The organism is Natronobacillus azotifigens (assembly GCF_026805325.1).
In the GTDB taxonomy this organism is placed as follows: domain Bacteria; phylum Bacillota; class Bacilli; order Bacillales; family Amphibacillaceae; genus Natronobacillus; species Natronobacillus azotifigens.
The window spans coordinates 1-56,940 of record NZ_JAPRAT010000026.1 but is presented as its reverse complement, the minus strand read 5'-3'; the positions used below and the strand labels follow the sequence as shown (position 1 = coordinate 56,940).

The 56,940-nt window shown below is 36.5% G+C and carries 51 protein-coding genes, 6 tRNA genes, 1 pseudogene and 1 other annotated feature; of the genes and pseudogenes, 6 read left to right on the top strand and 52 right to left on the bottom strand.

Going from position 1 to position 56,940, the window contains the following annotated elements; all coding sequences use genetic code 11:
- Positions 1–494: 494 nt before the first annotated feature.
- From OWO01_RS12615 to OWO01_RS12570, 10 genes are all read right to left on the bottom strand, one after another.
- Complete coding sequence (locus OWO01_RS12615) at positions 495–1,127, bottom strand: TraR/DksA C4-type zinc finger protein (protein WP_268780812.1); 633 nt, start codon at positions 1,125–1,127, stop codon at positions 495–497.
- A 154-nt stretch (positions 1,128–1,281) separates the two neighbouring features.
- Positions 1,282–1,354 (bottom strand) — tRNA-Phe (locus tag OWO01_RS12610).
- Between the two features lie 71 nt (positions 1,355–1,425).
- Positions 1,426–1,518, bottom strand: a tRNA-Ser gene (locus OWO01_RS12605).
- Positions 1,519–1,543: 25 nt separating this feature from the next.
- Positions 1,544–1,620, bottom strand: a tRNA-Ile gene (locus tag OWO01_RS12600).
- An 8-nt stretch (positions 1,621–1,628) separates the two neighbouring features.
- Positions 1,629–1,704: transfer RNA gene (locus OWO01_RS12595), tRNA-His, on the bottom strand.
- A 21-nt stretch (positions 1,705–1,725) separates the two neighbouring features.
- Positions 1,726–1,802, bottom strand: a tRNA-Met gene (locus OWO01_RS12590).
- 4 nt (positions 1,803–1,806) lie between these two features.
- Positions 1,807–1,881, bottom strand: a tRNA-Asn gene (locus OWO01_RS12585).
- Between the two features lie 517 nt (positions 1,882–2,398).
- The gene (locus OWO01_RS12580; RefSeq protein WP_268780811.1) at positions 2,399–4,045 is read right to left on the bottom strand and encodes a Na/Pi cotransporter family protein; all 1,647 of its coding nucleotides are present in this window, start codon (positions 4,043–4,045) and stop codon (positions 2,399–2,401) included.
- A gap of 162 nt (positions 4,046–4,207) precedes the next feature.
- Positions 4,208–4,396, bottom strand: a complete 189-nt coding sequence (locus tag OWO01_RS12575) for a hypothetical protein (protein WP_268780810.1) — start codon at positions 4,394–4,396, stop codon at positions 4,208–4,210.
- Positions 4,397–4,438: 42 nt separating this feature from the next.
- Positions 4,439–5,080, bottom strand: coding sequence for an NfeD family protein (locus tag OWO01_RS12570; RefSeq protein WP_336284192.1), 642 nt, complete (start codon positions 5,078–5,080; stop codon positions 4,439–4,441).
- A gap of 246 nt (positions 5,081–5,326) precedes the next feature.
- Here OWO01_RS12570 and OWO01_RS12565 point away from each other — a divergent pair, with 246 nt between their 5' ends.
- Complete coding sequence (locus OWO01_RS12565; RefSeq protein WP_268780809.1) at positions 5,327–5,662, top strand: hypothetical protein; 336 nt, start codon at positions 5,327–5,329, stop codon at positions 5,660–5,662.
- A gap of 364 nt (positions 5,663–6,026) precedes the next feature.
- The gene (gene ispG / locus OWO01_RS12560) at positions 6,027–7,124 is read left to right on the top strand and encodes a flavodoxin-dependent (E)-4-hydroxy-3-methylbut-2-enyl-diphosphate synthase (protein WP_268780808.1); all 1,098 of its coding nucleotides are present in this window, start codon (positions 6,027–6,029) and stop codon (positions 7,122–7,124) included.
- Positions 7,125–7,157: 33 nt separating this feature from the next.
- Here the strand turns inward: ispG and OWO01_RS12555 are convergent, their stop codons facing one another.
- Positions 7,158–7,991 (bottom strand): transglycosylase SLT domain-containing protein, encoded by an 834-nt coding sequence (locus OWO01_RS12555; protein ID WP_268780807.1) that lies wholly within the window; start codon positions 7,989–7,991, stop codon positions 7,158–7,160.
- A gap of 55 nt (positions 7,992–8,046) precedes the next feature.
- Between OWO01_RS12555 and OWO01_RS12550 the strand changes: the two genes are divergently transcribed.
- A complete protein-coding gene (locus OWO01_RS12550) occupies positions 8,047–8,331 on the top strand; it encodes a DUF2624 domain-containing protein (RefSeq protein WP_268780806.1) in 285 nt (94 codons plus the stop codon).
- A 97-nt stretch (positions 8,332–8,428) separates the two neighbouring features.
- Here the strand turns inward: OWO01_RS12550 and OWO01_RS12545 are convergent, their stop codons facing one another.
- Both OWO01_RS12545 and OWO01_RS12540 read right to left on the bottom strand, forming a co-directional pair.
- Positions 8,429–9,322, bottom strand: a complete 894-nt coding sequence (locus tag OWO01_RS12545) for a deoxyribonuclease IV (protein ID WP_268780816.1) — start codon at positions 9,320–9,322, stop codon at positions 8,429–8,431.
- A gap of 30 nt (positions 9,323–9,352) precedes the next feature.
- Positions 9,353–10,663, bottom strand: coding sequence for a DEAD/DEAH box helicase (locus OWO01_RS12540; RefSeq protein WP_268780805.1), 1,311 nt, complete (start codon positions 10,661–10,663; stop codon positions 9,353–9,355).
- A gap of 331 nt (positions 10,664–10,994) precedes the next feature.
- On the opposite strand from OWO01_RS12540, the gene OWO01_RS12535 reads away from it, so the two are divergent.
- A complete protein-coding gene (locus OWO01_RS12535; protein WP_268780804.1) occupies positions 10,995–11,939 on the top strand; it encodes a 4-hydroxy-3-methylbut-2-enyl diphosphate reductase in 945 nt (314 codons plus the stop codon).
- Between the two features lie 78 nt (positions 11,940–12,017).
- Here OWO01_RS12535 and OWO01_RS12530 read toward each other — a convergent pair whose 3' ends face one another.
- From OWO01_RS12530 to rpsU, 22 genes are all read right to left on the bottom strand, one after another.
- On the bottom strand, positions 12,018–13,139 hold the full coding sequence (locus OWO01_RS12530) for a Nif3-like dinuclear metal center hexameric protein (RefSeq protein WP_268780815.1): 1,122 nt from the start codon (positions 13,137–13,139) through the stop codon (positions 12,018–12,020).
- Positions 13,132–13,836: a tRNA (adenine(22)-N(1))-methyltransferase gene (locus OWO01_RS12525; protein ID WP_268780803.1), complete on the bottom strand. Its 705-nt coding sequence runs from the start codon at positions 13,834–13,836 to the stop codon at positions 13,132–13,134. Before OWO01_RS12525 ends, OWO01_RS12530 begins: the two co-directional genes overlap by 8 nt.
- A 27-nt stretch (positions 13,837–13,863) precedes the next feature.
- The gene (locus OWO01_RS12520) at positions 13,864–14,412 is read right to left on the bottom strand and encodes a hypothetical protein (RefSeq protein WP_268780802.1); all 549 of its coding nucleotides are present in this window, start codon (positions 14,410–14,412) and stop codon (positions 13,864–13,866) included.
- Between the two features lie 102 nt (positions 14,413–14,514).
- Positions 14,515–15,636 carry an RNA polymerase sigma factor RpoD gene (gene rpoD, locus OWO01_RS12515; protein WP_268780801.1) on the bottom strand — a complete coding sequence of 374 codons (1,122 nt, stop codon included), beginning with the start codon at positions 15,634–15,636 and terminating at the stop codon, positions 14,515–14,517.
- A 30-nt stretch (positions 15,637–15,666) separates the two neighbouring features.
- The gene (dnaG, locus tag OWO01_RS12510) at positions 15,667–17,484 is read right to left on the bottom strand and encodes a DNA primase (RefSeq protein ID WP_268780800.1); all 1,818 of its coding nucleotides are present in this window, start codon (positions 17,482–17,484) and stop codon (positions 15,667–15,669) included.
- Positions 17,485–18,123: 639 nt separating this feature from the next.
- A complete protein-coding gene (locus OWO01_RS12505) occupies positions 18,124–18,933 on the bottom strand; it encodes a pyruvate, water dikinase regulatory protein (RefSeq protein ID WP_268780814.1) in 810 nt (269 codons plus the stop codon).
- Between the two features lie 18 nt (positions 18,934–18,951).
- Positions 18,952–21,045 (bottom strand): glycine--tRNA ligase subunit beta, encoded by a 2,094-nt coding sequence (gene glyS / locus OWO01_RS12500; RefSeq protein ID WP_268780799.1) that lies wholly within the window; start codon positions 21,043–21,045, stop codon positions 18,952–18,954.
- Positions 21,032–21,925, bottom strand: a complete 894-nt coding sequence (glyQ, locus tag OWO01_RS12495) for a glycine--tRNA ligase subunit alpha (RefSeq protein WP_268780798.1) — start codon at positions 21,923–21,925, stop codon at positions 21,032–21,034. The genes glyS and glyQ overlap by 14 nt, the downstream gene beginning before the upstream one ends.
- Before the next feature lie 108 nt (positions 21,926–22,033).
- Positions 22,034–22,213: a binding site (T-box leader), on the bottom strand.
- A 59-nt stretch (positions 22,214–22,272) separates the two neighbouring features.
- Complete coding sequence (gene recO, locus OWO01_RS12490; protein WP_268780797.1) at positions 22,273–23,016, bottom strand: DNA repair protein RecO; 744 nt, start codon at positions 23,014–23,016, stop codon at positions 22,273–22,275.
- A gap of 42 nt (positions 23,017–23,058) precedes the next feature.
- Positions 23,059–23,202: a YqzL family protein gene (locus tag OWO01_RS12485; RefSeq protein WP_268780796.1), complete on the bottom strand. Its 144-nt coding sequence runs from the start codon at positions 23,200–23,202 to the stop codon at positions 23,059–23,061.
- 121 nt (positions 23,203–23,323) lie between these two features.
- The gene (era, locus tag OWO01_RS12480) at positions 23,324–24,226 is read right to left on the bottom strand and encodes a GTPase Era (RefSeq protein ID WP_268780795.1); all 903 of its coding nucleotides are present in this window, start codon (positions 24,224–24,226) and stop codon (positions 23,324–23,326) included.
- Positions 24,227–24,329: 103 nt separating this feature from the next.
- The gene (locus OWO01_RS12475) at positions 24,330–24,707 is read right to left on the bottom strand and encodes a diacylglycerol kinase family protein (RefSeq protein ID WP_268780794.1); all 378 of its coding nucleotides are present in this window, start codon (positions 24,705–24,707) and stop codon (positions 24,330–24,332) included.
- The gene (gene ybeY, locus OWO01_RS12470) at positions 24,682–25,149 is read right to left on the bottom strand and encodes an rRNA maturation RNase YbeY (RefSeq protein ID WP_268780793.1); all 468 of its coding nucleotides are present in this window, start codon (positions 25,147–25,149) and stop codon (positions 24,682–24,684) included. Before ybeY ends, OWO01_RS12475 begins: the two co-directional genes overlap by 26 nt.
- Positions 25,149–27,323 carry an HD family phosphohydrolase gene (locus OWO01_RS12465; RefSeq protein ID WP_268780792.1) on the bottom strand — a complete coding sequence of 725 codons (2,175 nt, stop codon included), beginning with the start codon at positions 27,321–27,323 and terminating at the stop codon, positions 25,149–25,151. The genes ybeY and OWO01_RS12465 overlap by 1 nt, the downstream gene beginning before the upstream one ends.
- Before the next feature lie 346 nt (positions 27,324–27,669).
- On the bottom strand, positions 27,670–28,632 hold the full coding sequence (locus OWO01_RS12460) for a PhoH family protein (RefSeq protein ID WP_268780791.1): 963 nt from the start codon (positions 28,630–28,632) through the stop codon (positions 27,670–27,672).
- A 3-nt stretch (positions 28,633–28,635) separates the two neighbouring features.
- Positions 28,636–29,850, bottom strand: coding sequence for a sporulation protein YqfD (gene yqfD / locus OWO01_RS12455; protein ID WP_268780790.1), 1,215 nt, complete (start codon positions 29,848–29,850; stop codon positions 28,636–28,638).
- Between the two features lie 18 nt (positions 29,851–29,868).
- A complete protein-coding gene (yqfC, locus tag OWO01_RS12450; protein WP_268780788.1) occupies positions 29,869–30,180 on the bottom strand; it encodes a sporulation protein YqfC in 312 nt (103 codons plus the stop codon).
- Between the two features lie 74 nt (positions 30,181–30,254).
- Entirely contained in the window at positions 30,255–30,719 is a 465-nt protein-coding gene (locus OWO01_RS12445; RefSeq protein ID WP_268780787.1) for a hypothetical protein, read from the bottom strand.
- A gap of 176 nt (positions 30,720–30,895) precedes the next feature.
- Positions 30,896–31,906: a flotillin-like protein FloA gene (floA, locus tag OWO01_RS12440; RefSeq protein ID WP_268780785.1), complete on the bottom strand. Its 1,011-nt coding sequence runs from the start codon at positions 31,904–31,906 to the stop codon at positions 30,896–30,898.
- A gap of 12 nt (positions 31,907–31,918) precedes the next feature.
- A complete protein-coding gene (locus tag OWO01_RS12435; RefSeq protein WP_268780813.1) occupies positions 31,919–33,196 on the bottom strand; it encodes an NfeD family protein in 1,278 nt (425 codons plus the stop codon).
- 433 nt (positions 33,197–33,629) lie between these two features.
- Positions 33,630–34,076 (bottom strand): GatB/YqeY domain-containing protein, encoded by a 447-nt coding sequence (locus OWO01_RS12430; protein ID WP_268780784.1) that lies wholly within the window; start codon positions 34,074–34,076, stop codon positions 33,630–33,632.
- Positions 34,077–34,141: 65 nt separating this feature from the next.
- Positions 34,142–34,315 (bottom strand): 30S ribosomal protein S21, encoded by a 174-nt coding sequence (rpsU, locus tag OWO01_RS12425; protein ID WP_017472618.1) that lies wholly within the window; start codon positions 34,313–34,315, stop codon positions 34,142–34,144.
- Between the two features lie 202 nt (positions 34,316–34,517).
- Between rpsU and OWO01_RS12420 the strand changes: the two genes are divergently transcribed.
- Positions 34,518–35,438, top strand: coding sequence for a Na/Pi symporter (locus tag OWO01_RS12420; RefSeq protein WP_268780783.1), 921 nt, complete (start codon positions 34,518–34,520; stop codon positions 35,436–35,438).
- A gap of 315 nt (positions 35,439–35,753) precedes the next feature.
- Here OWO01_RS12420 and mtaB read toward each other — a convergent pair whose 3' ends face one another.
- The 12 genes from mtaB to gpr all read right to left on the bottom strand — a co-directional run bounded on the left by mtaB (position 35,754) and on the right by gpr (position 49,785).
- On the bottom strand, positions 35,754–37,100 hold the full coding sequence (mtaB, locus tag OWO01_RS12415) for a tRNA (N(6)-L-threonylcarbamoyladenosine(37)-C(2))-methylthiotransferase MtaB (protein WP_268780782.1): 1,347 nt from the start codon (positions 37,098–37,100) through the stop codon (positions 35,754–35,756).
- A gap of 5 nt (positions 37,101–37,105) precedes the next feature.
- Positions 37,106–37,858 (bottom strand): 16S rRNA (uracil(1498)-N(3))-methyltransferase, encoded by a 753-nt coding sequence (locus OWO01_RS12410; RefSeq protein WP_268780781.1) that lies wholly within the window; start codon positions 37,856–37,858, stop codon positions 37,106–37,108.
- A gap of 23 nt (positions 37,859–37,881) precedes the next feature.
- The gene (gene prmA / locus OWO01_RS12405; protein WP_268780780.1) at positions 37,882–38,817 is read right to left on the bottom strand and encodes a 50S ribosomal protein L11 methyltransferase; all 936 of its coding nucleotides are present in this window, start codon (positions 38,815–38,817) and stop codon (positions 37,882–37,884) included.
- A 46-nt stretch (positions 38,818–38,863) separates the two neighbouring features.
- The gene (gene dnaJ, locus OWO01_RS12400; RefSeq protein WP_268780779.1) at positions 38,864–39,991 is read right to left on the bottom strand and encodes a molecular chaperone DnaJ; all 1,128 of its coding nucleotides are present in this window, start codon (positions 39,989–39,991) and stop codon (positions 38,864–38,866) included.
- A gap of 160 nt (positions 39,992–40,151) precedes the next feature.
- Positions 40,152–41,984: a molecular chaperone DnaK gene (gene dnaK, locus OWO01_RS12395; protein WP_268780778.1), complete on the bottom strand. Its 1,833-nt coding sequence runs from the start codon at positions 41,982–41,984 to the stop codon at positions 40,152–40,154.
- Between the two features lie 39 nt (positions 41,985–42,023).
- Positions 42,024–42,572 carry a nucleotide exchange factor GrpE gene (gene grpE, locus OWO01_RS12390; protein WP_268780777.1) on the bottom strand — a complete coding sequence of 183 codons (549 nt, stop codon included), beginning with the start codon at positions 42,570–42,572 and terminating at the stop codon, positions 42,024–42,026.
- Between the two features lie 144 nt (positions 42,573–42,716).
- Positions 42,717–43,739 carry a heat-inducible transcriptional repressor HrcA gene (gene hrcA, locus OWO01_RS12385; RefSeq protein ID WP_268780776.1) on the bottom strand — a complete coding sequence of 341 codons (1,023 nt, stop codon included), beginning with the start codon at positions 43,737–43,739 and terminating at the stop codon, positions 42,717–42,719.
- 176 nt (positions 43,740–43,915) lie between these two features.
- Positions 43,916–45,067: a radical SAM family heme chaperone HemW gene (gene hemW, locus OWO01_RS12380; RefSeq protein ID WP_268780775.1), complete on the bottom strand. Its 1,152-nt coding sequence runs from the start codon at positions 45,065–45,067 to the stop codon at positions 43,916–43,918.
- Between the two features lie 94 nt (positions 45,068–45,161).
- Complete coding sequence (gene lepA / locus OWO01_RS12375; RefSeq protein WP_268780774.1) at positions 45,162–46,976, bottom strand: translation elongation factor 4; 1,815 nt, start codon at positions 46,974–46,976, stop codon at positions 45,162–45,164.
- A gap of 92 nt (positions 46,977–47,068) precedes the next feature.
- Complete coding sequence (locus OWO01_RS12370) at positions 47,069–47,398, bottom strand: hypothetical protein (RefSeq protein ID WP_268780773.1); 330 nt, start codon at positions 47,396–47,398, stop codon at positions 47,069–47,071.
- A 25-nt stretch (positions 47,399–47,423) separates the two neighbouring features.
- Positions 47,424–48,602, bottom strand: a complete 1,179-nt coding sequence (gene spoIIP / locus OWO01_RS12365; RefSeq protein ID WP_268780772.1) for a stage II sporulation protein P — start codon at positions 48,600–48,602, stop codon at positions 47,424–47,426.
- Between the two features lie 85 nt (positions 48,603–48,687).
- Positions 48,688–49,785, bottom strand: coding sequence for a GPR endopeptidase (gene gpr, locus OWO01_RS12360; RefSeq protein ID WP_268780771.1), 1,098 nt, complete (start codon positions 49,783–49,785; stop codon positions 48,688–48,690).
- 198 nt (positions 49,786–49,983) lie between these two features.
- Here gpr and rpsT point away from each other — a divergent pair, with 198 nt between their 5' ends.
- Positions 49,984–50,250: a 30S ribosomal protein S20 gene (rpsT, locus tag OWO01_RS12355; protein WP_268780770.1), complete on the top strand. Its 267-nt coding sequence runs from the start codon at positions 49,984–49,986 to the stop codon at positions 50,248–50,250.
- A gap of 609 nt (positions 50,251–50,859) precedes the next feature.
- On the opposite strand, the gene holA is transcribed toward rpsT, so the two are convergent.
- The 5 genes and pseudogenes from holA to OWO01_RS12330 all read right to left on the bottom strand — a co-directional run bounded on the left by holA (position 50,860) and on the right by OWO01_RS12330 (position 56,737).
- Positions 50,860–51,879: a DNA polymerase III subunit delta gene (gene holA / locus OWO01_RS12350; RefSeq protein WP_268780769.1), complete on the bottom strand. Its 1,020-nt coding sequence runs from the start codon at positions 51,877–51,879 to the stop codon at positions 50,860–50,862.
- A gap of 342 nt (positions 51,880–52,221) precedes the next feature.
- On the bottom strand, positions 52,222–54,525 hold the full coding sequence (locus OWO01_RS12345; protein ID WP_268780768.1) for a DNA internalization-related competence protein ComEC/Rec2: 2,304 nt from the start codon (positions 54,523–54,525) through the stop codon (positions 52,222–52,224).
- A gap of 469 nt (positions 54,526–54,994) precedes the next feature.
- The gene (locus OWO01_RS12340; RefSeq protein WP_336284196.1) at positions 54,995–55,522 is read right to left on the bottom strand and encodes a phosphotransferase; all 528 of its coding nucleotides are present in this window, start codon (positions 55,520–55,522) and stop codon (positions 54,995–54,997) included.
- Between the two features lie 46 nt (positions 55,523–55,568).
- Positions 55,569–56,036, bottom strand: a pseudogene (locus OWO01_RS12335) (ComE operon protein 2); the annotation flags it as partial.
- An 80-nt stretch (positions 56,037–56,116) separates the two neighbouring features.
- Positions 56,117–56,737 carry a helix-hairpin-helix domain-containing protein gene (locus OWO01_RS12330; RefSeq protein ID WP_268780765.1) on the bottom strand — a complete coding sequence of 207 codons (621 nt, stop codon included), beginning with the start codon at positions 56,735–56,737 and terminating at the stop codon, positions 56,117–56,119.
- Positions 56,738–56,940: the final 203 nt, after the last annotated feature.

Sequence of the window (56,940 nt, the reverse complement as noted above, 5' to 3'; positions counted from 1 at the left end):
TATATAATATTAAACGTATTTATTTAATCCACTACAATACGTTAAAATACTGCGCATTATGTATAAACTGTGGAGTAACGAATCTAGGTTATAGTGGCCGTTTCAACGAGGTTGTAGCTGTTTTTTGACCTGAACCTCGGCAAGATTGGGCTTCTTGACGAGGTTAGTCCCACTTTTTGACCTGAACCTAAGCAAGATCGGCTATCTTGACGAGGTTAGTCCCACTTTTTGACCTGAACCTAAGCAAGATTGGGCTTCTTGACGAGGTTAGTCACATTTTTTGACCTAAACCTAAGCAAGATTGGCTATCTTGACGAGGTTAGCCTCATTTTTTGACCTAAACCTAAGCAAGATCAGCCATCTTGACGAGGTTAGCCCCATTTTTTAGCCTCCATCCTCATGTGAACATCATTAAAGTGAAAAATATAAATCACTTACCACACAGTTTGTGTCTAAAGTTGTATATTCTGTTTGTTCTAATTGGATCGATTTTCTTAACTTTTTTTATCATTCGAATTATCTTTATTAGACAATTCGTCTGTTTTCTCGGTAGTACCTTCCATTTGATCTGAATTGGTGTACATATGGTTATAGTCTTTTTTTGTAGAATGAAAATCAGATGGGGTCGCTGATGATCCATATTCTTCTACTGCTTTCCAACTATCTTCGGCGTCAAAAGCTGTAGATTCATCTTCTTCAAAATTCTTTTTGCGATTAATAATTGATGAATTCAAAACTTCCTCTTCGACGGGACGTTCTAGGCTGAAACCTTCTTTAGCATGATCAATACAAAACAACGTTGTGGGCATGGCATATAGTCTATCTGCTGGAATTTTTTTCTCGCAAATTTTACACCTTCCATAATTACCTTCTTGTATCTTCTGTAATGCTGTCCCAATCTCATTTAATTCTTGCTTTAAGTGCCTATTCAACGCTTGATCTTTTTCTCGTTCAAATAAGGTTGAACCTTGATCACCTGGATGATTATCAACATTTGATAATTCATTATTTAGTTGTTCAGCATGTAGGTTATCAAGTTCATCCTGCTTTAGCACTTGGTCTGTTAGTTCTTTTTGTCTATCAAGTAAAATAATTCTGATTTCTTCTATTACATTTTCTCTTTTCATTTAGGCTTCTCCCCTTTAATCCTATCAACATTATTTAGTTATATCTATCCCAACTATAGGAAACTTAAACATTTTGGAAATTGATACAATATAAAAAAAGCAAGATTTTTTTGTCATACAAAAAAACAAGCATAAAAATTATGCTTGTTTTAGATGGCTCGGGACGGAATCGAACCGCCGACACACGGATTTTCAGTCCGTTGCTCTACCGACTGAGCTACCGAGCCAGAATAATAACTTAATTTAATTGTTTAATTAAAACTTATGTATCTCTACTCAATAACTAGGTAAAGAAGAATGGCGGAGGAGGAGGGATTCGAACCCCCGCGAGCCGTGAAGCCCCTGTCGGTTTTCAAGACCGATCCCTTCAGCCGGACTTGGGTACTCCTCCGTACAAAAATATAATGTTATCCTAATGGTGGACCCTGCAGGATTCGAACCTGCGACCGATCGGTTATGAGCCGATAGCTCTAACCAACTGAGCTAAGGGTCCTATATAAATGGGGCGACCGGTGGGGATTGAACCCACGAATGCCGGAACCACAATCCGGTGCGTTAACCACTTCGCCACGACCGCCATTAGAAATATTTTTGAAAATGGTAGCGGCGGAGGGGATCGAACCCACGACCTCACGGGTATGAACCGTACGCTCTCGCCAGCTGAGCTACGCCGCCACAATGGCTCCACAGGTAGGATTCGAACCTACGACCGATCGGTTAACAGCCGATAGCTCTACCACTGAGCTACTGTGGAATAATAAAAAAATACAAATATTTCTCACTCTAACATTTACTAATTTATCGAAACTAATTATTTGCGACAAGATATAATATAGCATGTATAATTCATATCGTCAAGGCATTTTCAAAAAAACTATTTTTTTATAACAGAATTACTATAGTAAGTAATTAAAAACAATTTAAGCACTACTTTTATAAAAAATATGAGAATTTTTCAAGAAGACTTATTTTGTTATGCAATTCATCCAGCCATATTTTCACATGAAGCCAAACAGGTAACCTTGATTAGCAAAGGGAATGATTCCATATAGACAAGTCTATTACTTACCTTTATATTATGGATTAAACTTTGGTATTTTTCAATGAGATTTTGAGAAAAGTGAGCAAAACTCACCTATTCCTTCTTTTTCAAATGTGAAACTAAGTATCCTACTCATAATAAGAACAAAAATTGTGGATTCATATGAACATCCAAGTAGGAAAAAAGATAGTTAGCCTGACAACCAGACTAACTATCTTCAATTAAGCCATTAATGAACCGTTTCGGGAATTTTCTCCCCTATTACTTCTTCAGCGATATTTAAAGCGTGATCACCAATTCGTTCTAAATTGCTTATTATATCCACAAATACGATACCAGAAGATCCCGTGCATGAGCCCTCATTTAAACGAATTATATGTTTCTTTCGAAGCTTTCGTTCCATCCGGTCAATTTGGTTTTCTTGTTTTATAACTTCAAGCGCCTTTGAGCGATCCATCTCTCCCAAAGCTTCAATTGCTTTTTTCACTGTATCGTTCGTTAAATCAAACATTTCATTTAAATCTTTTTTCGCACTGTCTGTTAAAACAATTTTATTTGAAATCTTGTATTGAATGAGTTCTACTACATTTTCTAAGTGGTCACCAATTCGTTCAATGTCACGAACAGAATCGATTAGTGCGGAGTGCTTTTCACTTTCCACGTCAGATAATGAAGCACGAGATAATTGAACAAGATATTCCGTAATTTCTCTATCTAATTTATTTAAGGCGTTCTCAATTTGAAATGCCGCCTCCGCATTTTTCGGTTGATGGTCATTTAAGAATAATGCAGTCTCTTCCAATCCTTTACATGCGTATTCACCCATCCGGATAATTTCTTCCTTTGCTTGCTCTAATGCAACTGCAGGCGATTGTTGAATAAAAATTGGGTCTAAATGAGTTGGCTTATATTCCACAAGAGAATCATCACCAGGAATTAATTTCGTTACAATTAAAGCAAGGATACCGATGAATGGGAATTGGAGTACTACATTAGCGATGTTAAAGATCCCATGTCCAAATGCGATCGTCATCTCAGCATTAAGTCCTAATTGCCCTTGAATATATGCGATAAGTTGTGTATAAGGTCCGATAAAAGCGATAATAATAATTGCTCCAATTAAATTAAAAATAACATGTGTAAACGCTGCACGTTTCGCAGCAATTGTTGCTCCAATAGATGCAATTACAGCTGTTATGGTTGTACCGATGTTATTCCCAAATAATACAGGTAATGCAGCTTGCAAATCCATCAAATCCTGTGAATATAGATTCTGCAAAATACCAATCGTCCCACTAGAACTTTGAACAACAAAAGTAAATACAGCACCAATAAATGCACCTAAAATTGGATTTGAAGACATCTCGACAGTTAGTTCATGAAATGCTTCCAAATAACGTAAAGGATAAAGTCCATCGCCCATCAAAGTTAATCCTAAAAATAGTGCACCAAAGCCAAAGATTGTTTGACCAATATTTTGCAACTTATTCTTTTTCGTAAAAAACAACATTAAAGCACCGACTGCTACAATTGGCAATGCATAATCTTCAATTTTAATTCCGATAATAAAGGCGGTTACTGTAGTACCAATATTCGCCCCCATAATAACACCAATCGATTGTTTCAATGTCATAAAACCTGCACTTACTAGGCCAACCGTTAATACCGTTGTCCCCGTACTTGTTTGTAACAAGACAGTTACGACAATTCCTGCAAGAACTCCCATAAAAGGATTACTCGTAAAAATATCAAGAATATTTTTTAGTCGCTCTCCAGCGATTTTTTGTAGACCATCACCCATATACTTTATTCCTAATAAGAAAATACCTAGTCCACCAATAAACAGAAAAAATACCTCTTGCCAATCAATCTCCATGGATTCTCATCCCTTCACAATCTTTTTATGTAATCAGTAATGACACCTCCCCTATTATTAATGAAATACGAATGAAATGTAAAGATCTTTTCGCGAAAATTTACACTAAATTTACACAGAGGAGTATAAATTTCGACAAATATAGATAAAGTGAAACTTCAATCAGTGGGGTTTCTTAGGTATTCCCCACTGATTGTTAGTTGAACCATTCGGGGTGCTAGCGTCCGTTACTCCCATTGTAACAACTTGTTTTTCTTGTTGTTTTGAAGTGGGAGTCTTACGGACGGTTGCACCGGGATAAAAGTTATATTTTCTCTGATTATTTTCTCCAAGTGCTGGTCGATCATTCAAAAAGACACCTCTAATTTCTTAAAATCAAAGGTGTCTTCCTGTTTATTTTATATCTATTAACTCTTCAACCAATATCCTTGTACCGTCAACTTTTTGTACAAGAATTGGCGTGTCTTTTTTGATCCAATGACCATTTGTAACTGCACTATAATCGTTTCCTTGTATTCGAATTGTACCAACTGGCCGCATATCCGTTATAGTGACTCCTTGCTGACCAATCAAGTTACGATATGCTGCATTCATGGTGCTATAACCCATTTCATCTGTTAACTGATCCAACAGTGTAATTTTGCTCCACATATTTCGTTTTGGTAAAAACTTTAGCCAAAGCAAGGCAGTTACACCTCCTACAAGAAGGCCAATAACTGCATAAAGACCTACTACCCAATTAGGAGAACTTAAACCAATCGAAACAATCATACAAATTGCTCCTATAGAAGCTAAGGCACCATCATTAATAAATTGACCATCTAAAAAGATTAATAAAACACCGAAAAAATAAATAATTCCCATAATAATAAACATCGATGGGTCTAAATAAGCCAAGAAATACAACGTTATGAACGCTAATCCGAATATGGCAAATAACCCTCGTGTATTAACTAACAATTCCCCTAATAAAAACATAGTACCTAATCCTACAATGAAAAAACTTATCCAATCAAAACCAAAAATCTCCATCATAACAGCATATCACTCCTTTAAGTTTATATAATAAATAATAGAAATAAAACGTTTATCCTTCACTAAACTGAAACATCAATCAGTGGGTGTTTATCCAATGATTGTTAGCAGAACCACTCGGGTTACTATGGTTCGTTATCCCCTGTTACACAACTTAGATTTTCTTTGGTGTTTTGAGCGGGTAGCATACGGATAATTGCTCCCGGCTAAAAATAAAAATCTGAAATGAGAAAGAAGATGATCCTTTTGCCATCAATTCGAACTTGTACAATTATCACTCTAATATTTCTTACATTAATTAGTATTTATATGGATCTTCAGACAGGAATCCCTACTAAAACTGTTCCAAATAAAAACAATTCTTCTCAACATCATTATGATCAACAATCGAGTAGCTTTCAAGTTATTTCTTACAATATAAATAATAATGATACATTGTTCAGTATTTTTGATCATTTGAACGCTAATTCTTCTTCTATTGATATTGAACAGTTTTTAATAGATTTTCAAGAGCTCAATCCTTCTGCAGATATTTATCAGCTAGAAAATAATACTACTTATCTCTTTCCTATCTACGAGTAATTTTATAAACATAAAAACGATAGAATAAATAGCCTATAGTTCTGTTTAAAATGTAGCAACTAGTGAAATTGGCGCTATTAGTTGGATGATTCTATATCGTTCCGAAAAAATCTGCCACAATTCATTCTCATATCGTTTCCTAACGAAGAAAAAACATCATCCTCAGTCAATAGATGAAATACGAAACTGTTAGCACCATATGTTGTTATTTTTGCCCATTCGATGCACTTCTCGCCCTTACGATCTTACAAGAAACAATTGTTTTCCCTTCTCTTTTCTGATATAAGCCTTTATAATAAGAAAGGAACGAGAAATTGTATTCTTACATTTTACGGGTGCAATTACATAAAGGAGCGTACGTTAAATGGGTTTAACACACAGAAGAGATACACGTCCAGTTAAAGTCGGAAATCAAATTATCGGTGGAAAAGATCAAGTTATCATCCAATCGATGACCACAACCAAAACACACGACATAGAAGCTACAGTAAAAGAAATACACCGTTTAGAAGAAGCTGGTTGTCAAGTAGTCCGAGTAGCTTGTCCTGATGAACGTGCTGCGAATGCAATACCAGAAATTAAAGCACGAATCAACATCCCATTAGTTGTCGATATTCACTTCAATTATAAATTGGCATTAAAAGCCATTGAAGGTGGAGCAGATAAAATACGAATTAACCCTGGAAATATTGGGAAAAGAGATAAAGTAGAAGCAGTTGTAAATGCAGCAAAAGCAAAAGGAATTCCCATTCGTATTGGAGTAAACGCAGGTTCTCTAGAAAGACATATATTAGAGAAATACGGGTATCCAACTGCTGATGGAATGGTAGAAAGCGCTTTGCATCATATTAAAATCCTTGAAGATCTTGATTTCTATGATATTGTCGTTTCGTTAAAAGCCTCTGATGTCGGACTCGCCATTGAAGCTTATGAAAAAGCAGCAGCAGTTATGGATTATCCATTACATTTAGGAATCACGGAATCTGGTACATTGTTTGCAGGTAGTATCAAAAGTGCCGCAGGAATGGGAGCGATCTTAAGTAAAGGGATTGGAAACACGATGCGGATCTCTTTGAGTGCGGATCCGGTTGAAGAAGTTAAAGTAGCACGTGAATTACTAAAAACATTTGGCTTAGCTTCAAATGCAGCGACACTAATCTCTTGTCCAACTTGTGGACGAATCGAAATTGATTTAATATCTATTGCTAATGAAGTAGAAGACTATATTTCTACAATCAAAGCACCTATTAAAGTTGCTGTGCTTGGTTGTGCTGTAAATGGACCAGGAGAAGCTCGTGAAGCAGACATAGGAATTGCAGGAGCCAGAGGCGAAGGACTTTTATTCCGTCATGGTGAGATCATTCGAAAAGTTCCTGAAGAAATTATGGTTGAAGAGCTGAAAAAAGAAGTCGACAAGATAGCAGCAGAATTCCTTGAACAGCAAAAAGAAAACGAGAGCTAAGGATGAAATCCTCGCTCTCGTTTTTCACTAAAATTAATTTGTCATCGCTAAAGTTCGATGTGCCTCCGCACTTGTCTGAATTTCTTTCGCGTAATCACTTCGCGCGGTACCATTTGCTTCTTTATACATTTCCATTCCCGTCATGCCACGATGATATGCGGTGAGTGCCTCATCCCAATTATCATACTTATGGTGGAGAAAGTCTAAGTACACAACAGCCAATTGCATCGAATAATACGGATCAAATAAAAGTTCCTTACTGTAAGGCAAGTGAGCCATCTCTGCAATCCAAGGCGCCGTGTTCTTCATAAACTGTGACATACCGTATGCATGGCCATATTGTGTTTCTGGTCCTATTAATTCAGGGTCAAAAGTTCCTCCTGTTTCAACCTTCAACAGTTCGTAAACAAGGTACGGGTCTAAGTCATGTTTTTCCGCTTCATTCATTAAGTATATTCCCCACGACTTTTTGAACCTACCGTTACTATCTTCATAAAAATGTTCAGCAACCTCTTCTCTCTCTGACCATTGGCTATAGTCAGCGTTGGTATTAGAGGATAATACCTCCATACTAAACGAGGCTTCTGCTTGTAGTTGTTGGTTTTGACGAGATAATTGCTCATTTTGACGAGATAATTCTTGATTTACTTCTTCTAACCCGTCTACTTGAGTTTGGTACCGGTCAAGACTGATAATAAATATAATCGTTACGATGGAAACTATACCAACAAATATCGACATATACTTATTCATTCCTGCAGCATTCCCTTCTGAAATCAATATTCTATTTACAAGTTGATATGCTAACGTACTATGAACAGGAATGCAAATGTTATACTCAAGATCAATTAGTCGTAAACATTTCATCTCTTACACATATATTGCTATTATAAAGAGGAACCCATAGAAAAGGAGTGTTATCATGCAAGCTTTCTTTCAACAAATGATGATGAATAAATTAAATAACCTTTCTACCAACGAATTGCTTCATTATGCAACAACATATCAGATCCCTATATCACAAAAACAAGCGAATGAAATTGTTCAATTTCTTAGAACAAATAAGTTAAACCCAACCGTAGAAAGCGATCGGGTAAGAATGTTTAAACAACTAGAACAAATTACAGACAAGCAAACCGCTCAACAAGCGGAGATGTTATTCCATCAGTTAATCAAGCAGTACGGTGTGGAAGGTTGGTTTAAGTAATCATTACTTTTAATACAAAAATAAGCGTATCCTTGTTCTATGAGAGGATACGCTTATCATACGTTCTTTTTAATATTTAAAGATGATTATTTAGCAATTACTGGTTCATAATCTTTTCTTGCAAGTCTGATTGAAACGTTCGATCTTTTAACATCGATATTTCATATTTATAAGGAGCTTTCTTGTTCTTTTTGTCTGTTCCAACATAAGGAGTTTCAAGAATCTTAGGCAAATGAGATAGTTGCGGGTGGTGAACAATTGCATTCAATGCATCAAAACCAATATGACCAAAGCCAATATTCTCATGGCGATCTTTCTGGGCACCTTTTTCATTCTTACTATCGTTTACATGAATGACTTTCAATCGATCCAAACCAATAATTCGATCAAACTCATCTAATACTTCGTCAAAATTATGAACAATATCATAACCAGCATCATGAATATGACATGTATCAAGACACACAGATAACTTCTCATTGTTTTTTACACCATTTATAATTTGTGCAAGTTCCTCAAATGAACGACCTATTTCAGACCCTTTGCCCGCCATTGTTTCTAAAGCAATTTGAACATCATGTTCCTTTGTTAACACCTCATTTAAACCTTCAATAATTCTTGCAATCCCTTTTTCCACTCCTTGCCCAACGTGTGCCCCAGGATGTAGGACAATTTGTTTAGCGCCGATCGCAGCTGTACGTTCAATCTCACTCTTTAAAAAAGTAACAGCTAATTCAAACGTTTCTGGCTTCGTTGTATTTCCTAAATTAATGATATAAGGAGCGTGTACTACAACTTCTTTTATACCATTTTCTTTCATATGAGCTCGTCCCGCTTCAATATTCAAATCATCAATCGCTTTTCGTCTCGTATTTTGTGGCGCACCAGTATAAATCATCATAGCAGTAGCTCCATAACTCGTAGCTTCTTCACTTGAACCTAATAACATTTTCTTTCCACTCATTGATACATGTGAACCTAATATCATTATAAATCCCCTCTCCCACAGTTAAATAGATACTTATTTCTTTTTATTACTTCGATTTATTTGTCTCTTGATACTCTCTTGTTGACGTTTCATTTTCTTTTTATATCCTGGTTTAACTTTATCTGGTTTTCTAACACGTCTCCATGCTTCTTTATCTACGTCATGTCCTTGCTTCTTGCGCTCTGAACGCTCATTCCAAGCCTTCGTTTCTTTCCATGCTCCATGGCTCAAATCAAACGTCGTGAAAGTAATTCCCCGATTTGCCAACTTTTTAATAAATTCAAGATCATTTTCCTGATATAAATTAATCGCTGTACCTTCCATACCGGCTCGTGCTGTTCGACCAACACGATGAATATAGAACTCTTCTTCCTTAGGCATTTGTGCATTAATAACATGACTAATCCCTTTAATATCAATTCCTCTAGCAGCTAAATCTGTCGCAACAATATATTGGTATCGTAACGACTGGATATCTTTCAATACTCTTTTCCGTTCCCGAGCAGGTAGTCCTCCATGTATTAAGCCTACTTCCAACTTACGCGCTTGTAACGCTTCATACAAAGCATTTGCAGCTTCTTTTCCGTTCGTAAAGATAATCGCAAGGTATGGGTTAATCGCTTCTGAAATTTGATAAATCAAGTCTGCAGGTTCTCGATGCCGAAGCGGAACCAATCGATGTTCTATTGTTTCTGGAGCAAAATGATCTTTGATATGAAAATGGGTTGGATTTTGTAAATATTTTTTCAAAAAAGGATGTAGTCTTTCTGGAATAGTTGCAGAAAAAACTAGTAATTGAATGTTCTGATTTGCTCTGACTAACATTTGATCAATTTCATTAATTAATCCTAAGTCAAGCATCAAGTCTGCTTCATCAACTACAAAAGCTTTCGCAGAATATAGATCAAGTGCTCCTTCTTGAATCAAATCTAATAATCGACCAGGTGTACCAACAATGACTTGTGGTTGTGTTTTCAACTTATCGATCGACCGTTGTTTATCGGTTCCACCAATAAATAATTTAGTCACGATCTGATCTTCTTGGTCAGAAAACGAAATAATTTTTTTCACTTCATCATATATTTGTGTAGCCAATTCTCTTGTTGGTGAAGTAATTACTATTTGTACTTCTTGCTTGTTGGTATCTAGGCGACTAAATAGCGGTAATAAGAAAGCATGCGTTTTTCCTGATCCAGTATGTGATTGCCCGATCACACTTTCTCCTCTTAGTACAGCTGGGATAACTTTTTGTTGAATGGGTGTTGGTTCTTTAAAAGTTAATTTTTCAATAACCTGATGAATCCAAGGTTGTAAGTTATATTCTTTAAACTTATGATTTTCCATAGATAAAACTCCTTATTCAATTTGTACTCTTCATTATAGGTTAGTTCTACAAAAATTGCACACGATTTTATTTTCTTTTTCTTTGAATCTCTAGTATTTACTTTGTATTTCTACCCTTTATTCTTTATAATAGAGGGTGGTAAAAAAGTCACCAAATGATAAGCAGCGCTTTTTTTCGTTGGCTCGTTCTTCCGGTCTTCATGTAGGGAAAGCCTACACTCTGGTTCTCAGAACGTTCAATACCTCGACCTGCTTGCTTCTAATTTGCGGACTTTTTGAACACGCACTAATAGTATTGATGCTTGCATTAATTTAAAAAGGGGGAGCCAAAATGGAAGTAATTAAGATAGCCCCGCGCGGTTATTGTTATGGTGTAGTGGATGCAATGGTTATTGCACAGAACGCTGTTAAAGACCCGAATCTACCACGACCTATTTACATATTAGGTATGATTGTTCATAACACCCATGTAACAGAAGCCTTCAAACAAGAAGGGGTCATTACACTTGATGGAAAAGATCGTTCTGGCTTACTAGACGATATAGATAAAGGTACTGTTATTTTCACTGCCCACGGTGTTTCGCCATTAGTGAAAAAGAAAGCAGAGAAAAAAGGATTGACTGTATTAGATGCTACTTGTCCTGACGTTACCAAAACACATGATTTAATTCGTGATAAGGTTAAAGAAGGCTATAAAATCATCTATATTGGTAAGAAAGGACATCCCGAGCCTGAAGGCGCTGTTGGTATCGCTCCAGATCATGTAAATTTAGTTGAGACGGAAGAAGATGTCATGCAATTAACCTTAGATCACCCTAAACTTATTGTTACAAACCAAACCACAATGAGTCAATGGGATGTCTATGATGTCATGCAAACCGTCAAAGCACGGTTCCCACAAACAGAGATGGTTCAAGAAATTTGCATGGCAACACAAGTGCGACAAGAAGCCGTGTCTGAACAGGCGAAGGAAGCGGATCTAACTTTAGTTGTAGGAGACCCAAGAAGTAACAACTCCAATCGACTTGCTCAAGTGTCAAAAGAAATTGCTGGAACACCCGCATATCGTATCGCAGACATTACAGAAATTAATCTTGAGTGGTTAAAAAATGTTGAAAAAGTTGCCGTAACCGCTGGGGCTTCAACACCGACACCGATCACTAAAGAAGTCATTAAATTTATTGAGCAATATGACCGTGGCAATCCAGATACTTGGATATTAACATCGAAAGTAAAGCAAGAAAAGATCCTTCCTAAAGTCAAAATAAAAAAATGATAAAGGAAACTTACAATCAGTATGGCTATATGCTACCCCTACTGATTGTAAGTATTTTACATATAAACACTTTATTCATCAAATAAAATAGAATGGCTCTGTACTCTGAGACGTAGCAATCGTTTCCATGTCAGCATTCATTTTTTCAATTTCCTTACTTATATAGTCTCGAACCCCTTCAATCATAACCTTTTCTACATGATGACCGGGATCAACTACCGCTAAACCTAGTGCCTCTGCATCCTGAGCTTGATGAAAAGACATATCCCCTGTGACATACACATCAGCACCACTTCTTTTCGCATGTTGGATATATTTCTCTCCACTCCCGCCAATAATTGCTACTTTTTGTATTTTCTTAGTTAGATTACCTGTAACTCGTAAACCTTGAACAGACATATTCTTTTTCACAAACTCACAAAACATACGCAAATCCATTGTTTCTTTTAAACGACCAACCCTACCTATTCCCATTACATTACCTTCATTTTCGAGCTCGATCAAATCAAACGCAGGTTCTTCGTATGGGTGAGCATTTCTTAATGTTGCGATTATAGAAGAAGCTTGGCTTTCTTGAATGAGCATTTCTAGTTTTACTTCTTCGACGGTCGTTAATTGCTCACGTTCTCCAATAAATGGATCTGCATCAGAGAGCGGATAAAACGTTCCCACCCCTTCTGAACGAAAAGAACAGTGACTATACTCTCCTAAAAACCCAGCACCTTTATTTGCAAGAGCTGTATAAACTGGATCTACAAATGCCCTAGGGACATATACGATGAGTTTCATTCGTTTCTCTTCTATCGTAGGAACAAGTACCTTACGATCAACCAAACCCAGTTGATCAGCCAAAAGGTCATTAACGCCCCCAGGGGCAACGTCTAAATTTGTATGAGCTGCATAGACAGAAATATCGTTCTTCACTATTTTCTGGATCAATTTACCGATAGGCTTTTCGATATCAATTTGCTTAAGCGGCTTAAACAAGAGAGGGTGATGAGCAATAATTAGGTTTGCCTCTTTAGCAATGGCCTCATCAACAACAGATTCTGTAACATCTAATGTTACCATACAGTTGGTCACCGCTTGTTCATAGGACCCTATTTGCAAACCGACATTATCCCAGTCGTACGCATATTTTTTTGGCGCCCATTTCTCAAGCAGTCTTATTACCTGTGCTACGTTAACCACTCTATTCACCACCTAATACCTCCTCTATTTGTACAATTTCCTTTTTCAATCGATCTATTTTTTCTTGATCAAGATCAACCGCTTGTTGCATTTGTGCAATAATTCGTTCACGCTTTTTTTGTTCTGATTCCCATTTTTCAATAAATGCTGCATTTTTCTCCCGAATTAAAAATGGTCCAAATAAATATTCCTTATTTTTATCTTGGTATGGGTTACTGCTAGCCTGCCTATCTGCGACAAGAATCTCATAGATATGCCCATCCTCTTTAATAATTTCCTCTGCTGTTAAAACATAATCATGTTGATCAAACCAGATTCGAACGAGCTCTGCGTCAACGTTGGGTTGAACTATAATACGGTCAACTGTAGTAAGTTTATCTTTCCCATTATCTAAAATAGTCCGAATTAATCCGCCCCCCATCCCGGCGATAATGAGTTGTTTTATCGGTTGGTTTGTAATAACAGATAGGCCGTCTCCTTTGATGACTTCAATTTGTTCTTCTAACGATTGTTTTTCTACCTGTTTCTTGGCAGACTGAAAAGGGCCTTCATTTATTTCCCCTGCAATTGCTTTAGCAGCGTGATCTTGCGAGCAAACAACAACAGGTAGATAAGCATGATCACTACCAATATCAGCAAAGAAAGCTTTTTTTGGTAAATAACTTGCTACAATAGCTAGCCGTTTGGATAATTCTCTTTCATTCATTCTTCCATACTCCTTTTTCTAAAGATCTTAAATCCATATCGCAACTAAACTCAAGAATAATGTAAACAAAGCAAGATAAATCAATGAGCGGTACCTCATACGAACCCCCAGTATCATCCAACAAAGTAATTGAACGATAGCTACACTATAAGTAAGAAACGGTACCTGAACCCATTGTGTAACAAGGAGAATCGAAATGACATAAATATTCATTAGTAAGATAATTAACGGATATATTTTTTTTACCGATAATTGCTTGATTGTTACTATGTAATAACCAATTGATAAGAAAAGAAAAATAACTAACACGAGTATTTGTTTTCCTACTGATAAATTGGTAAGATATAAGAAAGCTATTGCTAAGGGTATGACAAATAGATTGGATGCGAGTACAAAGACTTGTAACAAACTAATCTGAACTTCGTTGGATGATTCAATCGTTGCTGCTACTAATTTCTCATTATCTCCTTCTGAATACAATGCTAGTAAAAAATCACAATATTGAGGGGGAAGCAACTTGTTTTCTTTCCAAGATTGAATTTCCTTAATAATTATTAGTCTTCTTTGATCGTCCATTAGTCTCACACTCCGCCATTTACTTGATATAAAAACACAGTCAACCAAATTCAATTGTTTTAAACAATTGAAACCGATTGACTGAGTGTATTTCGGTCATTTCTATTCAAGAAAATCTTTCAATCGCTTACTTCGACTTGGATGGCGCAATTTACGTAATGCTTTTGCTTCTATTTGACGAATTCTTTCACGAGTAACGCCAAAGACTTTTCCAACCTCTTCCAATGTACGTGTTCTACCATCATCTAAACCAAATCGCAAACGCAATACATTCTCTTCTCTATCCGTCAATGTATCAAGGACATCCTCAAGTTGTTCTTTTAATAATTCATATGCAGCATGATCAGAAGGAGAAGTTGCTTCTTGATCTTCAATAAAGTCACCTAAATGTGAATCATCTTCTTCACCAATTGGAGTTTCGAGTGATACTGGTTCTTGAGCAATTTTAAGAATTTCACGTACTTTATCAGGAGTTAGATCCATTTCTTTCCCGATTTCCTCTGGTGATGGCTCACGACCATAATCTTGCAACAACTGACGTTGCACTCGAATTAGTTTATTAATTGTTTCTACCATATGAACAGGGATGCGGATCGTTCTTGCTTGATCTGCAATTGCTCTCGTGATAGCTTGACGTATCCACCACGTAGCATACGTACTAAATTTGAACCCTTTCCGATAATCAAATTTCTCAACTGCCTTGATTAATCCCATATTACCTTCTTGTATGAGATCCAAAAATAGCATACCGCGACCAACATAGCGCTTGGCGATACTTACTACTAAACGTAAATTTGCTTCAGCTAATCGTTTTTTTGCTTCTTCGTCCCCTTGTTCGATCCGCTCGGCGAGACTTATCTCTTCTTTCGCAGATAGTAAATCTACTCGGCCTATTTCTTTTAAGTACATACGAACAGGGTCGTTAATCTTAATGCCTAATGGAACACTTAAATCATTCAGATCGAATTCCTCAACCTTTGCAATTTGCTGTACACTGGGGTCATCTTCCCCATCCCCAACAATTTCAATTCCTTGTTCACCTAAAAACTCATAGTACTCATCCATTTGGTCTGACTCTAATTCAAATCCAGCTAGACGTTCCGCTACATCTTCGTATGCTAGAACTCCTCTTTTTTTCCCTACCTCCAAGAGTTGCTCTTTTGCTTGTTCTAATGTTAATTCTGGTTCATTATCTTTTGAATGCGATGGCTTGTTATTTGCCATGAGTCCCCCTCCTTCCAACTAACTCCTATATCAATGACTAGCATTTTTTAAACGTTTTAGTATCTCCACTATTTCCATCCCGATTTGAGCAGCCAAGACGTAATCCTTATTCATTTCTGCCTGCTTTTGTTTGAGACGCAAATCACGTATGATTGCTTTATCACCTTGTTCTGTTTGAATAATACGAATATAATCCTGAATTTCTTTATCGCTAATTTCAGGCTGAATAGGTTCCATCGCTATCTGGATGATTTCATTTTTTATTGTTTCATCGGAGATTCGTTCGATAAAGTGGCTTATATTTGAATCAAAACCATCTTCGTAATACGCATATAAATGTGTCACAATAATCTTATGATGATCAACGTTAAATAAAGCACCTAATTCGTTTCTTACTTTTTCAGCAATAGTAGCATCATATAACATATAAGCAATTAATTGCTTTTCAGCATTATGATAAGCTGGTAGTAATTTTTTGCTTCTTTTCACAGGCTCTATTTTTTTAGTATGGCTAATTGAATCAGCCTTATCCTGTTTTCTCCCTAACTTCTTCCTTTTTATGTGTATTTCTTCTAATATTGTTGAAAGAGATAAATCAAAAGTTTTGGCAAGCTCTTTTGCATAGTGCTCTTGTTCCATGGGGCGATCAAGCAATGTAAGTTCGGCAATAACCTTATTCATGTATTGTATACGATCTCCTTCTAGTTGGAGATTATAATCTTTCTTATAATATTCCATTAGGAAGGTCATATACGTATTACTTGCTTCCATTACTTCATGTTTGAATTTCTGTGCACCATATTTTTTTAAATACGCATCTGGGTCCAACCCTTCTGGTATGGAGGCAATCATCACGTTACACCCAGTTTGCTTAAACAGTTTGGCCGCTTTGTAAGAGGCTTCAATCCCCGCTCGGTCACCGTCATAACAAATAACAACAGATTCCGCATATCGCTTTAATAAACTAGCCTGTTGTTCAGTAACAGAGGTTCCTAATGACGCAACTCCATTCCGTATACCAGCTTGATGTGCGGAGATAACATCCATATACCCTTCAAATAATATCGCCTGAGCTTTTTTTCTAATTTCACTTCGAGCTAAATCGAAATTATATAATAATTTACCTTTATGAAATAGAGAAGACTCAGGACTATTTAAATACTTGGGTTCTTGTCCTGAAATGGTCCTACCACCAAACCCTACTGTTTTCCCAAGATGAGTGCGAATTGGAAATACAACTCTTCCCCGGAACCGGTCTGTAATTTGGTTTTGTTCATTTGCTGAGAGTAAACCAGCAGAGACCATTTGTTGCAAATGAAATCCTTTTTTTTCTAGAAATTGTGTAACAATATCTGTTGATTGTGGCGAATAACCGATTTGAAAGGTTTCTAACATTTCCTCGGAGAAGCCACGCTTTTGTAAATAGGCATACGCCTCTTTACCTTCTTTTGTATGTCGCAATACATGATGATAAAATTTGGTAAGCCACTCATAAGCTTTCAAACTAGCCTGATCCATGTTATTTAATTGGTTTGTTTGTTGCAGTTGATTTTCTGGCAACACATGACCACTTTTTTCAGCTAAATGTTGAATTGCTTGATAAAAAGAGAATCCTTCAACCTCCATAAGAAAGGTAACTGCATTACCACCTTTACCACAACCAAAACAATGAAAAATTTGTTTCTCCTGTGTAACAGAAAAAGAAGGTGTTTTCTCTCCATGAAATGGACATAAGCCAAAATAATTTCTACCTTGCTTTTTTAATTTTACATATTCGCCAACAACATCCACAATATCATTTGCTTTACGAATGTCGTCAATAAGTTCTTCAGGTATTTGACCTGCCATTTACATCACCATCATCTAATTTCTATATAAAAATAAAAAATTCCTGCAAGTTTCGACATTTTTTTAAAAAATATTAATAACTTTTATAATAATACCTCAAACTCCACGTGAATAAACTAACGTCAGCATCATTCATGGGACAAAACGCCTAAAAAACTTGTTTTTTTTAATTCACAAAGATCATCTCTGCAATAATCTTCTACATCGAACGGAGAAATCCTTCTTTCTTAAGAAAAAAAGCATCCTCTACACAGTAAGTTGATATACCTTTTTTTCACAAATATTAATTATAATATATAAATGCCTATAAAGCTAGTTATATCCCATAAACATAAAAAGAAACCCTGTATTTCTGGGTTTTTCATCTGTTTTCTCTAGCTTATTTCGTTTTTAAATAGGCAAAGCAATTTGATTCCATATTCACTTTGTATTTATAAAAGCAAACATAAACATATCTCAATTGGTTTTTCGATGTTTTTATTTTCATATTTTTCTAAATATTGACTGGTTAGACCTTAGAAACGGTTAAAAACTTGTCGGGTCGCTCCCCCCACTTTAACAAGCTAAATAGTGTTGATGTTTAGCGGGGAGTTTACGACCTCAGTTCTTCAAAACATTTACGATATACTTGGAGAAATATTATTGTGACATTTTTATTTGCATAATAAGATTAGCCGTTTCTTCTACTGCTTTATTTGACACATCGATCACTGGACAAGCTAATTTGTTGACAACACATTCAAAAAAAGCTAATTCTTGTTCAATTCTTCGATGTGTAGCGTAATTGGCATTCTCTTTTAATCCTAATGCTTTTAATCGTTCTCGTCTAATATCATTCAATTTCTCTGGATTAATTTTCAATCCAATACATTTGCTTGGATCTACACGATAGAGTTCTTCAGGTGGATCAACCTCAGGAACAATTGGCACATTAGCAACCTTTAAACTTTTTAATGCTAGATACTGTGATAATGGTGTTTTTGACGTTCGTGATACACCAACCAAGATAATATCTGCTTGTTCAATCCCTCTAGGATCACGACCATCGTCATATTGAACGGCAAACTCAATTGCCTCTACGCGCTTAAAGTATGCCTCATCTAGTTGGTGTGCTAAACCTGGTTTCATTCGTGGTTTTTTTTCAAAAATGCGCTCCATCGCTTCAAGCATCGGACCAATAATATCAATCGACTCTAGGTTTAGTAATACCGATTTTTGCTTAACATATTGACGTAACTCCGGGTTTACTAATGTATAGCCCACAATGGCCTTATCTCTTGTTGCGTTCGTTAGCACTTGTTTCAATTTGGTTGTATCTTCCACATATGGAGTTCGGACTATTTCGTACTCTTGTCCATTAACAAACTGGGAAAGCGATGCTTGAATAACTTTTTCTGCCGTTTCACCTAAAGAGTCAGATATTAGATAGATGATTGGTTTTTTCAAAATTTTTCGCTCCTCTTTAGTCTATGATGTGAATTGTTGTTTCCATTCCACTTCACTTAAATCAGCAAAAGATAAAACTAGTTTGGCGATTTTATTTAGCAAAGAAATACGATTTTCCTTCTTTTCAACATCTTCTGTCATAACCATCGTGTGCTCAAAGAAGGAATCAATTGGTTCCACCAGTTTAGCCAGCAATTCAATTGCTTGTTCAAAATTATTTTCCTGTAGTTTTTTCAGGTAAGGTTTCTTTACTTCTTGAAGCACAGTATATAATACCTTCTCTTCCTCATTTTCAAATAAGCTTACATCTACACCCTTGTCTTTTCCTTTCTTTGCTAATTTAATCACACGAACCAATGCCTCTTGAACAGGTTTAAACGTTGGATCAGCTCTTCGATTCGTTAGGTATTTTGCTTTTGCAATGGTATTACTAATTTGCCCAATCCCATTGGCTAAAACAGCATCAACGATATCCTGTTCGATTTCTTCTGATCGAATGAGGTAAGCTGCTCTTGCTTTAAAGAAAGTCAGAACATTTTGCTCAACTATTTTTATATCATCTTTTGCGAGACCCAATCCTTGGAAAAGGTTTTCTACAAGGGTGAGCAACGCTTCAATAGTTATCGACCAATTTTGTTTTTCGACAATTTGGATAACACCCATCGCTTGTCGTCTTAATGCGTAGGGATCTTGAGACCCACTAGGAATAATTCCAACAGCAATACAGCCTACAATAGTATCCAGTTTATCAGCAATACTTACAATCGATCCAATTGTCGATTCCGGCAATTGATCATTTGCATACCTTGGCATATAGTGTTCATTGATCGCAATAGCAACAGCTTCTTCTTCTCCCGCTATCCGTGCATATTTTTCTCCCATGATACCTTGAAGGTTCGTAAATTCATTTACCATATTGGTAACAAGATCAAATTTACTGATCGCAGCGGCTCTTTGTGCTTGTGTTTTCAAAGAATCATCCAGACCAAGCAATTCAGCAATTTTTTCTGTGATTGTAATAACTCTGCTCACTTTATCAGCGATTGTTCCTAAACTCTCTTGAAAAACCATACGCTCTAATTTCAGCATATTTTTCTCAATGGATTGTTTTTTATCTTCTTGATAAAAGAACATCGCATCCGATAAACGTGCACTTAATACCTTTTCATTTCCTCTTGCAACGGTATCAATATTTTGATCATTTCCGTTTCGAACTGCAATGAAATGGGGGAGTAACTTTCCTTCACCAGATAACACTGGGAAATAGCGCTGATGTTCCTTCATCGAGGTAATCAGTGCTTCTTCAGGAACAATTAAGAATTCTTCACTAAAAGATCCTGAAAATACTGTAGGGTATTCGACCAATTGACTGACTTCTTCTAATAAGTCAGCGTCTGCAGGAATAACCCAGTTATTAAGTTGTTGTAATTCATTCATTTGTGCAGTAATGCTAGCTTTTCTATCCTCGCTTCTAGCAACAACAAATTGATCGGCCAGTGTTTGTTGATAACTTATGGCATCCTTTATTGTCACTTTGTCACCTAGAAAGCGATGACCGTATGTGTAGTTGGATGTTTCAACTCCTGCAATTTCAAACGGAATAATTGCTTCATCGTTTAGAGCGACTAACCAGCGGATTGGTCGAATAAATCGTAACGATCCTGTTGACCATCGCATATTTTTCGGAAAGGTTAAAGATAAAATAACATCTTTAAACTTCGGTAACAATTCTGAAGCTGATTTTCCTTCTGTAAATCTATGGACATGTGCATATTCGGTACCATTAATTTCTTTAAAATATATGTCTTCTACCGATCGTCCTTGACCTTTTGTAAATCCAATTGCTGCTTTCGACCAATTTCCCTCGTCGTCCATAGCAATTTTTTTTGCCGGCCCTTTCGCTTCTTCTTCTAAGTCAGGTTGTTTGCCGTCTACCTCTTTAATTAATATCGCAAGACGTCTAGGTGTGGCAAAGGTTTGTATAGCTTGGTAAGATAATCGAATAGAGTGAAGCCATTCCATAGTCTTAGATTTTAGCTGTTTTTCTGCATCAGCTAAAAAACGTGCTGGCATTTCCTCTAAACCAATCTCAAATAATACATTAGTTTTCTTCAATGGATTTCCCCTCCTCTTTTAACATTGGAAAGCCTAGTTTTTCTCTTTCTGCAACATAAAGCTTAGCAATGGCACGAGCCAAATTACGTACTCTAGAAATATATCCTGTTCTTTCTGTTACCGAAATTACCCCTTTTGCATCGAGTAAGTTGAACGTATGCGAACACTTTAGTACGTAATCATAAGCGGGAAAAACTAAACCTTTTTCCATTGTTTGTTTCGCTTCTTGTTCATACATAGTGAATAATTGAAATAACATATCTGTATTCGATTCCTCAAAAGTATATTTCGAGTGCTCAAACTCTGGTTGGTAAAATATATCACGAATGGTAACACCGTCGGTCCAAGTTAAATCAAACACATTGTCCTCATCTTGAATATATGATGCTAAACGTTCAATCCCATATGTAATCTCTACAGCTACTGGACTCGCTTCTAAACCACCAATTTGTTGGAAATAGGTAAATTGAGTAATTTCCATTCCGTCTAACCATACTTCCCAACCTAAACCAGCTGCGCCAAGTGTAGGGTTTTCCCAATTATCTTCAACAAAACGAATATCATGTTGCAAAGGATCAATTCCAAGCTTCTCTAATGATGCTAGGTACAGCTCTTGAATGTTGTCCGGAGATGGCTTCATAATTACTTGAAATTGATGGTGTTGATACAATCGATTAGGGTTCTCACCATAACGACCGTCTGCTGGTCTTCTAGAAGGCTCCACATAGGCGACATTCCATGGCTCCGGACCTAAGCTTCGTAATAAAGTCATTGGTGACATAGTACCTGCACCTTTTTCCACATCATACGCTTGCATTAAAATACAACCTTGATCAGACCAATGTTTCTGTAACGTGAGTATCATTTCTTGAACGTGCATAAAATTATTCCCTCCATTTATCATTAATTTGGAAAATATAGAAAAATTAAATGTTATTCATAGGGGAAATAAAATCAAAAATCCCGTCCCTATGTCTTATTAATAAGACATAGGGACGGGATTTCCGCGGTTCCACCCTACTTACTATTATACAGAAGAAAATATAATAGTCACTTTTATTAAAAATGCTCCAGAGTGCCTTCTGTCATTGTTTGTGTACCCAGCTCACACTATCCTGGGTTCGCTTAGACGAATCAACAACATACTCTTCTCTTTCTTCACATTTATTCATCAAATTTATCTAAGATGTTACGGTAAAAGCAAATCTTTGTCAAGTCTAGAATCCACTATTTAAACAAATCAATTTGTTTAAGAAACTTCTTGGATTTAATATACAAACCGCCGTACTGTTCATAATAGGCTTCCATTATTTTTTTCATGTGTTCTTTGTTTTCTTTTTTTACAGAGATATTAGCGATTCTCTCGATACCTACTTGAGTAAATAGTTGAAGTAAGTAAACTTGCTTTTCGTTAACAATGAAAGTATTCTCATCGTTTACATAACAAGATTGACAAATCAAGCCGCCTTCCGTAACTGAGAAAGATCGTAAATAGTCTGTCGAGTGGCAGTGGGCACACCTCTGTACAATTGGTGCAAATCCTGCCTTTTCATATAGTTTTAATTCATACATCATCGCTACAATTTCCGGATCTTTTTCATTTACTATTGCTGTTAAACTAGCGATTAACTGTTGATATAAATGAGAATCTGCAGATTTCTCTTCTGTCAACTTATCTGTCAATTCAGCAATATAACTTGCATAAGCAGTTTTCACAATATCTTCACGAATTTTCCGAAAAGAGTCTTCTAATTCCCCTTGCTGTAAAGCACTTAACCCTGAACCTATCTTCAACAAAAAATGTCCTTGAACAAAAGGTTGAGTTATAGCAGCCATTCTACTTTTTGGTTTTTTTGCACCGCGAGCAATTGCTGCAATTTTCCCTTTTTCTTTACTAAACATCGTAATAATTTTGTGTGTTTCCCCATAATCCTGTGTTCGGATAATAATTCCTTCGATTTTTTCTAACAAATTTCCCCACCAATCCCTTTGATCGGTTATTTTTCTTAAAAATTACGTTTGTTGATCAATAAAATCCGTTATATTAGCAGGAATCATACTGACCTCTTCTTCGTCCACACTTTCCAATTCTTTCATTAATAAATAGGTTTCAACGTTTCCTGTTTGACTAAAAAATTTCCAGGGTAAGTCTACCACAAGAAACCCCACCTTTCTGTTGTCAATTGATTATGTGCTTGTTTATAGAATGACCCTGATCAACCGAAAGCATGTGTTAAAATAATTACCATGTATGAAGCATCATTGATTCAAATCAGCCTCAATATTCACTTTTACTGAAGCCAAATTCTTGAAGATACCGATCACTATTACGCCAATCTTTTTGTACTTTCACCCATAGCTCAAGATACACTTTTGTACCTAACAATCGCTCAATATCTCTTCTAGCTTGTGATCCTATTTTTTTCAGCATTGTTCCTTGTTTCCCGATGATAATTCCTTTTTGCGACTTTCTCTCAATTATAATCGACGCCTGAATTAAGACTTTTTCTTCTGTGTTTTTTTCGATCTTGTCAATAACAACTGCCACGGAGTGAGGAATCTCTTCACGAGTTAATTGGAGAGCTTTTTCGCGAATTAATTCACTGATGATAAAACGTTCTGGATGATCAGTTACTTGGTCTTCCGGATAATATTGTGGCCCTTCTGGTAGCTGGTCTTTTAATACACTCAATAAGTGATCCACGTTATTTCCTTCTAATGCTGATATAGGTATTATTTCTGCGAAAGGATACTTGTCCTTGTATTTTGTGATGAGCAAAAATAGTTCATCTGGATGAATTTGATCGATTTTATTTATAATTAAAAAAACTGGACTTTTGATATGCTCTAAGCGATCAATAATGTATTGATCTCCTGCTCCATATCCTTCTTTTGCGTTAATCATAAATAAAATTGCATCTACTTCATTTAGTGTGTTTTCAGCAAGTTTCACCATAAAATCACCAAGTTTATGCTTTGGTTTATGAATACCAGGAGTATCAATGAAGATCATCTGCGCATTATCTTCTGTTAAAACACCTTGAATTGTATTTCTTGTTGTTTGAGCTTTATCACTCATGATAGCTATTTTTTGACCAATTACACGGTTTAGAAAAGTTGATTTTCCAACATTCGGCCTTCCAATAATGGTGATAAAACCTGATTTAAAATTTGTATCCATTTTTCTTCCTCCATTGGGTCATCCTACAATTATTTTACTACATATATTATATTGTTTAAGCATTTCGACAAAAGTTCTAAAAAAATTCTAATTCTAAAGTAATCTAAAACATAACTATAATTTTCGGGAGGAATATAATTATCCCTACTAGTAACGCAATCACACTTGTGACTAGCACCGCCCCTGCTGTTAAGTCTTTAATCCTTCCAACAGCCTCATTTCTTTCCGGTGCAAGATAATCCATTATATGTTCAACGGCTGTATTGAACATTTCCGCTGTTAGTACCATACCTATTGTTATCAATAATGACACCCACTCTAACTTAGATACCCCAAGAATAAAACCAAATAAGACAACCATTAACATAATAATGATATGCACTCTCATATTAATTTCTGTTTCTAAAGCATGCCTTACACCATTGGCTGCATAATAAACACCTATACGATTCTTTTTATTCTCTTGGTAATCCGAAGCCATTAAGCAATTCCTCTTGTCTAGAGAACATTTTTTGTTCATCTTCTGATTGAATGTGATCATAGCCTAAAAGATGTAAGAATCCATGCAATGCTAAAAATCCATACTCTCTTTCTAAACTATGTTTATATTCCTCAGCTTGTTCCATCGCTTTATCCACAGAAATAACAATATCCCCTAATACTATAGGTAACTCTGTACCGATAATGGCAATTTCCCCATCCCCTTCTTCTTCAAGAGCAAAGGAAATAACGTCTGTCGGTTGATCGATTTGTCGATAATTACGATTAAGCTCTTGAATTTCTTGGTTGTCAACAAAATTAATCGAAATTTCAGCCTCAGAAGTAATACCTTCTTGTTCGGCAGCATAGGTTATTAATCGCTGTATCATATCTACGTAGTCCTCAGTAACAGTGTTGGTCTGATCATGAAAATCTATTTGCATTATGCTTCCTCCTTATCCTCTGTAGGATATTGAATTCTCGAATGATAAATTCCGTTCAATGTTTCGCTAATCGTTACTTTAATTTTTTCTAACTCTCTAAATGTAAGGTCACTATCATCGAATTGGCCATCAGTCAATCGATCTTGAATAATGGATGTAATTAACTGGTCGATTTTCTCTTTGGTAGGTTCGGACATCGAACGTACAGCTGCTTCAACAGAATCACAAATCGAAATAACTGCAGCCTCTTTTGTTTGTGGCCTTGGCCCTGGATATCGGTAGTCTTTTTCTTTCACTTCTTTGTTTTTTTCTTTTTCCTTATAATAAAAATATTTTAATAGCGTCGTACCATGATGCTGTTCAGCAACATCAATAATTTCTGTCGGCAAGCGATGCCTACGCAGTATTCTTGCTCCTTCATAAGGATGTGCCATAATGATTTCAGCACTTTGTTTTGGATCTAAATAATCATGTGGGTTGGTTTGACCCATTTGATTTTCAATAAAATAGTGAGGTTGTTTTGTTTTTCCTAAATCATGATAATAAGAAGCAACTCGTGCGAGTAAGCCATTTGCTCCGATATTTTCACAAGCCGCCTCACTTAGGTTTGCGACCATTACACTATGATGATACGTTCCAGGCGCTTCCATAAGGATTTTCCGAAGCAACGGATGGTTAGGACTAGATAACATCAATAATTTTGTGTCCGATAAAATGCCTAGCACAGACTCAAAAAACGGTAACACTCCTATCGTTACAATACTGGAGATAAAAGCAGAACTCAAACCATAACCACTAAGTAGAAACACGTCAGACGAATTATAATTTTCATACGATAAAAAAAGAAATGCTAAGATGATTAACATATTCACGATTGCTGTCGCCATACTTGCACGAAAAATTGCAGCCCGATCTTTAATGGCTACTAAAAAAATAATACCACTTAATTGAGAGAAAAGCATATAAACGCCAGCTTCTAAATTTAGTGAGCCTGGAATTTGTCCATTAAAGATGATCATTGCCATGATCGAGAAGACAATAGAGAAAATAATAGCTATTCTATCTCGATACAATAACTTTAACAACATACTACTTGCTGCAATAGGAACGAGAAAAAATAATTGATTGGTTTGTGATGCAAAAAAACTAATAAATTTCATAATAAGAATAGTTCCAAACGTAATTAAGACAAGTGCAAATAATTTTTTCAAGTCCAATGGAGTTTCCTGTTTATGCTTTATTAATACATAGGCAATAGCCCCAGTTAAAACGGTAATCAAAATAAATAATCCAATTAACGGGAAAACGTTTCGATCGCTATCTAACAATCCCACCAACATCAGTTTATCATAAAGTTCATTCGTAATGGTTTGTCCCTCTCTTACAATAACCTCCCCTGCGCGAATCATCGCAGGCTCTACATTATTCATCGCCTGTCTTTCCGCTTCCACTGTTTGATCAACAGAAAAGAAACTATTCGGTACTAGTGCAAATTCCCCCAGTTCCAATAATATCTCTCTTGATTCAGCACTCATTGTCGAAAATTGAAAACGCTGATTCATTTGCTCCACTGCATCATCAAGTTCCTCCATCCGAATACCTTCAGTAAAAAGGTTAAATAAGGTTGTTGTTAATAATTCTTGGACAATGGTACGCTCATTTTCATTTGTGTTTTTTAACTCTACTAGGGTTTCTTGATCTATCCCATCCAATATTTCAGAGCTTAGCATTTGTCGTAAGTCTTGCATCTTATCCTCGGTCGATCTTTCTATTTCTCCTTCATTGTCCCTATTAAAATTTTCTTCTTCAGGATCACCATCTAGTTCTGTTTGCTCTGATGATTGGGAATTTACCGTATCTAATGCATCAAATAATTCCTCTATATAACCCACACGTTCTTCTGCGACTTGATTGGAGATTATATAGCGGTCTTCAACCGATTGAAGGGCTTCCCTTCTTCTCCGTTCCGTTTCTCTTGTATCTTCTATTGTTAACGGAGACCGAATTGTTTCTGAAGCATTACTAAATCGAGCAATTTCGTATGTTTCTGTATATACATTAGAGATTGTAAACAAGAAAAATAATAGACCAATAACGGTGAGGGTTAGACTCAATTGAACTGGTTTATTAATAGCTTTCAATTTTTGCTTGAAATTATTCCATTTGGATTTCATAACGAAGTCTCCTCACCTTTATACAATAGATATTATTATAGGTTACTATTATCATACAATGATTTCAATCAACTGTACATGATCGGTTGAATTTTTATACAGAAAAAGACCCAAAAACTGGGTCTATCTTGTTATTTAGGTAATTATAAAATTCGTTAGCTGAAGGTAACTTTTCCGAACAGAATATCGCCTCGTTCAGCTCCAAGCACCAAAAACTAGAAAACTTCAGGAAGCAATCTGCGATAAGTCATCATCGGATCGCAAGCAAAAAGTGATTCCTTTATCTCCATTGATCCGCTCCAGTTGCTACCTTTATAATCGGGGCTCTACGCTTTTGTTCTTATGCTTATTCACCTGCTTGTTCGTATGCCGCGATTATCCTTTGAACCACAGGGTGTCTAACCACATCTGTCTGTTGTAAATAAACAAGCCCTACTCCAGGAATATCACTTAACTTTTGTTCGATTGATTTTAAACCAGAGATAACTCCTCTTGGTAAGTCTACTTGCGTAATGTCACCTGTTATTACCATTTTCGAGCCAAACCCCAACCTTGTTAAGAACATTTTCATTTGAGCCGGTGTCGTATTTTGTGCTTCATCTAAGATGACGAATGCATCATCTAGCGTGCGCCCTCGCATATATGCTAATGGAGCAATTTCAATAGTACCACGCTCGATTAAACGGGACGTGTGTTCGGTACCTAGCACATCATGCAATGCATCATATAAGGGGCGTAAATAAGGATCTACTTTCTCTTTAAGATCGCCAGGTAAAAAACCCAAGCTTTCCCCAGCCTCAACCGCAGGTCTTGTCAAGATAATTCTTTTCACTTTGCCTGCTTTTAAAGCTTGTACTGCCATAACAACAGCTAGATAGGTTTTCCCTGTACCAGCTGGTCCAATACCAAAGACCAAGTCATTTACTTTTATGCGATTGACATAAGTCCGTTGACCAAGTGTTTTAATCCGAACAGATTTTCCACTAGCGTTTTTCGTTATTTCTTCATCAAAAAGTTTATCAAATTGATCAATTTTATCTTTTTTCGCTAACTCAACAGCATAGATAACATCACGTTCAGAAACAGTGATCCCTTTTCGAATTACTTGCAATAATGCAAGCAAAACTTCTTCTACCAGTGCAACCTGACTTTCGTTCCCTTGGACACGAACTTGTTCGCCTCGAGTAATAATGGAAACTTGTATCTCTTGCTCTAATCGTTTTAAATGTCGATCTTCTGTTCCAAATAAAATCATTGCCTCATTTGGATCTTTTACTTGTAAGTCAATTAAGTGTAAAGCTTGTGACATAGATTAATCTCCTTGAAGAATTCCTTGGATTTTTGCTATATTTTCCTCTACGGTAAAGTATAGGTGTAAGTTTACTTTACCATTCTCAAGAGATTCGTGCAAAATTTTTTGATCAATTATTTTTGCATCTCGCCCGATCATTTGTTGCAACTCTTCTTTTGCTTGATGCAATCCCACTTGTCTTGCTTGTTCCACTGTTCGTTTCTCTTCGACATACTCTAATTGATAAATTTCTTCTTTAATCCAATAAATCGGTAATTCCCATTGAAAGAGTTGAAGTGAATGTTTATTTGTTTCTATTTGATGGTCTTCATATTTTTTTTGAAAAAAACCCCATATCGGGATCCGTAAACTCGAAATACCTAGATAATATTTATTTGATTCTTCCCCAGTTAACACTTCATAACTTGTCTCCAATGGAACGGAGAGATTTGATTCATACCATGTATTTGCGTATATTTCTGCTTTCGCAGCAACTGGAGGGCTGCCATTCTTTTGCTCTTCTGACTCTTCATCTTCCTTAGCAGTTAATTTCCCTGCAACTAAAGTTTGCCCTTTTCTAACGAAATCATTAATTTCTACTAATGGTCTCCCTTTTTCAACATACATATCTACAATAACCCCATCTTTACTTGCGATGATGTTACTTGCCTTACCAACTTCCTGTTGAGGAACTTGAGTCTTCTCTACCACCTCTAGATGATAGCTTGTCCCTTGTGGTTGTACACCAACCCATAATAATTCCGGATGCTCTTCAAGCAGCTTTTTTTGGATTTGATCAGGCGAATCGACAAGAAATTTTAATCGACCACGATAAATTCCTTCATTAGATAATGTCTGTTGAATTTTCTTTTGAACTTCTGGCCGAACCCCTGTAATCTCGATATTCCAGATCAAATTCGATAAATAAATAATCAGAATTAAGCTACATATCAACGCAGTTAGCAATGGTTTTTTCTTTCCGATTCGCCTGAATGCGAATGGTGCTCCTATTCTTTTTGAAAAAGATAATTTATATCGTGTTTTTTTTCTCAAGCGCCTTATTAGAGAGATATCTTGCAAAAAAACATCGCCAGTACAAGTTGTTTGATTTATTTTACGGATGCTCCAGACACGAACACCATTACGTACACAGAGATCAAAGAATAATTCCGGATAATAGCCGGTTACTTGGATCCTCACATAGCCTTTTAGCCACTTTGCTTGTATTTGCTTCATACCTTCCCTCCATGTTGATCAGGATTGCGGGGCGAAATCTATTCCACTAATTTTTCCCTCAATCAGAATTTCTTCTGGTAAGAGAGTTTTTATCACTAAATCATTTCCTTTTATAACGAGAGAGCCATTCACTAACTTAAGTCGAACTTCTTGGTCAGAAAAAAGCATCAATCCTCGATGATTCTCTACATATGCATGGAAATGACCAATAGTTGTAATTCTTGGCAACTCTAATAATACATCAGAAGGTAGCTTAAGATGATTCGTTAACCAAGTATTAACATGTTGTTGCCATTTCTTCACCTTAATCCCTCCTCTTCTATCCAACATATGAGGAAAACAGATAAATCAGAACACAAAAAAACTGAAAACAAAGCACACCGCTTGTTTTCAGTTTCCTTATATTATCGATGAAGTCGGTTTGAATGGTACGGTTTTTTTGCTCTAGGCGGACCCAGAACCTCTGCCATAATTACACTCTCTGCCAGTCCCTCTTTTGATATATTTTTCTTGATCGATAATTTTGTTTTGCGTTTTTTAGTCGTCCTTACATTCGTTTTCTTCTCGTCACTTAGACGTGCTCTCATTTGTTGTGACATTTTCTTATTTTTTTGCGATTGACCTTTTTTGGATTGGATATTCATATCTTTACGCAAACGTTCCAACTGATCAGCATGACCAGACATCTCTACGTGATCTTCAGTAACAGAAGCTACATGCTTTTCAACAGGATCACTTGCTTCGGTAGTGTTCGATGGCCTAGATTGCTTTTTCGGAATTTGTTCCTCATCTTTATCTCCATTAAAAGCTTTCAACAAGCCGCCGCCAACCATAATTAATAACGTTATAATAGGCAGAAAATCCTCCATATTTCCACTCCTCTCATAAAGGGAAACTTCAATCAGTAAGGGTTTAAGGTTTTCCCCACTGTTTGTAAGTTGAACCACTCGGGGTGTTAGCTCCCGTTACTCCCGCCTAAACAATTTTGATTTTCTTGTTTTTTTGAAGCGGGGCTTACAGACGGTTGCTCCCGGATAAAGAGTTATTATTCTTCATCTGAGTCATCTTCGGATAATTTGCCAATCGAATCTCTCATATCTGTATCTGCGTTAATATTTTTATAATTCATATAATCCATAACACCCATATTTCCAGAGCGAAGTGCTTCTGCCAATGCCAATGGTACTTCAGCTTCTGCTTCAACCACTTTTGCACGCATTTCTTGTACACGAGCAACCATTTCCTGTTCTTGGGCAACAGCCATTGCACGGCGTTCTTCTGCTTTTGCTTGTGCAATATTTTTGTCTGCTTCTGCTTGATCAGTTTGAAGGATCGCACCGATATTCTTGCCGATATCTACATCCGCAATATCAATCGATAGAATTTCAAATGCTGTACCTGCATCAAGCCCACGATTTAGAACATTATGTGAGATAGAATCAGGATTTTCTAATACTTTTTTGTGTGATGATGAACTACCAATTGTGCTAACAACCCCTTCACCAACACGAGCAATAACCGTATCTTCACCTGCACCACCGACAAGGCGGTCAATATTTGCTCTTACTGTGATTCTTGCTTTTGCTTTTACCTCAATACCATCCATCGCAATACCTGCAATAAACGGCGTTTCAATAACTTTCGGGTTAACACTCATCTGTACTGCCTGTAACACGTCACGTCCCGCTAAGTCTATCGCTGCCGCGCGCTCAAAACTTAATTCAATGTTGGCACGTTGTGCTGCAATTAGTGCATTAACTACTCGGTCAACATTACCACCAGCTAAGTAGTGACTTTCTAACTGGTTCGTGTCAACACCAACACCAGCTTTATGCGCTTTAATCAACGGGCTAATTACACGTGTTGGCACCACTCGACGTAAACGCATTCCAACTAATGTAAAAATACTAACTTTTACACCAGCTGCTAGTGCACTAATCCAAAGTGCTACAGGAATAAACGTTAATAAAATGACAACAGCAATAATAATTACTGCAATAATAATAATCGGTATGAATTGATTAATTGTTATATCTGTATTAGCTAATGAAAACATATTATCTTCCTCCTATTTTTCCTTTAATTCTCTTACAACAATTCTTGAACCGTTTGTATGAATAATTTCAACTGGTCTATCCCTTGCTATGAATCCCCCCTCTGTTACAACATCGAGCCGCTCTTGGTCAATGATCATCGTTCCAGCAGGGCGTAATGGTGTAACGGTAATTCCTTCTTTACCTATCAGTTCAGTACGGCTGGCAGAGGAAATATAGCCTCTCTCTATGGTTTCAGCATCATTTAAGATAACATACTTAAAGAATCCTTTTTGTAATCCAATTTTTTTAAACAGAATAATCGCAGTTATGATTGTAACGGCCAAAGCAATCAAAATACTTATACTCAATTGAGCAACATCATCTGTTGCCATGAATAAAGAAATTACTACACTTAAAATACCTAGAACACCAAGTATTCCGCCTGGGACAAAGAATTCAGCAACAATCATGGCAATCCCTAGTATTAATAGGATCATAACTTCATAACCAGCAAAGCCTGCAATAATATGACCATAGAAAAATAAAATTAACGACAATAAGCCGATTGAACCAGGTACACCAAAACCTGGAGAGTACAGCTCAACAATCAAACCAATACCTGCTAAGGAAAGTAGAATCGATACTACTTGTGCGCTTGTTAAGAATCGTGCTAATTCCTCTGCAAAGGTGACTTCCATCTCTAAAATTTCTGCTTGGCTTAAAGATAATTCTGCTAATAATTCGGTACGATGATTAACCGTTCCTTCAGAATAGCCCACTTCTATTGCAGAGTTTGGACCCAAGGTCAAGAACTCACCTTCAGGTGCACCATATTCAGGCAAGTCAATTTCTGAATCAGCCATTGCTAGGGCATATAGTCGATCCCTACCTTTAGCTTCTGCTGCACTGGCCATCGCTTCTTTCCAATAGGAATGTGCTTTATCATCAGCCGCATTACCATCACCAGTAATAATACCACTAGCACCCATTGTAGCTTGTGGGTTCATATATATGTAATCGGCAAATAGGGCGATATAAGAACCAGCAGACAACGCCTGACTTCGGATATAAGCAGTCATGGGAATATTTATATCTTGTAACATTGCCCCAATATTATTAGCTGCATCAACACGTCCACCTGGCGTGTTAATTTCAAAGATAATATGATCTGCGTTGGCATCGATCGCTTCATTGGTCGTTCTTCTTAGAAAAGCTTCCAATCCACGTTCTACTTCCCTTTCAATAGGAATGACATATACTAACTTCCCTTCTCCTGTTTCTTCTGCTGATAACTCTACCGTTGAGAACATAGAAAAAGCTAACAAGCTAAATAGAAACAACAGTCCTATTCGAGACACGATATTATTCACAACCTCTCCCTCCCCTCAACTTATTGACCAGATGTTTAAAGAGATCGTTAACAAAGTCTGAGATAAGTAAAAATTGAAATAGCAAGGGATTTACATGCTACATGCAGATTAAACTGATGAACAAACATACCCAACTAACATTCTAAGCCCGTATCTCAGGAAACTATTATGTGTTCTGCTACACAAAGCTTTACTATCAAGACTTCCTGGTACATGTCTTACTGTTTATTACAATTCTCATGCTTTCCCAACTGATTTATTAAAACCAACAATAACCACTTTATCATTATAACATGTAAATACCAAATAATCCCCTATCAAGAAAAAATGATAAGGGATTATTTGAAATTCTACTTATTTTTGCAATGTGGAATTATGATAAATGTTTTTGAACAAGTTTATTTACTTCTGTTCCATCCGCTTTGCCCTTTACTTTTGGCATAAGCGCACCCATCACTTTACCCATTTCTTGTTTTGAAGTAGCATTCACTTCTTCAATCGTTTGTAAAACAATTGTTTCAAGTTCTTCATTGGAAAGCTGTTCTGGCATATATACTTGTAAAACGTTAATTTCATTATTCAAGTTTTCTACAAGATCGTCTCGTCCAGCTTCTTTAAACTCATGGAGGGAATCTTTACGTTGTTTTAACTCTCTTGTTAAAACAGTTAATTCTTGTTCTTCTGATAATTCGTCATTCCCAAGTTTAATTGATTCATTTTGCAGTGATGCTTTCACCATGCGAATAACGCTAAGCGTTTGCTTGTCTTTATTACGCATTGCTTGCTTCATATCTTGGTTCAGACGCTCTAATAATGACATTATGCTCCTACACCCTCTTTATAAGGAAATAATAAAAGTATTATTATATTATCCTTACCTGAAAATTACTTACGTTTTCTAGCCGCCTCAGATTTCTTCTTACGACGAACACTAGGTTTCTCATAGAATTCACGCTTACGATATTCTGACAATGTACCTGATTTTGATACACTGCGTTTAAAGCGACGAAGAGCATCTTCAAGAGACTCGTTTTTACGAACGCGAGTTGAATTTGACATGCTAATTTCCCTCCCTCCGAAGCATCCAACAGTTTGATACGACATATGTACTACATACACATGTCTCTATGACATTATAATATAACGAATTTTATTGGTCAACTTTTTGTTGAAAAACTTCGTTAAATTACGTATGAAATTCTATTCTATTCTTTCTTGTTTTCCCATATCCTGTTCTTATAGATAGTGAGGTGTACAAGCAATGGATTTTATCGTCCAATTCTGTTCGTTCCTTGTGATATTTCTAATTGGAATTAGATTATTACAAACAAGCTTACTTTTTTTTGTCGGAGAAAAAATGAAACTCTGGTTGACTGTTGCCACTAACAACTTACTAAAATCGATCATCGTTGGTACTGTCGCAACCATCCTTCTGCAGAGTAGTTCATTAGTACTAATCCTTACCATAAGTCTTGTTACGATTGGGGCGTTACCCTTTCGCCAAACAATCGGAATCATTCTCGGTGCAAATGTAGGAACAACTATTTCAGGAGAGCTCTTAGCGCTTGCACCAAAAGACTTGTATTTATTTATTTTATTAATCGGATTGATACTATTATTAGCGAAAAAAAATTCTATCTTTTTCTTTGGCGCATTTTGTGTTGGGCTGGGTTTAATCCTTGTTGGATTGACCGGGTTTGAGTCTTTAGCTGCTTGGGTGATAACAAATAATCGTTTGGTTCATGTAGTGGAAGCAATAAATAACGAAACATTTTTCGCTATACTAACGGGTACAGGGCTTAGTGCAACGATCCAATCATCAAGTGCATCATTTGGTATCATTTTAGCGTTATTTGACCAACACCTGATTTCACTAACTGCTGCAATAGCTATTATGTTAGGCACAAACATTGGAACATGTGTGACTGGTTTGATTGCTATGATTGGCGCAAAGAAAGAAGCAAGACTTGTTGCGTATAGTCATACGTATTTTAATTTATTCACTGTAGCTGTAGTTTCACCATTTATCGGCACCTTAACTAAAATAGCAGAGCATTTGGCCAATGATCCAAAACTTCAACTAGCTCACATCTCGGTTGTCTTTAATATAATATCAGTAATAATTGTCCTACCATTCCTACCAATTATCGAACGTTACCTTAAGAGAAACAAACGAATTTAAGCACCTAACAAACCACTGAATATCCATAAACTGCGCATTAACGAGAAGTTTTTATACTCGCTTCTCAAATGAAATTGACTCCCTTTCCGCAGGGCGCGGCTTCAGCTAACTCGGAAGAAATACACTTCCGAGTGGTTTTTCTTGGAGAAGTTAGCTGAAGCCGTACCCGTGGAAAGGGAAAGCCTTGGTTTACGTAGCGAGATAGGAGCACTTACTACGCTGTTTGTGTCAAAATTTGCTTGTAACGACACAAAAAAGAGACTATTTTCAAAAGTAGGTTAACCGATGATAATCTACTGAAATAGTCTCTCTTTTTTACGCGTTTACTTTTTCGCCAACTTCTTCGAGCACTCGAACCAATTTACCTTCGTTTAAAGGGTAACCTGCTTTTAATACCTTCACTCGAACAATCTGGCCGATTAAGTCAGTGGAGCCTGTGAACTGAACTTTCAAATAGTTATCAGAATAACCAATTAATGTTTGTTCACCGCTTTTTTCTTCCCCAATCTCTTCAGGGATAACTTCTACTACATCACCTTCATATAAAGAGGCATATTCTTTCGCTTGTTGATTAGAAAGTTCAATTAATTGATGAACTCGCTCATTCTTCACGGATTCTTCCACTTGATCTTCCATACGAGCCGCTGGTGTTCCTGTTCGTTTCGAATAAGGGAAGACATGAAGTTCTGAATAGCCAATATCTTGAATAAATTGATAAGTTTCTTGGAATTCCTCTTCCGTTTCCCCAGGGAAACCAACAATCACATCTGAGGTTACAGCAAGTCCAGGTAGGGCTTTTTTCAAGCGGTCTACTTTTTCTTTATAATAAGAAGCAGAGTATTTACGTCTCATCCGTTCTAGCACAGTATCTGATCCGGATTGTAACGGGACATGTAGGTGTCGAACAATTTTCTCCGATTGATCCATCACTTCAATAACACGGTCCGATATTTGGCTCGCTTCAATAGAAGAAATACGAATTCGCTTTAACCCATCTACTTTTGTCTCTAAATCTTTTAGTAGATCAGCAAAATCATAATCTTTCATGTCCTCTCCATACCCAGCAGTATGGATGCCTGTTAGAACAATTTCCTTATAACCCGCTTCAACTAATTGTTGCGCTTGTTCAATAACATTTTTAGGATCTCGCGAGCGTAACAAACCTCGAGACCAAGGAATAATACAAAAAGCACAGAAATTATTACAACCTTCTTGGATTTTCAAGGAAGCACGTGTTCGATCAGAAAAAACCGGAACGTCCATTTCTTCAAAAACACGGTTTTTCATAATATTTGATACCCCATTAATTGGCTGTCTCGTTTTTTGATGTTCTTCAATATAACCAATCATTTTGTCACGATCTTGAGTACCGACAACAACATCTACTCCAGGAATCTCAATAATCTCTCCCGGTGAAATTTGAGCGTAACAACCCGTTACACAAACAACTGCCTCTGGATTTTTTCGAATCGCTCGGCGAATAACTTGACGACTCTTCTTATCTCCAGTGTTCGTAACAGTACACGTATTAATCACATAGATATCCGATTCATGAGTGAAGTCTACTCGTTCATATCCTTCTGCTTTAAACTTTTGCCAAATACCTTCTGTTTCGTAATGATTCACTTTACAACCTAATGTATGAAATGCCACTGTAGGCACATTACTCACTCCATTTCTTCAAAATAATAAGATAAACTAGCTAGTGCATAAAGCGCTGCTGTTTCTGTTCGTAAGATCCGTGGTCCAAGCCTAATAAACGTAAATTCGTGTTGCTTAAACTGCTCTATTTCAGAATCAGAAAAACCACCTTCTGGTCCAATACAAATGCACACATGTTCTCCTGGTTGAATCTTTTGAAAATAGTGGCTTAACTTCTTGCTTGGCAGACCACGAGTAGTTTCTTCATAGGCCACGAACCGATGCTGATAAGTATCACTAGTCATCAATAATTCTGGAAATGTTGTGATATCTTCAACAATAGGTAACAACGTTCGATGAGACTGCTCACTTGCTTCTTTTGCAATTTTTCGTAAACGAGACAACTTCTTACTTGCTTTTTTCTCATCCCATTTTACAATCGATCTTGCTGCTTGGAACGGAATAAACGAAGCTGCTCCTAGCTCCGTTCCTTTTTGTAAAATTAATTCGAGCTTGTCTCCTTTTGGTAAACCTTGAGCTATTGTAACATAGACAGGAAGTTCAACGTTTTCTTTTTGCCACGTAATAATTGTTGTTACCACCTGATCATCATCTTTGGCTGTGATCTCACAAACACAACTTTTTCCGTTTGGATGATTACAAATGATTTTATCCTTGACATCCATACGCATTACCCGAGTGATATGATGAACATCGTCTCCGGTAATGATCACTTGATTTTCTTGCCAATTAGATTCTGGAACAAAATAACGTTGCATAGGTAGTTATGCCTTCCTTCCTGTTATTTCCTAGCCATAATGGAAGCCCAATCTTCCATTTGATTTACTTCTAAAATTTCAAAGCCTGCTTCGGTTAAAGCGTCTTTTACGGATTGTTTTTTTGCTTGAATAATACCAGAAGTAATAAAGATCCCACCCGGTTTCAATATCTGATAGGCTTCCGTAACAAATCGCAAAATTATTTCCGCTAAAATATTCGCTACAATAATATCTGGTTGATGAGTAACGTTTGTTAGTAAATTATTTTGTTTACAAACAATTCGGTCATCTACTTTATTTAACTTGGAATTAATTTTAGCTGATTTTACTGCTACCTCGTCTAAATCATAGGCATAAATTTGATTTGCTCCTAGTAAAGCCGCAGCGATACTTAAAACACCAGAACCTGTACCAACATCAATAATAGTTTGACCTGGTTGTACGTATTTCTCTAAAGCCTGTATACTTAATACGGTTGTTGGATGAGTCCCTGTTCCAAATGCCATACCAGGATCTAATTCAATAATAATCTCATCACTTGAGACTGGTGAATAATCTTCCCATGTTGGTGTAATCGTGATTTTTTCGGAAATTTTTACCGGTTTATAGTATTTTTTCCACGCAGTTGCCCATTCTTCTTCATTCACTTCACTTAAGGTAATATGATTTAACCCGAGGTCAATATTATAGACAAGCAGATTGTTAATCGCCTGCTTAATCTGTTCAACTGTTTCTCCTAGAAAACTATTCATCGGAAGATACGCTTTTAGCATAACGCCTTCCTCTGGATAATCTTTAGGATCTAGTTCATACATTTCACCTAATTCCGTGGAACGTTCTTTTAGTAAATCTTCTGCATCTTCAATCACTACACCGCTAGCTCCAGCCTCATGTAGAATATTTGAAATTGGTTCTACTGCTTCATTGGTTGTATGAATACATAGTTCAGACCACTTCAAGTAAATCAACTCTTTTCCTATGATTTTACGAAATCAGCACAACATCTTAATCACCTTTGAATGCACGTTTTACCCGACTGAAAAATGAATCTTCTTGCTCACCAGTAGGTTCATTACCACTTAGATCATTGAATTCTCTTAACAACTCTTTTTGCTTTGCTGTTAGGTTAGTAGGTGTGATCACACGAATTCGGACATGCTGATCACCATGCCCATATCCTCGTACATTTGGAGCTCCTTTACCTTTCAAACGGAATGTTTTCCCTGTTTGTGTTCCAGCAGGTACTTTCAATTTCACTTTACCGTGGACTGTTGGAATTTCAACCTCATCTCCCAATGCAGCTTGAGCATAAGTAACTGGCATCTCACAGAAAATATGATCACCATCACGCTGATAAAACTCGTGATCTCTCACTTGAACAACAACATACAAATCACCAGCGGGACCTCCATTTGCTCCGGGTTCCCCTTGACCAGCTATCCGAATTTGTTGCCCGTCATCAATACCAGCAGGTATACTAATGTGAATTTTCTTCTTCTTTTTCACTTTTCCATTTCCACCACATGTAGAACATTTATCTTTTATTTTCTTACCTGTACCGTTACAATGGTGACAAACACGCTTATTAACAACGCGACCAAACGGTGTGTTCTGTTCTACATTTAACTGACCCGATCCTTTACAATGGGTACACGTTTCAGGTTTCGTACCTGGTTTTGCACCGGATCCATGACACGTATCACACGTCTCCTCTTTAGGTAATTCAACATCTGTTTCTTTCCCAAAGATAGCTTCTTCAAAATCTAATACCATTGTATATTGTAAATCATTCCCTTGACGCGGTGCATTTGGATCTCTCCGACCACCACCGCCACCAAAGAACATATCAAAAATATCACCAAAGCCACCGAAATCTTGACCACCAAAACCTCCACCGCCGAATCCTTGACCTTGAGGTCCAGCATGGCCAAACTGGTCATATTGGCTTCGCTTTTGTTCATCACTTAATACTTCATACGCTTCTTTTGCTTCTTTGAACTTTTCAGGCGCATTCTGATCTTTATTTACATCTGGATGATATTTTCTCGCTAATTTTCGATAAGATTTTTTTATCTCTTCTTTTGAGGCATCTTTTGAGACACCCAAAATATCATAATAATCTCGTTTACTCACTTGACGATCCCTCCCCGTCTCTTCTTTGCATAAAGTTTATCATAACATTGAAACTCTTCTTAGAGCAAATATAATTTTCTAGTAAACAGTGCAAAAGCCAAAGCCAAGTATTACCTGACTTTGACTTTTGTATTTCCTGATAGCAATGATGCCAACAGGTTTATTTATCTTCGTTGTCGTCGTTTACTTCTTCGTAGTCCGCGTCAACCACATCGTCTGATTCATTTCCAGACGCTTCACCTTGTGCAGCCTGTGCTTGTTGCTGTGCTTGCTCGTATAATTTTACAGATAAAGCTTGCACTTCTTGTTCTAACGCTTCTTTCTTCGCTTTGATTTCATCTAAGTCATTTGATTCAATTGCTTTCTTCAAATCTTCTTTTGCTGCTTCAGCTTTTTGTTTTTCTTCGTCAGTTACTTGTTCACCAAGATCTTTAATCACTTTATCTGTTTGGAAAACTAGTTGATCTGCTTCGTTTCTAAGATCTACTTCTTCCCGACGCTTTTTATCCGCTTCCGCATTTTCTTCGGCATCTTTTACCATTTGTTCTACTTCTTCATCAGAAAGACCAGAAGATGATTTAATCGTAATCGATTGCTCTTTGTTCGTACCTAAGTCTTTTGCACGGACATTTACGATACCATTGGCATCAATATCAAATGACACCTCAATTTGCGGAACACCTCGTGGTGCTGGTGGAATATCTGTTAATTGGAAACGACCAAGTGTTTTGTTATCAGCAGCCATTTCACGCTCCCCTTGCAAGACGTGAATATCTACTGCAGTTTGGTTGTCCGCAGCTGTTGAGAACACTTGTGAATGGCTAGTAGGAATGGTTGTGTTACGCTCAATTAATTTCGTCGTGACACTACCCATCGTTTCAATACCTAATGATAATGGTGTTACATCAAGTAAAACAACGTCTTTTACATCACCTTGCAGGACTCCACCTTGAATAGCGGCACCTAAAGCTACTACTTCGTCAGGATTTACTCCTTTTGAAGGTTCTTGACCAATCTCTTTTTTGATTGCTTCTTGTACAGCAGGAATACGTGTTGAACCACCAACTAATAGCACTTTATGAATTTCTGAAGCATTTAAACCAGCATCTTTTAACGCTTGACGAGTAGGTCCCATCGTACGTTCTACTAAATCAGCAGAAAGTTCATCGAATTTCGCGCGTGTAAGCGTCATTTCTAAGTGTAAAGGACCAGCTTCACCTGCTGTAATAAACGGTAAAGAAAGTTGTGTTTGTCCTACACCAGAAAGATCTTTTTTCGCTTTTTCCGCAGCGTCTTTCAAACGTTGTAATGCCATTTTATCTTTTGACAAGTCAATGCCGTTTTCTTTTTTAAACTCAGCAACCATGTGATCAATAATTACTTCATCAAAATCATCTCCGCCGAGACGGTTGTCACCAGCAGTTGCGACTACTTCAAAAGTTCCATCACCAATATCTAAAATGGAAACGTCAAAAGTACCACCACCAAGGTCATAAACCAATACAGTTTGATCTTGATCGCCTTTATCAATTCCATATGCCAAAGCAGCAGCAGTTGGCTCGTTAATGATTCGCTCTACTTCTAAACCAGCCACTTTACCAGCGTCTTTTGTTGCTTGACGTTCTGCATCATTAAAGTAAGCAGGTACGGTAATAACAGCTTTCTCAACTTTTTCCCCTAAATAATCTTCTGCATAAGATTTAATGTATTGAAGAATAATCGCCGAAATTTCTTGTGGCGTATACTCTTTACCCTCTACCTCCACTTTATAATCTGTTCCCATGTGACGTTTAATGGACTGAATCGTGTTTGGGTTCGTAATTGCTTGACGCTTTGCTACCTCCCCAACTTGTCGTTCACCATTTTTAAATGAGACAACAGAAGCAGTTGTTCTATTACCTTCTGGATTCGGGATAACTTTCGCTTCTCCACCTTCCATTACTGCAACACATGAATTCGTTGTTCCTAAATCAATACCAATTATTTTACTCACGATTTTTTCCTCCTTTTAACAAGTATGTAATTACGTTAATTATTGATTTACTTTTACCATTGCCGGTCGAATAACTCGATCCTTTAATTGATAACCTTTTTGTAATTCTTCTACTACCGTATTCGATTCAAAATTGTCATCCTCTACCTGCATAACTGCCTGATGAATATTCGGATCGAATACTTCTCCCACTGTTTCGATCACTTCTACCCCTTCTTTTTCAAGTGCGGTTGTCAGCTGACGATAAACCATTTCAATACCTTCGACAAAATTCTTAGAAGAATCGTCTGTTGGCTTGGCTTGTAGTGCTCGTTCGAAGTTATCTACAACAGGTAAGAGTTCTGTGACAAGCGCTTGTGATTTATACTTTAAATCAGCAGCCTTTTCACGTTGAGTTCTTTTTCGAAAATTATCATATTCAGCTTGAATACGCAGAAATTTATGATAAAGTTCCTCATTTTCTTTTTGAAGTTTCGCGATCTCACTATCATCTTCTTTTTGCTCCACTTCGTCTTCCACAAGTTCTTGTTCCACTTCATTTACTTCTTCCATAATTTCTTCTTCTGTATGTTGATCTTTATTTTCCATACGTTCACCCCCTAAATAACGTAAAATCCTAGTAGACTATATCACGAATATTGTGATAAATAAAGTAATAATCAAGTGACATACCTATAAGGATGAAGGGTCGTCCCCCTCACCCCTACTCTATCTACGACTACTTCACCACTACTATATCCAACGATGAAATGTATTAGTCATTTGTGTTGACAATAAATTCAGTAAAGAAATCACACGTGAATATTCCATTCTTTTTGGTCCTAATAATGCAACCGTACCAACTTGTTCTCCAGCTAAAGAATAGGTAGCTGTGATTAGACTACATTCTTGCATCTCATGAACTTTATTTTCTTGACCAATTGCTACATGAATTCCATCTTGATATGAGCGCAACACATTTGCAATTACATCTTCTTTTTCCATTACCGAATATAAGGAATGAACTTTCGTTATATCATTAAATTCAGGCTGTAACATAATATTCGTTATACCACCGATATACAGATTAGCTGGCTGTTGTTCAAATAAGGCACCTTTTAAATATTGAATCGCTGTATCAACATCAGATACGTATTTGTCTAAAATAGATGCTAACTCTTTTTGAAGCCTTTCCTGCAATTGAATGATAGGTACATCAGATAATTTTTCATTTAGAATGTTTATCAATTTTTCCAAATCTGAGGCCCGAATTTCTGCCGGAATGGTAAAAGACCGGTGTTCTACATGCCCTGTATTTGTTACTAATATCGCTACTGCAGTATTGGATGATAAATGAATGATTTGTAATTGTTTTAGTGTTGTTTCAAACACTTTTGGCCCTAAAATAATCGACGTGTAGTTGGTTAAATCAGACAATACTTTTGCTGAGTTTTGCACGACATGTTCAAATTCCACCAAATCTTCATTAAAGACATTACTAATTATCTTTTTATCTGCTGAAGACAAGTGAAAAGGTAGCAAAAGATGATCGACATAGAAACGATAACCTTTTTCTGAAGGCACACGTCCAGAAGAAGAATGTGTTTTCTCAATGTATCCCATCTCTTCCAAATCAGCCATTTCATTTCGAATCGTTGCAGGGCTATAAGTAACTTCTTGCTTCTTTGAAATTGCACGTGACCCTATTGGTTGCGCTGTTTGGATGAACTCATCAATAATCACTTGCAAAATCAATAATTGTCTATTAGATAGCATCGATGATCACCTCTGTTAGCACTCTTATCTAACGAGTGCTAATTCTATTTATAAATTATCAAATCCATTTCTACTTGTCAATGCTAATGCTCGAAAAGAATCATGATTTTTCGAATGAAAGGAGACTCCAAGAAACATATAACGATTCAAAACATGTAGCTAGGAAAGCACAAGTTTTATTTAATCAAGATGTCGCTATCAAGTAGAAACTTTTGAAACACTTCATTACCAAATAATTGACCTTCTTCGGTTAATGTTATGCCGGTCGGGGTTTCAGTGATCCAATTTCTCTGTTTAAGGTCGACTAGTTCTTTTTCGTATAAATCGACTAATTGATATCCGTATTTCATTTGAAATTGATCTACATTTACACCAGATCTTTTGCGTAGCCCGAGAAAAAGCTCTTCTTCGATTTGCTCTTTTTTCCCGATCGTTTCATAGTGTAAAACAGGCTCCCCCGTCTCTGTCGCTGCTTTTACGTATGCAGGAAACGGACGGAGGTTGATAATCCTTTTACCAGGAAGATACCCGTGTGCACCAGCCCCAAACCCATAATAATATTCATTATTCCAATAAGTTAGATTGTGCTTACTTTCATAGCCCGGCTCTGCAAAATTACTGATTTCATATTGCTTCTTACCATGTGCATTCATTTGATTGATTAAAAACTTATACATCGCTGCTTCAGTTTCTTCAGGAGCTTTTTGTAACTTTCCTTTTTGATACCGCTGATAAAATATTGTCTTCGGTTCTATTTGTAACGAATAGGAAGAATAATGCGGTAAGTCAAAGGTCAAAGCTTTTTCAACTGATCGTTGAAAATGTTCTAGCGTTTGTCCTGGTAAACCATACATTAAATCAATGCTTATATTGGTAATCCCATGTTTTTTTAAATGATAAATATTATCGTCCACATCTTTTATTCGATGCAATCTCCCTAAATCTTCAAGTAATTGATCATCGAAAACTTGTGCCCCCATCGATATACGATTGACACCTGCCTTTTTTAGCAGCTTAATTTTCTCCTCATTTAAATCACCTGGATTTGCTTCAAAGGTATATTCTTCTACCTGATTGACATCAAAATACGTCGCTATTGTCTTTAGCAAAAAATCTAATTGCTTAACATTTAATGCCGTAGGAGTACCACCACCTACAAAGATCGTTTTCATTTTTTTTCGAGGTGATTTAATATAAGTAGATATTTCTTTCTTTAAGGCCGCAAGATACTGATCAGCCATTTTTTCTTCATAGAAAAATTTAGTGAAATCACAATAATAACAAATTTTTTCACAAAACGGTATATGAATATAAACCGAAGAAACCATAATAACCATCCTTACTTATTTGTATGAAAAACCCTTGTCACGAATAGACAAGGGTAGCCATACCTATATTAACATTCTTATTTCTTAAAAAACTTTATTCATCATCCATTCGAAGTACTGCCATAAACGCTTCTTGTGGAACTTCAACAGATCCGACCATTTTCATACGTTTCTTACCTTCTTTTTGTTTCTCTAATAACTTACGTTTACGGGAAATATCTCCACCATAACATTTAGACAAAACATTTTTCCGCATCGCTTTTATTGTATTTCGAGCAACAATTTTATTCCCAATTGCGGCTTGAATTGGCACTTCGAATTGTTGTCTTGGAATAAGTTCTTTTAATTTATCTACAATTTGCTTCCCACGTTCAAATGAAAAATCACGATGTACAATAAAGGAAAGGGCATCAATCGTCTCTCCATTTAATAAGATATCCATCTTCACTAGTTTGGATGGTTTGTAGCCTTCCATTTCATAATCAAATGAAGCATATCCTTTTGTTTGTGATTTTAATGTATCAAAAAAATCATAAACAATCTCGGCTAGTGGGATATCGTAAACCACATTTACACGGTTTTCATCTAAGTATTTCATATCAATAAAGTCCCCACGTTTTCTCTGGCAGAGCTCCATAACTGGACCAACATAATCATTTGGCACCATAACCGTTGCTTTTACATAAGGTTCCAAAACCTCTTCTATTGATTGCGTATCTGGCATAAACGATGGATTATCAATAGATATTGTCGATCCATCTGTTAATTTCACTTGATAAATTACACTAGGGGCGGTGGTAATTAAATCGATATTAAATTCACGTTCTATTCGCTCCTGAATAATCTCCATGTGCAAAAGGCCTAAGAAGCCACAACGAAAACCAAACCCTAATGCTTGTGATGTTTCCGCTTCATATTGTAATGAAGAGTCGTTTAATTCTAAACGTTCAAGCGCCTCACGTAAATCGTTATACCTATTCGCATCAATAGGGTAAAGACCACAGAACACCATTGGATTCAATTTACGATATCCAGGTAGTGCCTCAGAAGCAGGATTTTTAGCCAAAGTAATGGTATCTCCAACTCGTGAATCTCCAACATTTTTAATCGATGCGGCCAAATAACCAACATCTCCCACATGCAGTTCGTCTAACGGTAACGGTTTTGGGTTGAATACTCCAACCTCATTCACTTCAAATTCCTTACCGGTTGCCATCATTTTTATTTTATCGCCAACTTTAACAGAACCTTCTTTAATACAAACATAGGCAATAACCCCACGATAAGGATCATACAATGAATCAAAAATCAACGCTTTTAATGGATCATTTTTATCGCCAGCAGGTGCAGGTATTTTATCAACAACAGCTGATAAAATATCTTCAATCCCAATTCCAGCTTTTGCGCTAACCAACAAGGCTTCATCCCCATCAATACCTATAACATCGGTGATTTCTTGTTTGACTCTTTCTGGATCAGCACTAGGTAAGTCAATTTTGTTAATTACAGGAATTATTTCTAAATCGTTATCTAATGCTAAATAAACATTTGCTAATGTCTGTGCTTCAATCCCTTGAGCTGCATCGACTACCAAAATTGCACCTTCACAAGCAGCTAAGCTTCGAGATACTTCATAGGTAAAGTCGACATGTCCCGGTGTATCAATCAGATGAAAAAGATATTCTTCCCCATCATGGTGCTGATATTTTAATTGAACTGCATTTAATTTTATGGTGATACCTCGTTCACGTTCCAAATCCATTGCATCAAGAAATTGTTCTTTCATTTCTCGTTGACTTAACGCTTTTGTTTTCTCTAATATACGATCGGCTAATGTCGATTTACCATGATCGATATGAGCGATGATAGAAAAATTTCGTACTCTCTTTTGCTCTCTAGCGTTTACCAATATTCATTCACTCCTATTTTTTCGGACAGCAATACTAGGTTGATTATAGCAGTGTTGAACAAATGATTCAATTACTTTTATCCTCGGGCAACCTAACCTAAAAATAAATCGGCAATTTTCGACGCTACTTCAATGGCACCATCATAAAACCACAACCCTACCCCTTCGACGACTTGAGCAATGGTAAGTGTAGTAGTTTTTTTAAATGGTGGTTCTTCATTCTCTATCAAAAAATTCATTTCTTCTTGTTCGACTAGAATAGCATCTGTGTTTATATCAGCTATAACTTCATGATCACTAATCACACTTTCAGGCTCATCGATTAGGTCTGCTTCGCTGCTTACTGATTGACTCGAAGACCCTAACATTACACCTGTTAATAACAAAAAGGCACTAAATAAAAACACGACTATGATCCGCATTGTACTCACCCTTCCTAAAATAGTATTATTCACTTATTTCATTTCCTTGAACTGCTTCAGCATCCCAATAATAATCACTAAAAATTTCAGCAAAAACATCAGCTGACCGGTACAACTCCGATAATGTGTTATCTACACCACCGAATTCTATTAATATGGCGTTCTCTGCTAAATTTTGATTGTAAACACCATCTCTACCCGAACCACCCATTTGAACGACCCCTCGACTAATTCCAGGATACTGCTCTTCTAACATCTCATGCAATTTAGTAGCTAAAGCAATGTTTTTTTCATTTCCCTGAAAATCTGCTCCAATGACGAAAAAGAAACTTGCATATGATGTTCCGTTTATTTCCGTTGTTGTATCTTCACGCCTGCGACTATCACGGTGAATATCGAATACATAGCGCAGATCGTTATTCGTTGCTAATGCTTCTTCAATGATTGGTCGTGAAGCTTGATACGACTGCCAATATTCCCAATTATTCTCATGTAATACATCTGTAAAATCTGTCCGGTCTACTAACGTACCAATACCTTTTACAGCCAAACTTTCCTTCAATCTTTCACTTACCATCGTGACATTTACCTCTGGATGAAAGGCATCGTTAGGATGTTCTGCATTTTCTAAATGTGGCAGAAATGACTCCCGATTGTGTGTATTATAAAGAAATACTACCTTCCTATCATCTACAATTGATTCCCTTTCTTCGCTATCAGGCAAGTCAGTAACAGCATCTTCTTCATCTGTCGTTGCATCTCGTTGTTCTAGTACAACTTCTAATGGTGGAGAAGATTCAATTGGTAAGTTCGCATAATTTGTCCCTTCTCTTGCAACGATTATTTTTTGATCATACCCATAAAACCCAGGTAATTCTCGTCCCAATAAACTCCTCGCATCATTAGGCTTGATATTAGTAGCCAACTGAAACAATAAATCCGTCCATTGAATTGGTTGAACCTCGTCTTTATGTGCAAGTCCAAATTGCGTATCTTCCATCGCAAAAATATATAAGAATAACGAATCGTGCCATTGTGATGTGAAATTTGATAATAATGCAGTTGACGTTCGTTGGGTCGGGTTAATGGTTGAAATGAAACCAATAAAACTGAATAAAAATAGTATGATCATCGCCCACAACAAGCAAATTTTCATGATTTGATTAGGTTGATTGGTTACTTTCATTTTTTTCAATTTTGGCATAAATAATACGCTCCCACATCTCTAGTATATTTACTAGATCATATGATAGAGCGCATAAAGATAGAACTAATCGTTTTGAATTGTTTTAGCGGGTATAGTTAGCAGGATCATCTGCTTTTACTTGTTCGTGGAGGCCTACATTAATACCAGAAGCAATTAAGTGAGACATATCTTTCATATAACCGTCTATTTCTTTTGGTGTAACCATTAAATTATGGCCTAGCGGACTCAATACTTCATGAATTAAAGCTCGTTTTTCATCGTCGCCTAGTTGACCAATCATTCCAAAGATTGCAGCTCTCTTATCTTTTGTTGGCAAATCTTCTTCTGTTAACGTTCGTTCGCCAAATGTCATACTTGCTGGAGCCAAACGTTTGGATGGCTTATCTTTCTCTTTCCATTCTCGCCCAAAATGTTTGTACACATAATCAATCGTATCACTAGTAATCGTAACTGCATCTACCACAGTAGGTACACCAATCGCAATAACTGGAATTCCTAAAGTATCCATACTCAATTCCTTCCGTTTGTTACCAACACCTGATCCTGGGTGAATACCTGTATCCGCCAATTGGATGGTTGCATTTACACGTTCGACCGATCGCGATGCAAGTGCATCAATAACAATTACAAAATCGGGATTTACTTTATCGATGACACCCCGAATGATATCACTGGTTTCTACTCCAGTGACACCCATCACTCCTGGTGATAAAGCAGACACGGAACGATATCCTTCTTGCACAGTCTCTGGATGAAACTCGAATAAATGTCTTGTAACTAACACCTTATCTAAAGCCATCGGGCCAAGAGCATCGGGAGTGACATGACCATTACCCAATCCCACTACTAAACAACTACTATTCGGCGAAATTTTATTCATTGTTAATAATTCTTTTAGTGCTTCTGCCAACACTTCAGCTGTTTCTTGTTGTGCGTGAGTGTCTTGTTTCTTCACTGCTTCGGATTGAATGGTTATATAATTTCCTGCCTTTTTACCTATTTGTTCTGCTCCCTCTTCACTTATTGTTACATGAGAAACAGCATAACCTCGTATGTCCTTTTCCTTTATGGAAACACCTTGCATGTCTTGTTTCGTTTTCTTCTGCTGCCCAACATACATTTCACGTGCTTCTACTGCTAAATCTGTTCGAACGGTTATTTTTTGATCATTACGTTCCATAAATAACACCCTCCTCAGTAGCAACCATCTTAATTACTAAGATAGTATTTCCTCCCCTTAACTTAACCATTCATCCAACAAATCATACCGAGTAGACCTCTCTGGAATATTTTTATTGAAAACTCGAGCAAGCTCTGGTACAATGACTTTTGATCCATAGTTATTTATAATGGATGTTAATATGCGGAGGTGAAAAATATGGCTAATATTAAATCAGCAATCAAACGTGTTCGATTAAATCAAGATCGTCATGCGCTTAACGCACCAGTTAAGTCTGAAATGCGTACAAATATCAAACGTGTAGAAAGTCTTATCAGTGAAAATAATGCTGCAGAAGCAAAAGTAGCGTTAACACAAGCGATTAAAAAAATTGATAAAGCAATTCAAAAAGGCATTATCCATCAAAACAGTGGTGACCGCCAAAAATCACGTCTTACAAAACAAGTTAACCAACTTAGCGCTTAATTTATTTTGATGACCAACATAAAAAACGATCCTTTTAAAAGGATCGTTTTTTATTGCACGAATAACAAAAAATCACTCGCATTTATTTATTGCTATTGACAAGTTTCCATAAACTGTACAGTAACGAGAAGTTTTTATACCCGCTCCTCAAATGAAATTGGCTCCCTTTCACCACAAGGGTATAAGTGCGACATCGCATCAAAACTACTATCGTCGTGTCTTCTTTACCTCAGGTCGCGGCTTCAGCTAACTCGCAATGCACTCGAGTGGATCTTTAGCTCGTGGGACTGCGATTACTCATATCATCAAAAACATTCACTTGTCCTGCTAGAGTGCCGCCAATTTCATTTGATACGCTTATTGCAAACAAGCTTGGTTCCCCTAAACATAAAGACAACATATTTCGATTTTACACAGTGAGAATTGAGCGAAGTCAGAAAATGGTTGACACTCCTCGAAAATAAAGAACGATTTTCTTCGTGCGGTGTTTGGCTTTGAAGCATTCCTTGTCCAGTGGGGTTAGCTGAGGCCACGCCCACGGAAAGGGAGCCCCTTTTCTGACGTAGCGGGCAAGGACCACTTGCTTAAACACAGTTTATGTAAAATGTGTCATTTATTGATTAATTGATATAATAACATTTCGAAGGCTAGTGTTTTTTCTGATTTTCCTTGTTTTATTTCAGAATCCGTATTTGCGCATGCCGTTAAACAGAAATATAAAAAATCAAGCGCAAATTTCTTTTCTCGTTCTAAAGCCATTTTCACAACATATGGGTGAACTTTTAACTGTTGTGCCATTTGATTTTGGCTGTACCCTTTTTGCTTTAAAATTTTCACCTGATATATTGTACGGAATTGTGCAGCTAACAGTGCTACTAATGCAATAACCTCTTCATTCATTCGCTCCAAATCTTTAAATATTTGTATTGCTCGAGTTAAATCCTTTGCGATAACCGCATCGACTAATTTTAAACCAGACGTGTTGGCTTGGCGGGAAAGTAATTGATCAGCAATATCTGTAGTGACCTTTCCGTTCTCTTCAACATACAAAGCGAATTTTTCTAACTCTTTTTGCAGCAACGAAAGATTCGTGCCACTCTCTTGGACCAACATTTCATAAACTGGTTTCTCTAACGACATTTTTAACTCTTTCGTCATATGGTCAATCCACTGATCGATATGCCAAGCTTTTATTTCTTCACAAGCAATAAACATTGCGTTTTTTTTCAATAATTTCGTTAATTTCTTTCGCTCATCTAGTTTTTCGTATGGAGCTACTAATATTAAAGTACTAAAATCTACTGGCTCCTGCACATAACTAAGCAAGCTTTCCATATCATGATCAATTCCAGTTTTGTTTGGTTTTGCCGTTAGAAAAATCGGATGATAAGCAAGTACAATTTTTCTCTCACCGAAAAAGGGATACGTTTCAACATCAAGTAAAACGTCTTGAATAGAAACCTCTTCCAGGTCATATTTACTCACATTATCCGTTTGGTCTTCTGTTGCAATCTTTTGCATAATTTTTTTTATGATTGATTCAATAAGATACGATTCTGTCCCATATATTACATATATATTTTCTAATTTTACTTTACGCAATTTTTCTACAGCTTCTATGTACTTCATTTCTCTATAACCTCCGTTAACTATACACGTTAGTTCTATCGTAATGTGTATTCCCGGATAACACAAGAAAAAAAAGAAAGGAGCAACATATGGTTACTCCTTTCGCAATCTATATAAACGATAAAAGATAGTCCCTAGGCAGCTATTTTTTATCGATGTTTTAGAAGACATCTTTTTTGTCTGTAAAAGCTGCTTCTTTTATAGATTGACCCAATGAAGAAAAACTAGGCATGTTAACTGTTGCTAACAAAGGTAATTGTCTGAAATATGATCAATTTTCAGACAAGCAACGTAGTTCCAATACACCTTCCGTACAGTTAAACTTTTTCTATCCAAAATATCCTATGGTATAAAGGGTAAAAATGTTCCACCTTGTTCTGATTCTTGAAAAATATATTGAATAGCCCCATGAACATCCGTACGATATATCGGTATATCCCTATCCTCTAGTCTTTTTAAAACTTCAGCATTTGGATGCTGAAATCGGTTGTTTTCTCCTACTGAAATCAGAGCTATTTGCGGCTGAAGTGCTCCTAAAAATGGTTCAGAAGTCGACGTTTGACTTCCATGATGTGGAACACGTAATACATCAATAGTTAAATCTGGATAAGATTTTATTATGTTTTGCTCAACAATACTTGTAATATCACCAGTTAGCAGCCAAGTTAATGATCCAAATTCAGTAAGAAGCACCAATGAATTATCATTTTTATCTTGCCAATCGAAAGCAGGACTAAGCACAGTGAAGAGATGTTCATTGATGATAATTCTGTCATTTTGTGTTGCGGTGATAATAGTCTGATTATTATCCGTGAAAACAGTAGACAAATCTTTAGACATAGCAAAATACTCACTTGTAATTACTAAGTCCACTAGAAAATCGTCTAATAAAAAAGGAACGCTTCCGATATGGTCATGATGTGCGTGGGATAAAAATATCGCATCAATTTTACGAATTCCTCGACTATGCAGATAAGGTTTGATCACTTGACGATAAACACGATCCGATGGGGTCTGAAAATCATTCATCATTGTCCCACCGACATCATAAATAATCACCGCTTTACGGTATGGTAATTCAATCACCAGCGCGTCTGCTTGACCAACGTCCAGCATAGTAACTGTTCCATAAGGATTAAGATATGGCCTTACAAGAAGGAAGATACAAAGAAAGGTTAGGCAAGTAGTCTTTACAAGTGCTTTTCGATATCTTTTCTGATCAAAAAATCTCATCATTGCAAAAAACAGGAGATAAAATGCCAATAAGAAAAAGATTGAACATTCTCCCACAATGATAGGAGCAGAAAAAAAATCATTTACCGTAAACAATAATGTGATCATTTTATCTTGTATAAATACAAAAATACTATCCAATAAAGAAAGGAAAGATTGTGGAAATAAATAAAGGCTAATAAAAAAGAAGAAAAGGAATGGCATGACGAAAGTGGTAAAATACGGAACAAACAAGACGTTTATCAACAAAGCCAATGGTTGGAAAGTATAAAAATGGCTGATTTGAATCGGCAATACACTGACCATACTAATCATACTTACCAAAAAAACTACAGTGAAATATTTTTTGTATCGCGATAATATTCGTCTAGACAAGATGAGTGAATAGGTAACAACAAAAGAATACTGAAATCCAATTTGGTATATAATTTCTCTGTTACCCAACAGAAGCAATAGAAAAACAACACTAACAAGATCTACTATCGTAAACAACTTATGTTGCTTGCAACACACGAAACCAATAATCATCATAAGTACCGCTCTCCATACAGATGGTGATCCTCCTGTTAAAAATGGATAGAAAATCAAAAGTACAGCAATGAAATAATGAGAAGTTATTTTGGTAGCTATACCTGTCCGCAACAAGAAAAAATAAAGAAAACTTCCCAGAACGCCAATATGCAGGCCCGAAATCGCAAGCAAATGCGATAAATTCCAATCTCGGAATAATTCTACAACAGAATCAGGTAAAGCATCGACTTTTCCAAATAACAAGGACTGCATCCACATAGCAGAAGTGGAACTCAGTTTTTTATCAATAGTTTTCACTATTTTTTGTCGATATTGATAAATACTTCCACGCATTGAAAAAGAATCATCACAAACGATGTTTTTTGGATTTGTTACTGTGACTTGGTAATGAATCTTTTGTTGAGCTAAATATTGTTGATAGTTAAATTGTCCGGGATTATTACTTGATGGTGGAATTGTTTTGGCACCACTGATTTGGCAAGTTGATCCTGTTTGCCATTTGGTAGGAACAGATGGGCTTTCATCTCCATTAGAATCATTGTGAAAAGATGTTACGAGGATTTTTTCTTTCGTGTTTGCTTCTAAAAAAACAAAAGAAGTTCGATCATTTTTATGGTCAACCTCTGAATCAATCTTACCAAACATTGTTATAGCGGGTTGGTTGTCTATATTGTCTAGTGGTGATAATCGCGGGAAGTAATAGTAGGAAAAAAATATACAAACAACTAAGATTACGCAGATATGACCTCTTTTGATTCGTTTCGTTTGAAACATGGCAACTAGCCATATCAACGCAACACCATAAGCATGGAGAGCGTTGACACGACTAGCATAGAATCCGACTAACGCCCCAATAGTAAGGAGGTGCCAATTTCCTTTCAATTCTTATATTCCCCCTCTTAAATAAAGATTGCTCAATAACTTTTATACTCTATATTCATGTTAAGACTTATCCGCTTTTATTTGTGGTGAAAAAGGAAACACAAACGTCTTTACTTATTGCAGAAACGCACCCGTTTGTTTAACAAGCAATATCACAAAAAAGAAACTATATTAAAGAAAGTTGTTCTTCAATATTCTATCAAGTTTAGTTTTTCTTCGAATAGTTAATTCTACATAGTTACTTGTCGCCTCATTTACCCCATTGTTAATAAATAGAGCGAGAATACCTCTAGTAAACCATAGGGCAAGACTTTCTTTAAGTACATTCCAATTAAACGCTTTAAAATTAGATAAATATCCATTCCTAAAATCAATTAAAGATGTAATTAACTCATTTTCACTTTTATTCCAATCAATACATGAAGAAATAACTGCACTTATATCAAAATGGTTATTGCCTTTTCTTACTTCACCAAAAATCAATAATATAAATTTTGTTTTTATTAAATAGCAGATTCCACACACCCAAGTCTCCATGTATATAGCAGTTTTTTTCAAACTTGTAATTTGCACACTTCTCAATTAAAGTAACTAATTTACTTTTATATTCTAAGTTGTTGAATTCTACTCTCTGTTTAATTTCAAACCACATATTCTCCAAGGAAAATCGGTCATTTTGCTCGTGAATTCCTGTAATTGTCTTAGTATTAGAATGAAATAGAGATATTGCTTTACCCATTTTATAAAGATTAATTTCTTTGTTTGTATCCTTATCGTTTTCAATATAATTTTGCAGATTATATATATGTGCATTATCTTTTATATAAGACTGATTCTTATTGCTTAACAGGATTCTCGAAGAAATGTTGTGGTCAGACAATCCTTTAGATAGTAAAAATTCAGTTGTAGCTTGCTTAGTATCTTTAAGCTTTCTCAAGATATATTTCCCATCAACTGTAATTACTAATTTAGCATTTGAGGTGTTTCCTTTATTTATATCAACAACCTCACTAACATTTCCATTATCGTTCCTCCCTCACCTATTGAATTGAGTTGTTTTCCATCAGTAAGGATAGCGTTTCTTTTCGTAAGGGAACTTTTTCCGTATGCACATTGGCTTCATTAAATAGTTCTAATGCGTACGGATGATTTTTATAGTCATTTGCATAATACACTTTAGTAATACCAGCTTGTATAATGGACTTACAACATTGCAAGCAAGGAAAATGCGTAACGTAAATTTCTGCTTTCTCTGTCGTTACACCAAATTTAGCACATTGTAAAAGTGCATTTATTTCAGCATGAATCGTTCGTACACAATGATTCTCAATGACATAGCAGCCATCGTCGATACAGTGCGCGCTACCTGCTACACTACCGTTATAACCTCCGGCAATAATACGTTTGTCTCGAACAATGGTTGCCCCCACCATTAACCGTTCACACGTACTACGCAAAGCGATCAAATGACTCTGAGCCATAAAATATTGGTCCCATGAAATTCTCCCCATAAGATGACACCCTCTCTTAAAATCCGCTATTTTCATACTAAGTTTAGCCAAATAGCATCATTTCGTCAATCGTAAAATTTTCATGGAATTTGAACATATTCCTTCATATTTTCCACTGTTTTAGACCCAATACCTGATATTTGTTGTAGGTCATCAATGGATGAAAACGGCCCATTTTCCTCACGAAACTGAATAATAGCTGCAGCTTTTACACTACCAATTCCCGGCAATGATTCGATCTCACTCTGTGTCGCTGAATTTATGCGAATCTTTCCACTTTCTGTTGACGAATGGCTAGAATAATCCCAGTCTGCTCCTAATTCATCTTCGGTTGGGATATAAATTACCATCTCATCATAAACTTTCTCTGCTAAATTGATTTGATTAATTGCAGCATCTTCGGTAAATCCACCAGCGATTTCAATAATGTCAATTACACGCTCATTACCGATTATTTGGTATACGTTCGGATAATGGACTGCACCTTTTATGTCTACAAAGTAATCCTCTTCCGTTGGGGTATCTGATAGAAAATGTGTTTGGTCGTCGCTTTGTGATTCTCTATATACAAAGGTGTGCGGCGTATCCTCTTCATATTTAGACGATCGAACCAAATTCTTTCCAATTTCCCAACCAGAAAAAAGGAACACAATAACAATGATACAAAATATTATCCAATTGTCTTTAATCCACTCGAGCAAACATTTCACATCCTTATAAGTTAGATAAAGGAATTTAGTTGGATACTTGAGATACTAGGAAGAATAAAGCTTTGTTGTTATTTATGAGGGGGTGTCATGAAACGAAGGAAGTGGTGTTAAGTTTATAATTCGACACATTCACTCATATTCCTGCTGAATTTAAAATTATTTTCAAGAGGAAATTGAATATCATCTAGTTACTT

Bases quoted from the DNA above. Each gene is read 5' to 3' on its own strand.
- OWO01_RS12615 (WP_268780812.1), bottom strand. From the start codon at position 1,127: ATGAAAAGAGAAAATGTAATAGAAGAAATCAGAATTATTTTACTTGAT.
- OWO01_RS12580 (WP_268780811.1), bottom strand. From the start codon at position 4,045: ATGGAGATTGATTGGCAAGAGGTATTTTTTCTGTTTATTGGTGGACTA.
- OWO01_RS12570 (WP_336284192.1), bottom strand. From the start codon at position 5,080: ATGATGGAGATTTTTGGTTTTGATTGGATAAGTTTTTTCATTGTAGGA.
- ispG (WP_268780808.1), top strand. From the start codon at position 6,027: ATGGGTTTAACACACAGAAGAGATACACGTCCAGTTAAAGTCGGAAAT.
- OWO01_RS12555 (WP_268780807.1), bottom strand. From the start codon at position 7,991: ATGAAATGTTTACGACTAATTGATCTTGAGTATAACATTTGCATTCCT.
- OWO01_RS12550 (WP_268780806.1), top strand. From the start codon at position 8,047: ATGCAAGCTTTCTTTCAACAAATGATGATGAATAAATTAAATAACCTT.
- OWO01_RS12540 (WP_268780805.1), bottom strand. From the start codon at position 10,663: ATGGAAAATCATAAGTTTAAAGAATATAACTTACAACCTTGGATTCAT.
- OWO01_RS12535 (WP_268780804.1), top strand. From the start codon at position 10,995: ATGGAAGTAATTAAGATAGCCCCGCGCGGTTATTGTTATGGTGTAGTG.
- OWO01_RS12525 (WP_268780803.1), bottom strand. From the start codon at position 13,836: ATGAATGAAAGAGAATTATCCAAACGGCTAGCTATTGTAGCAAGTTAT.
- OWO01_RS12520 (WP_268780802.1), bottom strand. From the start codon at position 14,412: ATGGACGATCAAAGAAGACTAATAATTATTAAGGAAATTCAATCTTGG.
- rpoD (WP_268780801.1), bottom strand. From the start codon at position 15,636: ATGGCAAATAACAAGCCATCGCATTCAAAAGATAATGAACCAGAATTA.
- dnaG (WP_268780800.1), bottom strand. From the start codon at position 17,484: ATGGCAGGTCAAATACCTGAAGAACTTATTGACGACATTCGTAAAGCA.
- glyQ (WP_268780798.1), bottom strand. From the start codon at position 21,925: ATGCACGTTCAAGAAATGATACTCACGTTACAGAAACATTGGTCTGAT.
- era (WP_268780795.1), bottom strand. From the start codon at position 24,226: ATGGATACAAATTTTAAATCAGGTTTTATCACCATTATTGGAAGGCCG.
- OWO01_RS12475 (WP_268780794.1), bottom strand. From the start codon at position 24,707: ATGGCTTCGGATTACCAAGAGAATAAAAAGAATCGTATAGGTGTTTAT.
- ybeY (WP_268780793.1), bottom strand. From the start codon at position 25,149: ATGCAAATAGATTTTCATGATCAGACCAACACTGTTACTGAGGACTAC.
- OWO01_RS12465 (WP_268780792.1), bottom strand. From the start codon at position 27,323: ATGAAATCCAAATGGAATAATTTCAAGCAAAAATTGAAAGCTATTAAT.
- OWO01_RS12460 (WP_268780791.1), bottom strand. From the start codon at position 28,632: ATGTCACAAGCTTTACACTTAATTGACTTACAAGTAAAAGATCCAAAT.
- yqfD (WP_268780790.1), bottom strand. From the start codon at position 29,850: ATGAAGCAAATACAAGCAAAGTGGCTAAAAGGCTATGTGAGGATCCAA.
- yqfC (WP_268780788.1), bottom strand. From the start codon at position 30,180: ATGTTGGATAGAAGAGGAGGGATTAAGGTGAAGAAATGGCAACAACAT.
- OWO01_RS12445 (WP_268780787.1), bottom strand. From the start codon at position 30,719: ATGGAGGATTTTCTGCCTATTATAACGTTATTAATTATGGTTGGCGGC.
- floA (WP_268780785.1), bottom strand. From the start codon at position 31,906: ATGTTTTCATTAGCTAATACAGATATAACAATTAATCAATTCATACCG.
- OWO01_RS12435 (WP_268780813.1), bottom strand. From the start codon at position 33,196: ATGTTCTCAACGGTAGAGTTATCAGCAGAAGAAACAGGAGAAGGGAAG.
- OWO01_RS12430 (WP_268780784.1), bottom strand. From the start codon at position 34,076: ATGTCATTATTAGAGCGTCTGAACCAAGATATGAAGCAAGCAATGCGT.
- rpsU (WP_017472618.1), bottom strand. From the start codon at position 34,315: ATGTCAAATTCAACTCGCGTTCGTAAAAACGAGTCTCTTGAAGATGCT.
- OWO01_RS12420 (WP_268780783.1), top strand. From the start codon at position 34,518: ATGGATTTTATCGTCCAATTCTGTTCGTTCCTTGTGATATTTCTAATT.
- OWO01_RS12410 (WP_268780781.1), bottom strand. From the start codon at position 37,858: ATGCAACGTTATTTTGTTCCAGAATCTAATTGGCAAGAAAATCAAGTG.
- grpE (WP_268780777.1), bottom strand. From the start codon at position 42,572: ATGGAAAATAAAGATCAACATACAGAAGAAGAAATTATGGAAGAAGTA.
- hrcA (WP_268780776.1), bottom strand. From the start codon at position 43,739: ATGCTATCTAATAGACAATTATTGATTTTGCAAGTGATTATTGATGAG.
- hemW (WP_268780775.1), bottom strand. From the start codon at position 45,067: ATGGTTTCTTCGGTTTATATTCATATACCGTTTTGTGAAAAAATTTGT.
- OWO01_RS12370 (WP_268780773.1), bottom strand. From the start codon at position 47,398: ATGCGGATCATAGTCGTGTTTTTATTTAGTGCCTTTTTGTTATTAACA.
- spoIIP (WP_268780772.1), bottom strand. From the start codon at position 48,602: ATGCCAAAATTGAAAAAAATGAAAGTAACCAATCAACCTAATCAAATC.
- gpr (WP_268780771.1), bottom strand. From the start codon at position 49,785: ATGGAACGTAATGATCAAAAAATAACCGTTCGAACAGATTTAGCAGTA.
- rpsT (WP_268780770.1), top strand. From the start codon at position 49,984: ATGGCTAATATTAAATCAGCAATCAAACGTGTTCGATTAAATCAAGAT.
- holA (WP_268780769.1), bottom strand. From the start codon at position 51,879: ATGAAGTACATAGAAGCTGTAGAAAAATTGCGTAAAGTAAAATTAGAA.